This is a genomic window from Streptomyces sp. NPDC086787 (genome assembly GCF_044745865.1).
Taxonomy (GTDB): Bacteria; Actinomycetota; Actinomycetes; order Streptomycetales; family Streptomycetaceae; genus Streptomyces.
Genome location: NZ_JBIVBC010000001.1, coordinates 1,174,033 through 1,229,254, shown reverse-complemented (window position 1 = coordinate 1,229,254; position 55,222 = coordinate 1,174,033). Strand labels below are relative to the sequence as shown.

The window sequence follows — 55,222 nt, the reverse complement described above, 5'->3', positions numbered from 1 at the left end:
TGTCGCTGGGCTCGCTGGCCGTCACCGGCAACGCCTTCAAGCGGGCCGGTGCCGGGATACCGCTCGTGCACGGCACTCCCATGCCTTTCGACAACTACTTCGACGGCACGATCCCCGACTTCCTGTGGTTCGAGCGGCTCCTGGAGGACCAGGGCTCCGGACTCAACAAGCCGGCCGCCGTGATCGTGGAGACCGTGCAGGGTGAGGGCGGCATCAATGTCGCCCGGCCCGAGTGGCTGCGCGCCCTCAAGGAACTGTGCGAGCGGCAGGACATGCTCCTGATCGTCGACGACATCCAGATGGGCTGCGGCCGTACCGGCGCGTTCTTCTCCTTCGAGGAGGCGGGCATCACGCCCGACATCGTGACCGTCTCCAAGTCGATCAGCGGCTACGGCCTGCCCATGTCGCTGTGCCTGTTCAAGCCCGAGCTCGACGTCTGGGAGCCGGGCGAGCACAACGGCACCTTCCGCGGCAACAACCCCGCGTTCGTCACCGCCACGGCGGCCCTGGAGACGTACTGGGCCGACGGCTCCGCCATGGAGAAGCAGACCCGGCTGCGCGGGGAGCAGATCGAGCAGGCGCTGATCGCCGTCACCGAGGAGAACCTCGCCGACGTCAAGGAGTACCGCGGGCGCGGGCTGGTGTGGGGCATGGAGTTCCACGAGAAGGGCCGGGCCACGCGGATCGCCCGGCGGGCCTTCGAACTCGGGCTGCTCATCGAGACGTCCGGCCCGGAGAGCGAGGTCGTCAAACTGCTGCCCGCCCTCACCATCACCCCCGAGGAACTGGACGAGGGACTGAGCGTCCTCGCCCGGGCCGTCCGGGAAACCGCCTGACCCGTCAGGAAACCGCTACCGAGGAGGAAGTGCACCACCGTGATCGTCCGATCTTTCAAGGACATCGAAGGCACCGACCGGCACGTCAAGGCCAAGTCCGGCACCTGGGAGAGCAAGCGCATCGTCCTCGCCAAGGAGCGGGTCGGCTTCTCCCTGCACGAGACCGTCCTGTACGCCGGGACCGAGACGTCGATGTGGTACGCCAACCACATCGAGGCCGTCGTCTGCGTCGAGGGCGAGGCCGAACTCACCGACCGTGAGACCGGGAAGACGTACACGATCACCCCCGGCACCATGTACCTCCTCGACGGGCACGAGCGGCACACGCTGCGTGTCAAGGAGGACTTCCGCTGTCTCTGCGTGTTCAACCCGCCCGTGACCGGGCGGGAGGACCACGACGAGAACGGTGTCTATCCCCTGCTCACCGAACCCGAGGAGGTGTGACACCCATGACGACCGTCACCGACCTGTACCCCAGCCGCGGTACCACCGAGGTGGCCGTACCCCGTCGCGACCCGGTGCTCTGGGGCTCCCCCGACACTCCCGGTCCGATCCCGGCCGTCGAGCTGGAGGCGTTCGAGCGCGACGGCTTCCTCTCCGTCGAGCAGCTGATCACCCCGGACGAGGTCGAGGTCTACCGGCGTGAACTCGACCGGCTGGTCACCGACCCGGCGATCCGGGCCGACGAACGGTCGATCGTCGAGCCGCGGTCCAAGGAGATCCGCACGGTCTTCGAAGTCCACCGGATCAGCGAGCTGTTCGCGCACCTGGTGCGCGACGAGCGCGTGGTCGGGATGGCCCGGCAGATCCTCGGCTCCGATGTCTACGTCCACCAGTCCCGGATCAACGTCAAGCCGGGCTTCGGGGCGAGCGGCTTCTACTGGCACTCGGACTTCGAGACCTGGCACGCCGAGGACGGTCTGCCGAACATGCGGACGGTGTCCGTCTCGATCGCGCTGACCGAGAACCACGACACCAACGGCGGGCTCATGATCATGCCGGGCTCGCACCGCACGTTCCTCGGGTGCGCGGGAGCCACGCCCGAGGACAACTACAAGAAGTCGCTGCAGATGCAGGACGCGGGCACACCGTCCGACGAGGCACTGACCGCCATGGCGAGCGAGCACGGCATCCGGCTCTTCACCGGCAAGGCCGGGTCCGCGACCTGGTTCGACTGCAACTGCATGCACGGCTCGGGCGACAACATCACGCCGTTCCCGCGCAGCAACGTGTTCATCGTGTTCAACAGCGTGGAGAACAAGGCGGTCGAGCCCTTCGCGGCTCCGGTGCGGCGGCCGGAGTTCATCGGGGCACGGGACTTCACGCCGGTGCGCTGAGCGCCGGCCCCGGCCCCGCCGCTACAGCCAGGCCAGTGCGGCCGCCCGCTCCAGGACGTGCCGGACGGCCCGTTCGTCGCCCGTGCTGTGGCGCGGGACCGCGTCAGGGGTCTGCCGGCCGCCCACGAGCAGACAGAGGTCGACGGGGTCGAGGGCGAGTTCGGCACACACCGGACCGTCCGCGCCGTCCCCGCCCCCCAGGACCCACTCCTCCCCGCCGGTGACCGAGAGGCGCACCGGCGGGGAGGAGGTGGTTCCGGGAGCAGTCATGCCGAGAACCCGGACGGCCAGCCGGACCAACCGGCCCAGATGGTCCTCGGGTGGCGGCGGTACGGCGAATCCGAGGGCGCGGCCGATGTCGCCGGTGTGGATCCAGGTCTCGAAGGCACGCACCAGGAAGTGGTCGGCGACCGGCAGCCGCACACCCGTCAGCGTCACGGTCCGCGCGGCGGGCGCGGGGTCGCGGGCCTCGGGCGTGCCGAGCAGCGCGTCCGCCTGCGCGGACCAGCTGCCGACGGTGTGCCGGGGGGTACGGCCGTGCTCGTGTGCGATGACGTCGGCGGTCCGCCTGCTCCAGGCGTCCTGCCAGCGGGTGTCCGGGACGGCGGTGAGCGGTGCACGCGCGCGCAGACCGAGCGGCAGGGCGAGGTGCTCGTCGGCGGCGAGCAGATGCGCCACGGTGTCCCGTACGTCCCAGCCGTGGACGACGGGCGTGTCCCAGCGCCCTTCGGCCTCGCGCAGGAGCGCGGCGAGCCCGGAGACGGCGGCGGCGTAGGGGGCGGCGTGTTCCGCCACCCGGTGTGCGGCGGGGCGCCGCCGGGCAAGGGCGGCCGCGAGCACACCGTCGGCGGAGCGCTCGGCGGTGTCCCGGGCACCTGTGCCGTCGAGGAGCCGTACCGTCTCCCGCAGCCGTTCCGCCTCCGCGGCGCAGGTCCCGCACTCGGCCAGGTGCGGGGGGACCGTGCGTTCCTCCGCCGGCGGCAGGGCGCCGAAGGCCCAGGCGGCCAGCAGGTCGCGTACGCCGTCGTGTTCGGTCGTCACCGTGCGCCTCCTTCCCCGGTCATGATGCGCCCCTCCAGCGGATCGGCAGGCTCGGCGAGGAACGCGGCGAGTGTCCGCAGCGCGGTGCGCAGCCTGGTCTTCGCGGTGCCCTCGGGGATGCCGAGTTCCACCGCGGCCTGCCGGTAGGTGCGGCCCGCGAAGTAGGCGAGGTGGATGACCTCCCACTGGGGCTGCGGGAGTTCGGCGAGGGCACAGTGCAGCAGCCGGCGGCGTTCACGGTCGACGACCGTCTGGTCCGGGCCGGGTCCGGGCTCCGGGATGGCGTGCAGGGTCAGCTCGTCGGCGCGTACGTCCCGGCGGTGCCGGGCCTCGCCCCGCACCCAGTCGACGGCCCGCCGGTGGGCGAGCACGGACAGCCAGGTGCGCAGCGAGCCCCGGCGTGCGTCGAAGGCGTACGGTCTGCTCCACAGGCCGGCGAAGACCTCCTGTGTCACCTCTTCGGCGGCGCCCGGGCTGTGGGTGACCCGGGCGGCGATCCGCCGTACCAGATGGCCGTACGCCGTGTATGTCTCGGTCAGCGCCGACCCGTCGCCGTACACCAGCCGCCGGTGCAGCTCGGCGTCGTCCGGCGTCCTGTCCGTGTCGTCCGCGGAGTCCCTCACCGGCACCACCCCCCGGTGCCTTTCCTAGCGGTCCGGGGCGGCCCGCGCCAGAGGGTCAGCCCGACAGGACGTCCAGCAGCCGGTCGACGTCGGCAGACGTGTTGTACAGGTGGAAGGAGGCACGCAGGTTGCCCGCGCGGTTGGCCAGTTCGATGCCCGCCCGGGCCAGGTCGGGCTGCCGGCCGCCGAGTCCGGGCACGGAGACGATCGCCGAGCCGGGCGCGGGCAGCGCCTCGTGGCCGAGGGCGGCGAGACCGGTGCGGAAGCGGTCGGCGAGGGCCAGGTTGTGCGTGTGTACGGCGTCCACGCCCAGCTCCTCGACCAGGGCGAGGGAGTGGCGCAGCCCGGCGTAGGTGAAGAGGGCGGGGCTGGTGTCGAACCGGCGGGCGGAGTGGGCGAGCTCCTGGACCGGGCCGTAGCAGCTGTTCCACGGCTCCTCCGCCGCGACCCAGCCCGCCGTCAGCGGCCTCAGCTCACCGAAGTCCTCCGGTACGACGAGGAAGGCGGCCCCGTGCGGGCCGAGCAGCCATTTGAAGGTGATGGAGACGGTGAAGTCGTACCGGTCAGACTCGATCGGCAGCCAACCGGCCGCCTGGGAGAAGTCGATGTAGGTGCGCGCCCCGTGCGCGCGGGCCGTCTCCCGGAGCGCGGTCAGGTCGGCGACGCGCCCGTCCGCGGACTGCACGGCGCTGACCGCCACCAGGGCGGTGCCGGGGCGGACGGACTCGGCGAGCCGCTCCAGCGGTACGGCGCGCACCTTGAGATCGCCCCGGGCGTGGAAGGGGTTCACCACGGAGGTGAAGTCGTCCTCGGCGGTGAGGACTTCGGCGCCCGCGGGCAGCGCCGCGGCGACCAGCGCGGTCTGCGCGGCGACCGAGGCACCTGCCGCGACCCGGGTGACCGGCACGCCGGCCAGCCGGGCGAAGGAGGCGCGGGCCGTCTCCACGTCGGCGAACAGCGGGTCCAGCGGCCTGCCCTCGGCCCTGATGGCCACCGCGTCTCGCAGGGCGGCCACGGTACGGGCCGGGAGGAGCCCGGTGCTGGCCGTGTTCAGAAAGGTGTTCTTCGGGGCGAACTCGGCGCGGACGAGGGTCTCGAAGGTCGTCTCCATGGGACAACTCTGCGGCCTGCGTGGCCTCTCGTCCATTTCCGATTTCTACGCGGTCGACCCAAGGAGCACTTATATGTCAGCGCTCACCTGCGGTTTGCCGGCTGTCGGCCGGTCCTGGGGCACCTGGCACCCGTCCGGGCCACAGGCGTCGGCGGCGGCCTCGTCGAGGATCTTCAGCGCGGGACGGTCGCCCCAGGCCCGGGACAGCGCCTGGGCGAAGACCTCCGCGGGCTGGGCACCGGACACACCGTAGGCACGGTCGAGGACGAAGAAGGGCACACCGTTCGCGCCGAGCTGGGCCGCCTCGCGTTCGTCGGCGCGGACCTCGTCCGCGTAGGCGGCCGGATCGGCGAGCACCGCACGGGCCTCGTCGCCGTCGAGCCCCGCCTCGACGGCCAGTTCCACCAGCCGCTCGTCGCCCTCGCCGAAGACGGACCTCTCCTCGGCGAAGTTGGCGCGGTAGAGGATCTGGATCAGCTCGTCCTGCCTGCCCCGCTCCTTGGCGAGGTGCAGCAGACGGTGCATGTCGAAGGTGTTGCCGTGGTCGCGGTCCCGGGTGCGGTAGTCCAGCCCCTCGGCGGCGGCCTGCGCGCCCAGGTTGTCCTCGCCCGCCTGGGCCTGTGCCTCGCTCATGCCGTACTTGGCGGTGAGCATGCTCAGCACCGGCTGGACGTCGCCCTTGGCGCGCCCCGGGTCCAGCTCGAAGGACCGGTGCACCACCTCGACCTCGTCACGGTGCGCGAAGCCCGCCAGCGCCTTCTCGAAGCGTGCCTTTCCTACGTAGCACCAGGGACAGGCGATGTCGCTCCAGATCTCGACGCGCATGCTGTCGGCTCACTCCACTTCGTGCGGGTTGCGGACGGAGACCGCCTCCGCCCGGTGGGTGAACCTTCAATCAGCTCGTTCCATTCCCGGGACCATGGTTTCCGTGGACGGAATAGCGCAGGTACTCGTGGTGGTCCCCGTCGGCGGGCGGGTTCTCCGGGTCCGGGATCCAGCCCTGGCGGGTGTAGAAGGCCCGGGCGCGTGTGTTGTCCACGTGGACGTCGAGTACCGCGGTGCGCATGCCGTCGGCGCGCCATTCCTCGACGCAGGCCGTGTGCAGGGCGGTGCCGAGGCCGCGGCGCCAGTGGTCGGGGTCGATGTGGAACTGGAACAGCTTTACCAGGTCCGCGGGTGCGCCGTCCGGGGTGCGGAAGGAGGCGACGCCGACGATGCCGCCGTGCTCGACGGCGCACAGCACATGCCCGTCCGGCCGCTCGATGACGTCCCGCCACACATCGCGCCAGTCCCGGTCGGACGGGGGGACGCCGTCCGGGTAGTAGGTCGAGCGGGCCCGGAGGTGCAGGGCGGCGACGGCCTCCGCCTCGGCGGGCACGGCTGTCCTGATCACCAGGGAGTCAACGGTCCGGCGCACTTTGATCACGCGGCGGAAGACGTGTCCGGGAGCCGGTCCGGTTCCGTCGACGCTCATGAACGCGGGATGAGAAAAGCGGTCGTACGGGAACGTTCGGCGGCTTCCCGGTCGTCTTCACAGTGCGATGAACAAGACGATCAGGCGGGCGTCCGTCTTCGCGCTGCTGCTCGTGCTCGCTCTGCTGGTCAGGGCGACGTGGGTGCAGTACTACGACGGTCAGGCCCTCGCGGACGACAAGAACAACCGGCGCAACGCGATCAGGACGTACGCGCAGCCGCTGGGGAACATCATCGTGGCCGGCGACTCCGTCACCGGATCCGCGAGGACGAAGGGAGGTGACCTCGCCTACAAACGGACCTACACGAACGGCAGCCTGTACGCGGCGGTCACCGGCTACGCCTCGCAGAGTTACGCGCCGACGCAGCTGGAGGGCATCTACCAGGAGCTGCTCAACGGCACGGACACCCGGCTGAAGACCGCCATGGACACGGTCACCGGCAAGCGGGCGGATCCGGGCAACGTGGTCACGACCATAGACCCCGACGTGCAGAAGGCGGCGTACCGGGCGCTGGGCGGCAACAAGGGCGGGGCGGTCGCGATCGACCCGAAGAGCGGCAGGATACTGGCGGCGGTCTCCACTCCGTCGTACGACCCGTCGGAGCTGACCGACGCCAACACGGCCGGGTCGGCCTGGAAGCGGCTGACCACCGACACGGACAAGCCGCTGACCAACCGCGCGCTGCGCCAGCCGCTGCCGCCCGGCTCGACCTTCAAGCTGGTCGTCGCGGCGGCCGCGCTGGAGGACGGGCTGTACAAGGACGTGGACGTGGCCACCGAGAGCCCCGACCCCTACACACTGCCGGGCACGACCAGGGTCCTCGCCAACGAGAACAAGTCGGCGCCCTGCAAGAACGCCCCGATCCGGGACGCCCTGCGCTACTCCTGCAACAACGTCTTCGGCAAGATGGCCGTCGACCTCGGCCAGGACAAGGTGCGGGCGATGGCCGAGAAGTTCGGCTTCAACGACGAGAAGCAGGACGTACCGGTGCGCGCGTACGCGAGCGTGTACCCGTCGGACATGGACAAGGCGCAGACCGCGCTGTCGGGCATCGGCCAGTTCGACGTCACGGCGACCCCGCTCCAGATGGCGATGGTGTCGGCCGCGATCGCGAACGGCGGCGAACTGGTGTCGCCGCACATGGTCGCGCAGATCACCGACAGCGGCGGCGACGTGCTGCAGAACTACGACGACGGGACGAGCACCGACCGGATCGTCAGCTCGTCCACCGCCGAGCAGCTCCAGTCGGCGATGGAGACGGTCGTGAAGGACGGCACGGGCACCAACGCCCTGATCGACGGGGTGACGGTGGGCGGCAAGACGGGCACGGCCCAGCACGGCGAGAACAACAGCAAGACGCCGTACGCCTGGTTCACGTCGTACGGCAAGTCCGAGTCGACGGGCAAGGAGGTGGCCGTCGCGGTGATGGTGGAGCAGTCGGACGCGGCCCGCTCCGAGGTGAGCGGCAACGGGCTGGCGGCGCCGGTGGCGAAGGCGATGATGAAGGCCGCGCTCAAGTAGCGGCGAGCGGCCGGTGTGCCGGGGCCGCGGGGTCCGTGTGCGGTGGCGGGAGGAAAATCGCTCTCCCGTTGAACCGGGCCCGGCTTCGCTCCGTGTTACGGAGTGCGGGGCGCGTCGCCGACTGCGGTGAAGGACGAGAGGCAGGGCAGGAGGCGAAGAGCGACTCGTGGAACATCCGGACCAGAAACAACCACACGTTCGCTTTCCTCGTCTCCTCTGGTGAGAAGCGGCCGTTGGGCCTCCTGATCTGCCGGCCTGAGCCCCCCTCGGCCGGCGCCGCCGGCCAACCCCCCCTCGGCCGGCGGCAAGAACGCCCCCTCCGGTGACGACCGGCGGGGGCGTTCTCGTGCGGTGCGCTGCCTCAGCTCACGAAGTACGTCGGGTTCGGGAGCTTGTACGTGCGGTCGGCGTGGCCGCCGTCGAGGTCCGAGTACTGGTCGCCGAAGTTGGCGATGATCTCGTACCCGAGGTCCTTCTCGATGTGCTTGCGGGTGCCGCCCTTGTACTGCACGGTGGTGCAGTTCCAGGCGGCGGCCGTCGCGCAGTCCTTCAGGTAGGCCGGCGGGTTGGCCTTGTCCTTGAGGAACATGTGCGCGGAGTCGAGGTTCACATCCGCGCCGATCTTCTTCAGGTTCTCGACCGCGGCGGTGCGCTGCGCCTCGCTCAGGCCGGAGTTGTAGAAGACCTCGACGCCCTTGGCCTTGGCGTACCGGACCAGCTCGGCGCTGCCGAACACGCCCGGACGGTCGGCCTTGTTCACGTAGTCGGCCCAGGTGGTGCCGTTGTACGTGTAGTTGTAGCGCTTCTCGTAGTCGAGGCTGAGCAGCAGCGTGTCGTCGATGTCGAAGACGACCGCGGGCTTCTCGCCCCGGCGGTGGGCCCGGTGGGCCGCCCGGTCGATGTAGCGCTTGGCGTCGGCGTCGATGCGCGCCAGGTCCTTGGCGTACTGGCTCGTCGGAGAGGCTTGGTACACACCGTTGCTGTCGGCGGTGGTGCCGTAGTACTTGTCGATGTCCTGCACCAGGAGCCCGATGTTGTAGGGCTCGTGCGTGGAGTTCGCCGTCGACTGGTGGGCGGTGGCCGCGCCGGCCCCGTAGAGAGCCCCACCGGCGACGGCACACGCGGCAGCGATCGCCGCGAGTCGCAGTGATTTATGCATGACAATGTTCTACGCGCGTCGCGGTCCCATGGCGAGAGCCTTTGCCCTATCGAGATCAATCCCACAGGCTGCGTCAGACGAGCCTGGTGTCTCCCTCACGGGCGTAGTCCGTCGACCGCCCGAAGGCGAGGCCGGCGCGCGCGGCCGCCGACTCGCGGCTGAGCGTGGGCCCGACGTGGGTGACGACCAGTTCCCGCACCCGCGCCGCCCGGGCGACGGCGCCCGCCTCCTCGGGCGTCAGATCCACCGGTTCGCCCTCGCCCTCACCATGCGCGTCCACGTCGGTGGCGCACAGGAACACATCGGCGCGGGTGGCGAGTTCGGTGAGCGCGGTACAGGGGCCGCTGTCCCCCGAGTACGCGAACACACTCCCCTGGCACTCGGCGCGCAGCCCGTACGCCTCGGTGTCGTGGGCGACCGCGCGGGAGGTCAGCCGGAGGTTCCAGTGCTGGGCGGTGTGACCGTCGTGCAGGGCCCGGAAGTCGAGGATGCCGCTCAGGAAGTCCACGTCCGGCCGGCCGAAGAAGCCCGCGAGCCGGTGCGCGCAGCCCTCCGGCGCGTACACCGGGACGGGCACGGCGGGCGTCATGCCGCCGAACGCGAACGCGTAGGCGGCGGCGAGCAGATCCGCGTTGTGGTCGGCGTGCAGATGCGAGATCCAGATCGCCGTGAGCCGTGCGGGGTCGGTGTGCCGCTGCAACTCGGCGAAGGTGCCGGGCCCGGCGTCCACCCACACCTCGGCGCCACCCCCGCGCAGCAGGTATCCGGAGCACGGACGCCCCGGCAGCGGATGCGGGGAGGCGGTACCGAGAACGGTGAGGGTGACGGGCATGGTGGGGAGGTTACGGTTCCCGCCCCCCCGACTGTGACCTTTTCCGGCTTCCGCCGCGTGTCAGGTGACACCCCGTTGGCGGATCGCCCGACTTCGCGCCAGACTCACCGGACCGCGAGAACGTCGTCCACGCCGGAGGCCGAGCATGTCCGCACCCCGTACCGTCCTGCTCACCGGTGCCGCCGGCACCCTGGGCACCCTGTTGCGGTCCGGGCTCCCCCGGTACGGCCATGAGCTGCGGCTGTTCGACGTGCGCCCCGTCGAGGGCGAGCCGGACGCGATCACCGCGGACCTCTCCGACCGGGCGGCCCTGCGCGACGCCGTCCGGGGTGTCGACGCGGTTCTGCATCTCGCGGGCATCTCCCTCGAGGCGCCGTTCGAGAGTGTCGTCCGGGCGAACATCGAGGGCACCTACAACGTGTACGAAGCGGCCCGCGAAGAGGGCGTGTCGCGGGTCGTCTTCGCCTCCTCCAACCACGCCGTCGGCTTCACCCCGGCCCCCCGGGGCACCGACCCCCTGATCCCGGCCGACACCCCGCACCGCCCGGACACCTTCTACGGCCTGTCCAAGGCCTTCGGCGAGGACCTCGCCCAGCTCTACTGGGACAAGCACGGGCTGGAGACCGTCTCGGTGCGCATCGGCGCCTGCCGGCCCGAGCCGGCCGACGTCCGCATGCTCTCGGTCTGGCTGAGCCCCGCCGACTGCCTCCGGCTCTTCCACGCGGCCCTGACCGCCGAGGACGTCGGCCACACCGTCGTCCACGGCTCCTCCGCCAACACCCGCGCGTGGTGGGACCTGTCGAGCGCGCGGGCGCTCGGCTACGAACCACGGGACGACTCGGAGCCGTACGCCAAGAAGCTCGTCGCCGAACAGGGCGAGCCGGATCCGGACAACCCGGCCCACACCCACCTCGGCGGCACCTTCCTCACCGACCCGCCGATCTGGCCGTACTGAGCGACACGCGTCGCCTCGCAGGCGGGCGGGCACCGAACGGGCCCGTCCGCTTCGGCATTCGGGCACCGGTGAGGCCCGTTCCCACGCTCCGGCCCATGGTCACGCTGGTCCGCGACGAGCACCCCGCCCGGCAGGCGGGCACACACGGGCACGATCGGGCTCATGACAGGCCTGGTCAGCGGCGCTTACCGACGGTAAAACTTTCCCTCATGGGCCCGAACGGGCAGTTCCGCAGGAAAAACAGGGAAAAAGAGGACGAGCGGTGAGCATCAAAACGGCGGAAGAACGTCGGCGCGAGATCGTGCGGGCCGCCCGTGCGGGCGGCTCGGTCGACGTCACCGTGCTCGCCGCACAGCTGGGCGTGGCCAGGGAGACCGTACGGCGTGACCTGCGCACCCTGGAGGAGCACGGCCTGGTCCGCCGCACCCACGGCGGCGCCTATCCGGTGGAGAGCGCCGGATTCGAGACGAACCTCGCCTTCCGCGCCACGAGCCGGGTGCCCGAGAAGCGGCGGGTCGCGGCCGCGGCCGCCGAACTGCTCGGGGACGCCGAGACGGTCTTCGTCGACGAGGGCTTCACCCCTCAGCTCATCGCCGAGGCCCTGCCGAAGAGCCGGCCGCTGACCGTGGTCACCGCCTCCCTGCCGGTCGCGGGCGCCCTCGCCGAGGCCGGGAACGTCTCCGTGCTGCTGCTCGGCGGCCGGGTGCGCCCCGGGACACTGGCGACCGTCGACCACTGGACGACGAAGATGCTCGCCGGCTTCGTCATCGACCTCGCCTACATCGGCGCCAACGGCATCTCCCGGGAGCACGGCCTGACCACCCCCGACCCGGCGGTCGGCGAGGTCAAGGCGCAGGCCGTGCGCGCCGCGCGGCGCACGGTCCTCGTGGGTGTGCACACCAAGTTCGGAGCGGTCAGCTTCTGCCGGTTCGCCGAGATCGGCGCGCTGGAGGCGATCGTGACGAGCACCCAGCTCCCGGCCGCCGAGGCCCACCGCTACGCGCTGCTGGGACCCCAGGTGATCCGGGTCTGAACAACCGGCGCGTTCCCCCTGCCCGGCTCCCGCTTGCCGACTGGCGGCCGCTATCTCCCCATATGTCCTCATACGCAGTCAGGAGCGACCCATGCGCACCCACAGCCGACACAGGCCGCGAGCGATGCTCGCCATGGCCGCCGCGGGGACGCTGCTCACCGCCCCGTTGCTCTCCGGCTGCTGGACCGGGGCGGGCGGGTCGGGTTCCGGCGGTGACTCGATCAACGTCCTGATGGTCAACAACCCCCAGATGGCGCAGTTGCAGAAGCTCACCGCCGAGCACTTCACCGCTGAGACCGGCATCAAGGTCAACTTCACCGTCCTGCCCGAGAACGACGTCCGCGACAAGATCAGCCAGGACTTCGCCAACCAGGCGGGCCAGTACGACGTGGCCACGCTCTCCAACTACGAGATACCGATCTACGCCCGCAACAACTGGCTGCACGAGATGAACGCCTACGTCGCCAAGGACCCGGCCTACGACGAACAGGACGTCCTCAAGCCGATGCGGCAGTCCCTGACCGGCGACGACGGCAGGCTCTACGGCCAGCCCTTCTACGGCGAGTCCTCGTTCCTGATGTACCGCAAGGACGTGTTCGCGAAGAAGGGCCTGACCATGCCCGCGCACCCCACCTGGACCCAGGTGGCCGAGCTGGCCGCGAAGACCGACGGCGCCGAGCCCGGCATGAAGGGCGTCTGCCTGCGCGGCCTGCCCGGCTGGGGGGAGGTGATGGCGCCGCTCACCACGGTCGTCAACACCTTCGGCGGCACCTGGTTCGACAAGGACTGGAAGGCGCGCCTCGACTCCCCCGAGTTCGAGAAGGCGACGAAGTTCTATGTCGACCTGGTCCGCGAGCACGGCGAGTCGGGCGCCGCCCAGTCCGGTTTCGCCGAGTGCCTCAACAACATGACCCAGGGCAAGGCCGCCATGTGGTACGACGCCACGTCCGCGGCGGGCCTGCTGGAGGCGGCGAAGTCCCCGGTGAAGGGCAAACTCGGCTACGCCCCGGCCCCCGTGGAGAAGACCCGGTCCTCGGGCTGGCTCTACACCTGGGCCTGGGGAATCCAGAAGGCCTCCCGCAACCCCGACAAGGCCTGGAAGTTCGTCTCCTGGGCGTCGAGCAAGCGGTACGAGGAACTGGTCGGCAGCACCGTCGGCTGGTCCGACGTGCCGGCCGGCAAGCGCGCGTCGACGTACACGAACGCCGCCTACCGCGCGGAGGCTTCCGCCTTCCAGGACATGACCAGGGACGCCATCGAGCACACGCGTCCCAACGACCCCGGTGTGCAGCCGCGGCCCGCGCCCGGTATCCAGTTCGTCGGTATCCCCGAGTTCACCGACCTCGGCACCAAGGTCTCCCAGGAGATCAGCGCGGCCATAGCCGGACACCAGTCCGTCGAGTCGGCCCTGAAGAAGTCCCAGCGGCTCGCCGAGAAGATCTCCAAGGAGTACGAGGGACGATGACCGCGACAGTAACCACCCTTACCACCGCCTCCGCACCCGCCGCCCGGCAGCGCTCCACCCGGCTGCGCGCCTGGGCCACCCGGGCCCCGCTGCTGCCCGCCCTCGTCTTCATGATCGCCGTGACCCAGCTCCCGTTCGTGGCCACGCTGGTGATCTCCTTCTTCGACTGGAACGCCCTCTATCCCAAGGCCCGCCACTTCACCGGCGTCGACAACTACCGCCAGGTCCTCGGCGACGCCGACCTGCGCCACTCGGTGTGGACGACCGTGCTGCTGACGGCGGCGGTGGTGCTGGCCAGCCTGGTGCTGGGCCTGGTGCTGGCCCTCCTGCTGGACCGCCGGTTCAGAGGCCGGGGACTGGTCCGTACCCTGCTCATCGCGCCGTTCCTGGTCGTCCCGGTCGCGTCGGCCCTGCTCTGGAAACACGTCCTCTACAACCCCGAGTACGGCCTGTTCAACGGGCTGTTGCACTACGTGGGCGGCCCCCAGCCCGACTGGATCTCGAACACCCCGCTGCTCGCGGTCGAGGCTTCCCTGGTGTGGCAGTGGACGCCGTTCATGATGCTGATCCTGCTCGCCGGACTGCAGAGCCGCGACCAGCAGCAGCTCGAGGCCGCGCGCGTGGACGGCGCGAACAACTGGCAGATCTTCCGCCATCTCACGTTCCCGCACCTGCGCCGCTATCTCGAACTCGGCGCCCTGCTGGGCTCGATCTACATCGTGCAGAACTTCGACGCGGTCTTCACGATCACGTCCGGCGGTCTGGGCACCGCCAACCTGCCCTACACCGTCTACCAGAGCTTCTACCAGGCCCATGAGAACGGCCTCGCGTCGGCCGCGGGCGTCCTGGTGGTCATCGGCTCGATCGTCATCGCGACCTTCGCCCTGCGCGTGGTGTCGTCGCTGTTCCGCGAGGAGGTGTCCCGCGCATGACCGCCATACGGCGCAACGGACTCGGGCTGGTCGCTTGGCTGGCCGGGATCCTGTTCTTCCTGCCGATCGCCTGGATGGCCCTGACGTCCCTCCACTCCGAGCAGGACGCGGCGACCAACCCGCCGTCCTTCACGGCCGCGTTCACCCTGGACGGCTACCGGGAGTTCTTCGGCACGGGCGGCGGGGCGAGCCCCTGGCCCGCGCTGATCAACTCGACGGTGGCGTCCGTGGCCTCGACGCTGTGCGTGCTGCTGCTTGCGCTGCCGGCCGCGTACGCGCTCTCGATCCGCCCGGTGAAGAAGTGGACGGACGTCCTGTTCTTCTTCCTCTCCACGAAGATGTTGCCCGCGGTGGCGGGCCTGCTGCCGATCTATCTGTTCGCGAAGAACGCCGGCCTGCTCGACAACATCTGGCTGCTGGTCCTCCTGTACACCTCCATGAACCTGCCGATCGCGGTATGGATGATGCAGTCGTTCCTCGCCGAGGTCCCGGTCGCGGTGATCGAGGCGGCGCGGGTCGACGGAGCCCGCCTCCCGACGATCCTGACCCGCGTGGTGGCACCCATCGCCCTGCCCGGGATCGCCGCCACGGCCCTGATCTGTTTCATCTTCAGCTGGAACGAGCTGCTCTTCGCCCGGGTGCTCACCGGAGTGGTGGCCGAGACCGCCCCCGTCTTCCTGACCGGCTTCATCACCAGCCAGGGCCTGTTCCTGGCGAAGGTGTGCGCCGCCTCGCTCGTCATCTCCCTGCCGGTGCTCGCCGCGGGGTTCGCCGCCCAGGACAAGCTGGTCCAGGGCCTGTCGCTGGGAGCCGTGAAATGAAGGCCGCCGTCATCGAGTCCGTGGGCCGCGCCGTCGTCACGGAGGTCCCCGACCCGACGCCGGGACCCCGCGAGGTCGTCGTCGAGGTGGCCGCCTGCGGGCTGTGCGGTACCGACCTGCACATCCTCCAGGGCGAGTTCGCGCCCAAGCTGCCGATCGTCCCCGGGCACGAGTTCGCGGGCGCGGTGGTCGGGGTGGGCACCCAGGTCACGGAGGTCGCGGTCGGCGACCGGGTGGCGGTGGACCCCTCGCTGTACTGCCACGAGTGCCGGTACTGCCGCAACGGCCACAACAACCTCTGCGAACGCTGGGCGGCGATCGGGGTCACGACGGCCGGCGGGGCCGCACGCTACGCGGTGGCCCCGGTGGCCAACTGCGTGAAGCTGCCCGAGCACATCCGCACCCAGGACGCGGCCCTGATCGAGCCGCTGTCCTGCGCGGTGCGCGGCTACGACGTACTGCGCTCGCGTCTCGGCTCCCATGTGCTGATCTACGGCTCCGGAACCATGGGCCTGATGATGCTGGAACTGGCCAAGCGCACGGGCGCGGCGAGCGTGGACGTGGTGGACGTGAACACCGCCCGCCTGGAGACGGCCCGCGGCCTGGGCGTCTCGGCGTCCGCGACGAACGCCGACGAGCTGGACCGCCCCCAGGGCTGGGACCTCGTCATCGACGCGACGGGCAACGCGGCCGCCATCCAGGACGGCCTCGACCGGGTGGCCAAGGCCGGCACGTTCCTCCAGTTCGGCGTGGCCGACTACGCGACCCGCGTGACGATCGACCCGTACCGCGTCTACAACCAGGAGATCACCATCACCGGCTCCATGGCGGTCCTGCACAGCTTCGAACGCGCGGCGGAACTGTTCGCGAACGGGGTGCTCGACCCCGAGGTGTTCATCAGCGACCGCATCCCGCTGGACCGGTATCCGCAGGCGCTGGAGCAGTTCGCGGCGGGCGTGGGGAGGAAGATCGTGGTGGTGCCGTAGCGCCGCGGATGCCGGGAGATGGCAGGGGCGGCGGGGACAGGCAGGGAGGACGGGTCGGGGCGGCGGGGGGCGGGGGCGGAAAAGCGATGGCCCGCGCCCCACCGGCCCTCCTACCATCCCCCACATGCCACGCCCCCAGGGATTCAGCTACGAAGCACACGCGAACGGCACCGTGCGGATCAACCACCACAGCCGCCCCGCGACCACACTGCAGGGAGCCCGTGCCGCCCAGTTCCTCGCGGAGGTGGACGGCGCCGACCCCCAGCTCGTCATGGCCCGCTGGACCGGGAACTACAAGCGCGGCAACGAGCGCACGGCCCGAAACCACCCCCGCAACGTCCGCTGAACCGGATCAGCCGATTGGGCTCAAGGTAAGGGAACGGCAAAGCGCCCCCGCTCGTTCACCCGGCATGACAGCTATGACCCCTGGCTCGAACATCGCTCTGTCCACCGCCCGTGTCACGGTGGACGTCGCCGCCCCGGTGCGGCTGGACGTATCGGGCCTGCTGCTCACCGCCGACGGCAAGGTGCGCTCCGACGACGACTTCATCTTCTACAACCAGCCCCAGGGACCGGGCGTGACCTACCGCTCCGGCGGGGGCACGGCGCCCGACGCGATCACGGTGGACACCGCCGCCGTCCCCCCGGGCATCGAGAAGATCGTGGTCACCGCCAGCCCGGACGCCGCGGGCCAGACCTTCCAGGGCATCGAGCCGACGGCCACGATCCGCAACGCCGACGACAACAGCGTCCTGGCCACGTTCACGCCCCCGCAGCTCGGCACCGAGACGGCGCTCGTCGTCGTGGAGGTCTATCTCCGCAACGGCGCGTGGAAGGCCCGCGCGGTCGGCCAGGGCTATGCGAACGGGCTCGCGGGCATCGCGACCGACTTCGGTGTGACGGTGGAGGAACCGGCGCCGGCGCCGGCCGCGCCGCCGATGGCCCCGCCGCAGCCCATGACCCAGTCCATGACCCAGCCGTCGACGGTGCCCCCGCCGCCCACCGCGCCGCCCACCGTGCCGGCCGCCCCCGCACCCGGCGCCGGGAAGATCAACCTCGACAAGGGCCGGGTCAGCCTCCAGAAGAACCAGACCGTCTCGCTGGTCAAGGGCGGCAGCCCGCTGCTCTCCCAGGTGCAGATGGGGCTCGGCTGGGAGCCGGCGTTCCGCGGCAAGAACATCGACCTGGACGCCTCGGTCATCGCCTACGGCCCGCAGCGCAACCACATCGACAGCTGCTACTTCGGCAAGCTGTCCATCCTGAACGGCGCGGTCAAGCACTCCGGCGACAACCTCACCGGCGAGGGCGGGGGCGACGACGAGGTGATCATGGTCGACCTGGGCAGACTCCCGCAGGAGGTCACCGGCCTGGTCTTCACGGTCAACTCCTTCTCCGGCCAGAAGTTCACGGAGGTCGCCAAGGCCTACTGCCGGCTGATGGACGCCGCGACCGGCGAGGAACTCGTCCGCTTCGACCTCACCAACGCCGAACCGCAGACCGGCGTGCTGATGGCCAAGCTGGTCCGCCAGTACTCCGGCGAGTGGGACATGACCGCGATGGGCGACTTCGTGAAGGCCCGCACGGTACGCAACATGGTGAAACCGGCCGCCGAGGCGCTGTAACCACCGGCACGACACCACGGGCGCCCCCGCTGCGGAGCGCCCGTGGTCGGAGGGGCGGACACGCGCTAACGCGGCTGCCGCTTCCAGGGGCCGGTGATGGCCAGCATGACGCCCGGGCGCTGGATGTTGGCGTACAGCGTCCTGCCGTCGGGCGAGAAGGTGACTCCGGTGAACTCGCTGCAGTCCGGCTCCTCGGCCGTGCCGTTGTTCATCTCGTTGCGGGCGATCGGGTAGGTGCGGCCGCTGTCGGTGGCGCCGAAGAGGTGCTGGATGCCCTCGCCGTCCTCGGCGATGACGAGGCCGCCGTACGGGGAGACGGTGATGTTGTCGGGACCGTCGAAGGCGCCGTCGACGGACGGGTCCGGGTTCACGCCCAGCAGCACCCTGAGGGTCAGCGTGCGGCGGACCGGGTCGTAGAACCAGACCTGGCCGTCATGCTGAACGGGGCTCTCCTCACGGGCGAACGAGGACACGATGTAGGTGCCGCCGTCGGCCCACCACATGCCCTCCAGCTTGCGGGCACGGGTGACCTGGCCGTCGGTGAACTGCTTGCGGACGGCGGTCCTCCGCGCGTCACGGTCCGGGACGTTCACCCAGTCCACGCCGTAGACCGTGCCGGTCCTCGTGGCCCGGGAGAGGTCGTCGACGAACCTTCCGCCGGAGTCGAAGCACCTGAACGCCTGAAGGACGCCCGCGTCGTCGGCGAGGTGGCGCAGCCGGCCGCGGCCGTGGTGGAAGCCGGCCGGCGGGGTCCAGCGGTACAGCAGGCCGTTCGGCGACTGCGCGTCCTCGGTCAGGTACAGGTGGCCGCGCCGGGGGTCGACCACGACGGCCTCGTGGGAGTAGCGGCCGAGCGCCTTGACGGGCCTGGGGTCGTGGTTGGCCCGGCGGTCCAGGGGGTCGACCTCGAAGACATAGCCGTGGTCCAGGGTCATGCCGTTCTGGCCGGCCCTGTCCTCGGTCTCCTCACAGGTGAGCCAGGTGTCCCAAGGGGTTCTGCCGCCCGCGCAGTTGGTGGAGGTGCCGGCGATGCCCACCCATGCGGCGACGTGCCCGTGACGCACCTCGACCACGGTGCAGCCACCGGAGGCGGCCGGATCGTAGACATGGCCCTCGGTGAGCGGCACCGGGTGGTCGAAGTCGGCGCGCGGGCCCTTCAGTTCGTGGTTGTTGACCAGCAGAGTGGCACCGCGCGGGCCGTCGAAGGTGGCGGTGCCGTCCGGCTTGCCGGGGGTGAACTCGCCGCTCTCCAGCCTGGTCCTGCCGGTGTAGGTGATGACCCGGTAGCTGAACCCGGCCGGCAGGGCGAGGATCCCGTCGACGTCGGGGACCAGTGGGCCGTAGCCGACCCCGCCGCCGTGCGGGCAGTGTCTCTCCTCGCTGGTGCTGTCGGTCTCCGTCGACGCGAGGGCGTTGGGTGCGGTGGCGAGTGCCCCGACCGTGCCCGCCAGCACCACCCCGGCGCCGGTGAGGGCGGATCGGCCGGTGAAGTCCCTGCGAGTGAGCGACATGGTGTCTCCCTGTAACAGTTGGACCGGGGCTGCGGTTCGCCGATCGGCGACACGCTTCCGTCCGACCCTGAACGGGAGTTGAACACCGGGCCGCTTCGACGGACTCACTTCCGTGAATCCGTGTGCGTCACCCCGGGTGTCCGGGGGCGTCTGCCGTACGCCCCGCGGTCCACCCGTCACCGGGAACGGCTCAACCGGGCTGCTGGGAGCGGGCCTTGAAGGCCGCCTTGCGTGCCTCCTTGGCCACCTTCTTGTCCGGGTGCAGACGGCCCATCGCCTCCAGCACATCCGCCGTCGCCGGGTGCTCCACCCGCCAGGCCGTCGCGAAGAAGCCGCTGTGCTGCTGGGCCAGACCCTCCACCAGGGCCTGGAGCTCCTCGGAGTTCCCTTCGGCCTGGAGCTGGGCGGCGACCGTGTCGATGGTCAGCCAGAACACCAGGTCCTGTGAGGGCGCGGGTACGTCGGAGGCGCCGCGTTCGCTCAGCCACACGCGGGCCAGTCCGCCGAGTTCGGGGTCGTCGAGGACCTCCCGCAGCGCGGGCTCCGCCTCCAGGCCGACCAGCGACAGGGCCTGCTGGCAGCGGAGCCTGCGCAGCGGAGCCCCGGCGTCGGCCCCGCGTGCCGCGGCGAGCAGCTCGCGTGCGGCGGGGAGGGGCTCGCGCCCCGCCAGCCACTGGCTGGTCTCTGCCTGGGCCGCGGCCGGGGGGAAGCCCGAGGTGCCGTGGAGCAGGACGTCGGCGCCCTTGTCGGCCAGTTCACCGACCGTGGGCGCCTCGAAGCCTGCCTCCAGCAGCCGCGCCCGCAGCCCGTACACGCCGAGCGGGGTGAGCCGGACCGCTCCGTAGTGGGAGACGTCGGTCTCGTCGACGGGCGCCACGGGCTCCTCGTCGGCTTCCGCGATCAGCGCCTCGTCGACCGGCTGGTACTCGACGAGCCCGATCGGCTCCAGCATCCGGAACTGGTCGTCGAGCCGCATCATCGCGTCGGAGATCTGCTCCAGAACGTCGTTGGTGGGCTCACCCATGTCACTGGGCATGATCATCGAGGCGGCGAGGACGGGCAGCGGGACCGGACCGCCGCCGGTGACATCCGCGTCGGCGGTGCTCGCGGTGAGCAGGTACAGGCTCCCGAGCACGCCGTCGAGGAACTCCGCCTCCGCTTCCGGGTCCCAGCCGAGAGACTCGAAATCGATCTCGCCGCCCTCGTCCAGAGCGTCCACGAGTCCGTCCAGATCGGGCACGGCGGCGTCGGCGACGACGGTCTCCAGGGCGGCCAGCCACACCGCGAGCACATCGGCCGGCGCGCCGCCGGTGACCAGCGTCAGCTCCTCACCCGCCCGCACCGTCCCGGCCTCCTCGTCGGCCACCTCGACCAGACCGGTGTCCAAGGCGACCCGCCAAGCCTCGGCGGCGTACGCGGCGGCGTCGTCACCGGTCAGCCCCAGGGTTTCGGCGGCTTCCGGGAGTTGCTCCTCGACCAGACTGCCCCCGGCGTCCACGCGGGTGCCGGGTCCGGCCCAGCGGGCGAGCCGGGCCGCCCGGGAGAGCAACGGCGTGGTCAGCGCGTCGTGCGCCAGCTCCGCTTCGGATCGCAGCAGCACCGGCGGCAGGGGGGAGCTGTCTGACATCGGCTGTTTTCTCCCTCGGGCAAGTTTGAACTCGGCCACTCAGCCTAGTACCCCGGCAGGCACTGGGCGCATTTCCACCCATGCCGCCCGGGTTCACCAGATGGTCAGGAGTCACACCTGGCCGAAACCTTGACAACTACCCCGGACAGGCAGGAGATTGACGCGCGTAGAAATCGAGGGACAAGTGTTCACTGTATTTCTACGCGTGTCACACTTGCCGCCGCGTGTCATGCGCACTCCAAGTTTCAGCCTCGTCCCGGCGCTTTCGTTCGCCCCCGGAGGGAATCCCTTGCCGAGCAGGTCTTCAGCGCGCCTCGCCGCGCTCACCGTCGCCGCCGTGTGTTCCGCGGCGTCCACCGTCGCTCTCACGTCGCCCGCGCACGCGGACACGGTGCGCGTGCACGACATCCAGGGCACCACCCGCACCTCGCCGTACGCCGGGCAGAAGGTGGCGGACGTTCCCGGCATCGTCACCGGTACCCGCACCTACGGCTCCTCCAAGGGCTTCTGGCTCCAGGACCCGAACGCGGACGACAACCCGGCCACCAGCGAGGGCGTGTTCGTCTTCACCAGCTCCGCCCCGAAGGTCGCCGTCGGTGACTCCGTCACCGTCTCCGGCACGGTCTCCGAGTACGTGCCCGGCGGCACCACGTCCGGCAACCAGACCGTCACCGAGATCACCAAGCCGACCGTCGCCACGGTCTCCACCGGCAACGCGGTCCCGGCCGCCACGGTGATCGACGCCAGGTCGGTGCCGTCCCGCTACGCCCCGGCGGGCGACACCGCGGCCGCCGGTTCGGTCAACGGTCTGACGCTGGACCCGGCGAAGTACGCCCTGGACTACTACGAGTCCCTGGAGGGCATGAACGTCCAGGTCTCCGACGCCCGGGTGATCACGGCGACCGACCCGTACTCCGAGCTGTGGGTGACGGTGAAGCCGCGCGAGCACCGCAGCAAGCGCGGTGGCACGGTCTACGGCTCGTACGACTCCCAGAACACCGGCCGACTCCAGATCCAGTCGCTGGGTGCGACCGCCGACTTCCCGAAGGCGAACGTCGGCGACACCCTTGAGGGCACCACCACGGGCCCCATGGACTACAACCAGTTCGGCGGCTACACCCTGGTCGCGAGCCGGCTCGGCACCCTGAAGAGCGGTGGCCTCCAGCGGGAGACGACGCGCAAGCAGGGGCGCGGCGAGCTCGCGGTGGCGACGTACAACGTCGAGAACCTCGACCCGTCCGACAAGACCTTCGAGGCGCACGCCGCCGCGATCGTGAACAACCTGAAGTCGCCCGACATCGTGTCCCTGGAGGAGATCCAGGACAACAACGGTGCCACCGACGACGGCACGGTCGACGCGAGCACCACCGTCAACAAGCTGATAGACGCGATCGTCGCGGCGGGCGGCCCGAAGTACGACTGGCGCTCCATCAACCCGGTCAACGACCAGGACGGCGGCGAGCCCGGCGGAAACATCCGCCAGGTCTTCCTGTTCAACCCGGAGCGGGTGTCCTTCACCGACCGCGCCGGCGGCGACTCCACCACCGCGGTGAGTGTCACCAAGGTGCACGGCAAGGCCCAGCTGACGGCCTCGCCGGGCCGCATCGCCCCGGCCGACGACGCCTGGAAGTCGAGCCGCAAGCCGCTGGCCGGCGAGTTCGTCTTCCGTGGCAGGACGGTCTTCGTGATCGCCAACCACCTCAACTCCAAGGGTGGCGACCAGGGTCTGACGGCGCAGTACCAGCCGCCGGTCCGCAGCTCGGAGACCCAGCGCCACGCGCAGGCGACGCTGGTCAACGCGTTCGCCAAGAGCATCCTGAGCGTCCAGAGGAACGCGGACGTCATCGCGCTCGGCGACATGAACGACTTCGAGTTCTCCGACACCGCCAAGATCCTCGAGGGTCACGGCGAACTGTGGTCGGCGATCAAGTCGCTGCCGAAGAAGGAGCGTTACACCTACGACTACCAGGGCAACCAGCAGGTCCTGGACCAGATCCTGGTGAGCCCCTCGATCCGGCGCGACTGCGGCCTCGACTACGACAGCGTGCACATCAACTCGGAGTTCAACGACCAGATCAGCGACCACGACCCGCAGGTGCTGCGGTTCCGTCCGTAACTCCGGCGACGCTCGCTCAGGACTGGCCGAACACGCCGTTCAGCCAGTCCTGCCAGGCGGTCTCGTTCACCCGGGCGTCGGCGTCCGGCGCGAAGTCGTGGACGCTGATGCCGAGCGGCGCGCCCCAGTGACCACGTCCGAAGAACCGGATGAGGGCACTGTCGGTGCGCAGACCGATGAAGTACGGGTTGCGATAGTCGAGTACGGCGTCCAGGGTGCCCCCACCGGGCCCCTGGGCGCCGATTTTCGTGCCTGCCGCCGCGTCGTCCGGGAGACCGAGCGCGTGGGCGGCGGCGGCGAGTGCCCGCGGGGTCGCCGAGGCGGCGGGCCCCTGCGCCTGGGCGAAGACGACGGGGCGCGGGGCGAAATGCGTCAGGTACTCGCACAGGGTGTGCAGATAGAAGTTGTTGTGCTTGCTCGCCCCGTCGTACTGGTTGTTCCAGTCGTCGGTGAAGATGCCGCTGTGGACGTAACGCACCCAGGCGCGGCGTCCCTCGTCGCGGGGCTCGATGGTGTAGTCGATCTGGTTCTCGGACTGGGTCGGGAAGCCGACGTCCTCGCTGCGGTTCGTGTAGCGGTGGGGCGGGTCCCAGGCGGTGACGGTGGACCCGAAGGGACCGCTGCCGCCCACCCGCGGCTCGGGCGGGTCCATCGGCCACAGATAGGCGGCGCCGGCGGTGGTGATCGCCTCCCACACCTTCTCGGGCGGGACGTCGACCTCGAACTCGCGGACGATCTCGAACTCCTTGGACATGGTGGGGCTCCTGCCTGTTACTGATCCAGTTCGGGGGTGGGACGGTCCTTGACCGTGGGGTGGACGGCGACGACGATCCGGTGGTCCCGGCCGCCGTCCGCGCCGGGAGCGTCGTACTTCCGGATCAGGGCGCTCACGCCCGCCGTCAGTTCCTGGACGAAGGCCGCGCGGTCGCCGGCCGAGGCGAAGCGGACCTCGCCGTCGAGCGCGTACGTCGCCAATGGCTTGCCGGCCTTCGTGGCGCCGGTGATCAGCGTGCCGACGTCCCGCACCAGGCGGGCGCCGAGCGCGAGCAGCCAGCGCGCGGAGAGCTGGTCGCGGAAGCGGTCCGGATCCGGCTGCACGGAGGCGAGCGCGAGCGGTGAGATGACGTACGACGCGGCGGTGGCGCGCATCAGCCGCTCGGTGACGTTGCCCTTGCGGCGCTCGCCGGCCAGTTCGACCAGGCCGTGCCGCTCCAGTGCCTTGAGGTGGTAGTTCACCTTCTGCCGGGGCAGCCCGACCCTCCCGGCCAGCATCGCGGCCGACGCGGGCTCGGCGGCCAGTTCGGCGAGCAGTCTGGCCCTTATGGGGTCCAGTGAGACGGCTGCGGCCTCGGGGTCCTCGATCACGGTCACGTCCAGCATGCGCCCAGACTCTCACCGAAAACTTTTTTTGTCCAGACGATGCAAGTTGTCGGCGAGCCCGAACGTCACCCATCAGCAGCACTTATGTATACCTCGTAGAAGAATTAAGTAGAGCTACGCAATGGGTGGGCCGAGACTACTCCCATGACAACTTCCGGCAGGCCCTCGACTCCCTTCGGCCGCACCCTCTGCGCGATGGTCACGCCCTTCACCGATTCGGGTGCGCTCGATCTGGAGGGCGCCCGGCGGCTGGCCGACCATCTGGTGGCGGAGGGCTGCGACGGACTGGTCCTGAGCGGTACCACCGGCGAGTCCCCGACCACCACGGACGCCGAGAAGGCGGAGCTGGTCCGGGCCGTCCGGGACGCCGTCGGCGACCGCGCGTCGATCGTCGCGGGCGTCGGCACCGCCGACACCCGGCACACCGTCGAACTGGCCCGCGCGGCCGAGAAGTCGGGCGCGGACGGGGTGCTGGTGGTGACGCCGTACTACAGCAGACCGCCCCAGGACGCCCTGGCACAGCACTTCCGCGAGGTCGCCGACGCGACCGGGCTGCCGGTGATGCTGTACGACATCCCGGGCCGGACCGGCACCCGCATCGAGCCGGAGACGATGATCCGGCTCGCGGAACACCCGGGGATCGTGGCGGTCAAGGACTGCTCCTACGACTTCCTCGGCGTCCAGAAGGTGCTGGCACGCACGGAGTTGGCGTACTACGCGGGCTGCGACGAGCACATCCTGGCGCTGTACGCGGTGGGCGCGGCGGGCTGTGTCAGTACGGTCGCGAACGTCGTACCGCGCCGGATCGCGGACATCCTGGAGGCGTTCGAGGCGGGCGACACGGCCCGCGCCGCCCGGCTCCAGCGGCAGGTCACCCCGCTGATCGAGGCGGTGATGGACGCGGGCCTGCCGGGCACGGTCACCGCCAAGTCCCTGCTGACCACGCTCGGCCGGCCCGCGGGCCCGGTCCGCGCACCGCTGCGGCCCGCCGGCCCGGAGACGGCCGACGGGCTGCGGACGGTGTACGAGGAGCTCATCGCGGCGGCGTGACCACCCGCTGCGCCTGTCCGTGACAAGAAAATCGCACCGTCCCGTCGCTCGTGGTGCCGTACGTTGGCGGCATGAGCCGCCCGCTGCTGTTCCTCGACGTCGACGGCCCGCTCAACCCGTACGCGGCGCAACCCGAGCGGCGTCCCGAGGGCTACACGACGATCAGGGTGACCCTGCGTCCCGGGCGCCCGCTGCGGGTCTGGCTGAACCCCGGGCACGGCCCGCTCCTGCTGGGCCTCGGCTACGAGCTGTGCTGGGCAACCACGTGGATGGACGCCGCCAACCGCTGGATCGGGCCGGTGGTCGGACTGCCCGAGCTGCCGTACGTCGACTTCGGTGACGGTCTGTTCGCCGAGCGGCCCGACGGGGTGCACTGGAAGACGGAGTCGATCGTGTCGTACGCCCGGGGCCGCCCGTTCGCGTGGGTGGACGACGAACAGAGCCCGGCCGACAGCGTGTACGTCGCGGCACACCACCCGGGCGCCGCCCTGCTCCACCACGTCGACCCGCGCATCGGCCTGCGTGAGCCGGACTTCACGGCGCTGACGCAGTTCGCCGCGCGAGCCTGAGCCCGACGGACGGCATCCGGAGCGCCAGGATTTCGAACGAGGCCGAACCGAGGCCTCGGCGAAGGGAGTTCGGGGTGGGAGTCGCACCTCCTGGCGGATGCGTACCCCGGCAGGTGCGCGTGTGCGGGCGGGCCGGGGCGGTCGGAGCGGTCGGGGGCTGGATTGCAGAGCCTGTCAGTGGCACTTAGCGTGATGTCGGGGACCCAAGGGGCGAAAGGTCACTCATGCCACGATCCATGCGCGCGCTCGTCGCCGGAAGGGTTGGCGAGCCGGCCGACGTCCTGCGGCTGGAGTCCCGTCCCGTTCCCGCGCCGGAGGCCGGTCAGGCGTTGATCCGCGTGAAGGCGACCCCGATTCACGCCAGTGATCTGCACGTGCTGCGCGGCCGCTACGGCTTCTCCCCCGAGTTTCCCGCTGTCGGCGGTCACATGGAGTGCGTGGGCCGGGTCGAGGCCCTGGGCCCGGACACCGAGGGGCTGAGGGTCGGCGAGCGCGTGGCGGTCGCCGCCGTCCCGGCGGTACCCGGGCCGCGGGTGGCCGGCACCTGGCAGGAGTACCTTGTCGCCGAGGCAAGAAGGCTCCTGCCGGTCCCCGGTCGGCTGAGCGACTCCAGCGCGTGTCAGCTCGCCGTCAACCCGTTGACCGCGCTGCTGCTGGTGACTCGCGAACTCGACGTACAGCCGGGTGAATGGCTGGTGCAGACGGCCGCGGGCTCGACCGTCGGCCGGCTCGTCATTCAGCTGGCCAGGCATCTGGGTGTGCGCACGATCAATGTCGTGCGGCGGCGCGCCGCCGTCGAGGAGATCAGGGCGCTCGGTGGTGACGAGGTCATTTGCACGGAGGACGAGGACCTGTCGCAGCGTGTGGCCGAGATCGCCGGATCGGCCGGCGTGCGCAAGGCCGTCGACTGCGTCGCGGGCCACGTCGGTGCCCAGGTGTCCCAGGCATTGGCACCGGGAGGAGAGGTCGTGGTCTACGGCGCGCTCTCCACCCATCGGCAGACCGATCCGGCAGCGCTGACGATCCCGTTGTCGGCACGCTCGGTCATCTACGAGACCAAAGCGGTGCGTGGTTTCTGGCTGAACCGCTGGTTCGGCACCAACTCACCCACGGATGCGCTGCGCGCGCTGTCCGAGGTCCGCGCTCTCGTCGCTGACGGGGTGCTGAGCATCCCCCGGGGCGAGCCGTTCCCGCTCGAACGCTTCACCGAGGCCATCTCGTTCGCCGAGGCGCCCGCACACGGCGCGAAACCGCTCTTCGTCTTCGACGAGGACCAGGACGGGGACGGAGCCAAGGGCAACGACGACAGGTAGCGCCCTCCCCCGGCCGTCCCGGGCCGTGGAAGGGCGCTCTGCTCAGGGCGTCGAGATCAGGTGGCCGGATCAGTTGTGGCTGTGCAGGATCTCGTTCAGGCCGCCCCACACCGCGTTGTTCGGGCGGGCCTCGACCGCGCCGGTGACCGAGTTGCGGCGGAAGAGGATGTTGGAGGCGCCGGAGAGGTCGCGGGCCTTGACGATCTGTCCGTCGGGCATGGTGACACGGGTGCCCGCGGTGACGTAGAGACCGGCCTCGACCACGCACTCGTCGCCGAGGGCGATGCCCACGCCCGCCTCGGCGCCGACCAGGCTGCGCTCGCCGATGGAGATGATGACGTTGCCGCCGCCGGAGAGGGTGCCCATCGTGGAGGCGCCGCCGCCGATGTCCGAGCCGTCGCCGACCACGACACCGGCCGAGATGCGGCCCTCGACCATGGAGGTGCCGAGGGTACCGGCGTTGAAGTTCACGAAGCCCTCGTGCATCACCGTCGTGCCCTCGGCGAGGTGCGCGCCGAGGCGGACCCGGTCGGCGTCGGCGATGCGGACGCCCTTCGGGGCGACGTAGTCCGTCATGCGCGGGAACTTGTCGATGGAGGTGACCTGGAGGTGCAGGCCCTCGGCGCGGGCGTTCAGGCGCACCTTCTCGATGTCGTCCACGGCGACCGGGCCGAGCGAGGTCCAGGCGACGTTGGCGAGGAAGCCGAACATGCCGTCCAGGCTCTGGCCGTGCGGCTTGACCAGGCGGTGCGAGAGCAGGTGCAGGCGCAGGTAGACGTCGTGGGCGTCGATCGGCTTGTCGTCCAGGGAAGCGATGACCGTACGGACCGCGACCACCTCGACGCCCCGGCGGGCGTCCGGGCCGATCGCCTTGGCGGCACCTTCGCCGAGCAGTTCCACGGCACGCTCGGCGGACAGCCGCTCGGTGCCGGACGGGCCGGGCTCGGGGGCCAGTGCCGGCGCGGGGAACCAGGTGTCGAGAACGGTGCCGTCGGCGGCGATCGTGGCGAGGCCGGCGGCCACGGCGCCGTTGGTGCGGGAAGCAGTCGTGTCGGTCATGGGGGAAAACCTAACGTGGCGGCGGCCGAGCGGGCGAACCGGTGATCGGACGTCTCGCACAGCGGGCGTGATCAGGGGATCACGCGGGCCAGTGCCTCCCGTGCCCCGGCCTCGTCGTAGGTGCCACCGCCGAGCAGTACCTGGAGGCAGATTCCGTCCATCAGGGCGAGCAGGGTCCGCGCGGTCACCGGGTCGGTGCGGCGGGCCAGCCGTGCGGCGGTCTCCTCCGTCCATTCGGCGGCCACGGGGCGCAGGGCGGGGCGGCGCAGGGCGGCGAGATAGAGCTCGTACTCCAGCTCCACGCCCGTGCGGTCTCCGGCCAGCCATTCGCCGAGGGCGCGGGCGAGGCCGGTGGCGAGGTCGCTGTCCGTGGCGTCCAGCAGTCCGCTGCTCGTCAGCACCTTGGCGAAGCCCTCGTTGGTCTGCCGCAGTGCGGCGACCATCAGCTCGTCGAGGGTCGCGAAGTGGTACGTCGTGGAGCCCAGCGGGACGTCCGCCTCGGCGGCGACGGACCGGTGGCTCAGCCCCGCGATGCCCTTCGCCCCGACGACCCGGATCGCCGCGTCGATGATCCGTTGCCGTCGCTCCGGGTCGTGGCGCCGGGGCATCAGTGCGCGCCGCCCATGTTGAGGACGACCACGCCCCCGACGATCAGCACGATCCCGGCGACCTTCGTCGTGTTCAGACCCTCTCCGAAGAGCATCAGACCGAGCACCGCGATGGTCGCGGTGCCGACCCCGGACCAGATGGCGTAGGCGGTGCCGATCGAGAGGGACTTGAGGGTCCGGGCCAGCAGGGCGAAGGAGACGACATACCCGAGGGCCGTCAGCAGCGAGGGCCACAGCCGGGTGAGGCCGTCGCTGTACTTCATCGCGGTGGTGGCGGCCACCTCCGCCGCGATGGCTCCGAAGAGCAGGAGATATCCCATGTGTACGAGCGTACACATCAGGGGTGCTCGGGGCATGGAAAACGGCGAGGTCCGAAGGAACCTCGCCGTTTTCCATGCTCGGCCGGTGCGGCCGGGTGTCTCAGACGTTGAAGCCGAGCGCCCTGAGCTGCTCGCGGCCGTCGTCCGTGATCTTGTCGGGGCCCCACGGCGGCATCCAGACCCAGTTGATGCGCAGCTCGTTCACCAGCCCGTCGGTGGCGGACTTGGCCTGGTCCTCGATGACATCCGTCAGCGGGCAGGCCGCCGAGGTCAGGGTCATGTCGATGGTGGCGATGTTCGCGTCGTCGACATGGATGCCGTAGATCAGGCCGAGGTTGACGACGTCGATCCCCAGTTCGGGGTCGACCACGTCCATCAGAGCCTCGCGCAGCTCCTCCTCGGAGGCCGGCTTCATCTCAGCAGTGTCGGTCATGCCGTCTTCCTTTCGGCGTCGGCTCCGCCCAGGGCCTGCGCCGTCGCGTCCTTCCACGCCATCCAGCTGAGGAGGGCGCACTTCACACGGGCCGGGTACTTCGAGACTCCGGCGAACGCGACCGCGTCCTCCAGGGTCTCCTCCATCTCGTCGTCGGGCTCGAGCTTGCCCTTGGACTGCATCAGTTCCAGGAAGGTCTCCTGGATCCGCTGCGCCTCGGCCAGGTCCTTGCCGACGAGCAGGTCGTTGAGCACGGAGGCCGAGGCCTGGCTGATGGAACAGCCCTGGCCCTCGTAGGAGACGTCCTCGATCTTCGTGCCGTCGTACTTCACCCGAAGGGTGATCTCGTCGCCGCAGGTCGGGTTCACGTGGTGCACCTCGGCGTCGCCGTCCCTCAGACCACGCCCGTGCGGGTTCTTGTAGTGGTCCAGGATGACTTCCTGGTACATCGAATCCAGCTTCATGCGATCGCTCGTCCCGTCGTCAGCCGAAGAAGTTCCGGACGTGCTCCAACCCGTCGACCAGGGCATCGATCTCGGCCGGCGTGGAGTACAGATAGAACGACGCTCGGGTGGTCGCGGGAATTCCGTAGCGCAGGCAGACGGGACGGGCGCAGTGATGGCCGACCCGGACCGCGATGCCCTGCTCGTCGAGAACCTGGCCCACGTCATGCGGGTGGATGTCGCCGAGGGTGAAGGAGATCGCCGCCCCTCGGTCCTCCGCCGTGGTCGGGCCGATGATCCGCAGGTCGGGGACCTCACGCAGCTTCTGCACCGCGTACTCGGTGAGCGCGTGCTCGTGGGCGAGGATCCTGTCCATGCCGATCGAGTCGAGGTAGTCGATGGCAGCGCCGAGACCGACCGCCTGGGCGATCGGGGGCGTGCCCGCCTCGAACTTGTGCGGAGCGGGAGCGTAGGTGGACGAGCTCATCGTCACCGTCTCGATCATCTCGCCGCCGCCCAGGAACGGAGGCAGGTCCTCCAGCAGCTCCTGGCGGCCCCACAGCACGCCGATGCCGGTCGGGCCGCACATCTTGTGGCCGGTGAAGGCCACGAAGTCGGCCTGGAGGGCCTGCACGTCCAGCGGCATGTGCGGCGCGGCCTGGGAGGCGTCGACGCAGACCAGCGCTCCGACCTCCTGAGCGCGTCGGACTATCGCCTCGACCGGGTTCACGGTGCCGAGGATGTTGGACACCAGGACGAAGGAGACGATCTTCGTCTTCTCCGTGATGATCTCTTCGATGTTGGAGAGGTCGAGACGGCCGTCGTCGGTCAGCCCGAACCACTTCACCTTCGCGCCCGTGCGCTGCGCGAGCAGCTGCCACGGCACGATGTTGGAGTGGTGCTCCATCTCCGTGATGACGATCTCGGTCTCGGAGTCCACGCGGTAGGGCTCGTCGGCCCAGCCCAGCATGTTCGCCACGAGGTTGAGCGACTCGGAGGCGTTCTTGGTGAAGATCACCTCGTCGCGGCTCGGCGCGTTGATGAACGCGGCGACCTTGTCACGCGCGCCCTCGTACAGCGCCGTGGCCTCCTCGGCGAGAACATGCACGCCACGGTGGACGTTGGCGTTGTGCTGCTCGTAGTACTCGGAGAGCACGTCGATCACCTGGCGCGGCGTCTGCGAGGTCGCCGCGTTGTCCAGGTAGACGAGCTTCTTCCCGTCGTGGAGCACCCGGTCCAGGATCGGGAAGTCCTTGCGGAGTGCCTCGGTGTCGAGGAGGCCCGGCAGCTGTGTCACGCGGATGCGCCACCCTTCACATATGCCTCGTAGCCCTCGTTCTCCAGCTTGTCCGCGAGCTCGGGGCCACCCGACTCGACGATGCGGCCGCCGGCGAACACGTGGACCTGGTCGGGCTTGATGTAACGCAGGATGCGCGTGTAGTGCGTGATCAGCAGGGTGCCGACCTCACCGGTCTCGCGGACGCGGTTGACGCCCTCGGAAACGATGCGCAGCGCGTCGACGTCCAGACCGGAGTCCGTCTCGTCGAGGATCGCGATCTTCGGCTTGAGCAGTTCCAGCTGGAGGATCTCGTGGCGCTTCTTCTCACCGCCGGAGAAGCCCTCGTTGACGTTGCGCTCGGCGAAGGAGGTGTCCATGTTGAGGCGCTGCATGGCCTCCTTGACCTCCTTCACCCAGGTGCGCAGCTTGGGGGCCTCGCCGCGGATCGCGGTGGCGGAGGTGCGCAGGAAGTTGGAGACCGAGACGCCGGGGACCTCGACCGGGTACTGCATCGCCAGGAACAGACCGGCGCGGGCCCGCTCGTCCACGGACATCTCCAGGACGTCCTCGCCGTCCAGGGTGACCGTGCCACCGGTGATCGTGTACTTCGGGTGACCCGCGAGCGAGTAGGCGAGGGTCGACTTGCCCGAGCCGTTGGGGCCCATGATGGCGTGCGTCTCGCCCTGCTTCACGGTGAGGTCGACGCCCTTGAGGATCTCCTTCGTGGCGTTGTCGGCCTCGACGGTGACGTGCAGGTCTCGGATTTCAAGCGTTGCCATGGATTGCCTCAGGACTCCTGGGTGAGGGAGACGAGAACTTCGTCCCCTTCGATCTTTACGGGGTATACGGGAACGGGGCGCGTGGCGGGCAGGCCGGACGGCTTGCCGGTGCGCAGGTCGAAGCTGGAGCCGTGCAGCCAGCACTCGATCTGGCAGTCCTCCACCTCGCCCTCCGAGAGCGAGACGTTCGCGTGCGAGCAGATGTCGTGGATGGCGAACACCTCACCCTCGGTCTTGACGACCGAGACCGGCGTGCCGTCGAGTTCCACCCTTTTCGGGGTGTCCTCCTCCAGCTCGCTCAGCGCGCAGGCGCGTACGAAGCTCATGCGACGGACGCCTCCAGCTCCTCTTCGATCTTGGCGAGCAGGCGCTCCTCGATGTCCGTGACGCCGATCTGCTGGACCAGCTCGGCGAAGAAGCCGCGGACGACGAGGCGGCGGGCGTCGTGCTCCGGGATGCCGCGGGCCATCAGGTAGAAGAGCTGCTCGTCGTCGAAGCGGCCGGTGGCGGAGGCGTGACCGGCGCCGACGATCTCGCCGGTCTCGATCTCCAGGTTCGGCACCGAGTCGACCCGGGAGCCGTCGGTGAGGACCAGGTTGCGGTTCATCTCGTAGGTGTCCGTGCCCTCGGCCCTGGCCTCGATGAGCACGTCGCCGATCCACACCGCGTGCGCGTCGGCGCCCTGGAGCGCGCCCTTGTAGACGACGTTCGACTTGCAGTGCGGGGTGTTGTGGTCGACCAGGAGGCGGTGCTCCTGGTGCTGGCCGGCGTCGGTGAAGTACAGACCGAGCAGTTCGGCCTCGCCGCCGGTGCCCGCGTAGATGACGCGCGGGTGCAGCCGAACGAGGTCGCCGCCGAAGGTCACGACGACCGACTTGAACGACGCGTCCCGCCCGATCAGGGCGTTGTGCTGGGCCACGTGCACGGCCTTGTCGTCCCAGTCCTGGACGGAGACGACGGTCAGCTTGGCGCCGTCGCCCAGGAGGTACTCGACGTTGGCGGCGAGCACGGCGTCGCCGGTGTGGTCGATGACGACGACGGCCTCGGCGAAGGCGCCCAGTTCGATGACCTGGTGGCCGTAGGCGGTCCCGCCCTCGCCGTGCACGGTGATGCGGATCGGCTCGGTGAGCGCCGTCTCCTTGGGCACGGTGACCACGCCGGCCTGCTCGAACGCCGAGAACGCCTGGGCGGCGACGCGGTCCACGGGGGTGCCCGCCCGGCCGATCCGCGCGTCGTCGCGGCCTACGGTCTCGACGATGACGCCCTCGGGGGCCTCGACGGCGACCTTGACACCGGTGCCGGTCGCGACCGCGGTGCCGTCGTGCAGGCCGCGCAGGCGCTCCAGCGGGGTGAACCGCCATTCCTCCTCGCGGCCGTGCGGGACCGGGAAGTCCGCGACGTCGAAGGAGGGGGGCGCGCTCATGCGCGTGGCGACGGTCGACTCGGCGGCCACCGCGATCTGGCCCGCGGTAGTCGAGCCCACGGGGAGGTTCTCAGCCATGGCTGTCGTTGTGCTCTCTTCCTGCGTCAAGAATTCTGGAGGCTGCTCTGAAGGGGGGTCCTAGCCGACCGCGCCTTCCATCTGGAGCTCGATCAGCCGGTTCAGCTCCAGCGCGTACTCCATGGGGAGCTCCTTGGCGATCGGCTCGACGAAGCCGCGCACGATCATCGCCATCGCCTCGAACTCGGTCAGACCGCGGCTCATCAGGTAGAAGAGCTGGTCCTCGGAGACCTTGGAGACGGTCGCCTCGTGACCCATGGACACGTCGTCCTCGCGGACGTCCACGTAGGGGTACGTGTCGGAGCGGGAGATGGTGTCGACCAGCAGCGCGTCGCAGAGCACGTTGGACTTGGAGCCGGCGGCGCCCTCGCCGATCTCGACCAGGCCGCGGTAGGAGGTACGGCCGCCACCGCGCGCCACCGACTTGGAGACGATGTTGGAGGAGGTGTTCGGCGCCATGTGGACCATCTTGGAGCCGGCGTCCTGGTGCTGCCCCTCGCCCGCGAAGGCGATGGAGAGGGTCTCGCCCTTGGCGTGCTCGCCCATCAGGTAGACGGCCGGGTACTTCATCGTCACCTTGGAGCCGATGTTGCCGTCGATCCACTCCATGGTCGCGCCCTCGTAGGCGACGGCGCGCTTGGTGACCAGGTTGTAGACGTTGTTCGACCAGTTCTGGATGGTCGTGTAGCGGCAGCGGGCGTTCTTCTTGACGATGATCTCGACGACGGCGCTGTGCAGCGAGTCCGACTTGTAGATCGGGGCGGTGCAGCCCTCGACGTAGTGCACGTAGGCACCCTCGTCGACGATGATCAGCGTCCGCTCGAACTGCCCCATGTTCTCCGTGTTGATACGGAAGTAGGCCTGGAGCGGGATCTCCACGTGGACGCCCGGCGGCACGTAGATGAAGGAGCCGCCCGACCACACCGCGGTGTTCAGCGAGGCGAACTTGTTGTCACCGACGGGGATGACGGTGCCGAAGTACTCCTTGAAGAGCTCCGGGTGCTCCTTGAGCGCGGTGTCGGTGTCCAGGAAGATGACGCCCTGCTCCTCCAGGTCCTCGCGGATCTGGTGGTAGACGACCTCGGACTCGTACTGCGCGGCGACACCGGCGACGAGGCGCTGCTTCTCCGCCTCCGGGATGCCCAGCTTGTCGTACGTGTTCTTGATGTCCTCGGGCAGGTCCTCCCAGGACTCCGCCTGCTTCTCCGTGGAGCGCACGAAGTACTTGATGTTGTCGAAGTCGATGCCCGACAGGTCCGAGCCCCAGTTCGGCATGGGCTTCTTCTCGAAGAGGCGCAGGCCCTTGAGGCGCAGCTTGGTCATCCACTCCGGCTCGGACTTCTTCGCCGAGATGTCGTTGACGACGTCCTCACTGAGACCGCGCTTTGCAGCGGCACCGGCCACGTCGGAGTCGGCCCAGCCGTATTCGTAGTTGCCCAGGCCCTCGAGTTCGGGGTGAGCAGTCTCCGTAGGGAGAGTCATGCGGGGTTCCTCCCGGCCGTGCTTGCAGATGCGTCAGTGATGTCGGTGGATGTCTTGGGGATGAACGTCGTGCAGACGCCGTCGCCGTGCGCGATGGTCGCGAGTCGCTGGACGTGTGTTCCGAGCAGCTCGGCGAAGATCTCCGTCTCCGCCTCGCAGAGCTGGGGGAATTGTTCCGCGACGTGGGCGACCGGGCAGTGGTGCTGGCACAGCTGCTCGCCGACCGGTGCGCTGCGCGCCGTAGCAGCGTACCCGTCGGCGCTCAGGGCCTTGGCCAGCGCCTCGGCCCGTTTGTCGGGCGTGACGCTCTCGACCGCCTGGCGGTAGGCGCTCGCCTGCGCGGCGATCCGGGCACGCGCGAAGGCCGCGACGGCCTCCTGGCCGCCCTCCTGGTCCGCGATCCAGCGGAGCGCGTCCACGGCCAGCTTGTCGTACGACTGGTCGAAGGCGTCGCGTCCGCAGTCGGTGAGCGCGAAGACCTTGGCGGGACGGCCGCGGGTGCGCGTGCCGTAGACCCGCTGCTCGCGGGCCTCCACCACGTCGTCGGCGACGAGCGCGTCCAGGTGGCGGCGCACGGCGGCCTGGGTGAGTCCCAGCCGTCCGGCGAGTTCGGCGACGGTCGACGGGCCGTGGTCCAGGATGGAGCGCGCGACACGGTTGCGCGTCGAGCGCTCACCGGTCGCGAGTTCCTCCTGAGGGGCCCCAGTGGGGGGCTCCGGAACCTCGCCGACGTTTTTCACAACGCCATTGTTGCGTAATTCCTCAGAGACTGACAAGCCGCACCCTTCCGGGTGCACGGTGCCCTGCATCACTTAGGTATACCTAATCCGACCTGCGGAAACGATCTTCGGACAGCTCGTCGACGATCAAATCGGTGGCACGCCGCCCGCCCTTCGGGAACACTCCGGAACCATGCCCACCCCCGCTCCGACCGGCCCTCTTGTCACCCGCGACACGCTCTCCACCCAGCTGCGCGCCCTCGGCGTCGAGACCGGCGAGACCCTCCTCGTGCACTCCTCCCTGAGCTCGCTCGGCTGGGTGTGCGGCGGCGCCGTCGCCGTCGTTCAGGCACTGCTCGACGTCCTCGGCCCGCACGGCACCCTGGCCGTCCCGGCCCAGTCCGGCGACCTGTCCGACCCGGCCCACTGGACGAGCCCGCCGGTGCCCCGGGAGTGGTGGGAGCGGATCCGGGCGAACCTGCCCGAGTACGACCCCGCGATCACCCCCTCGGTCGGCATGGGCGTGATCCCGGAGACCGTGCGCACCTGGCCGGGCGCCCTGCGCAGCGCCCACCCGCACACCTCCTTCGCCGCCCTGGGCAGGCACGCGGCACGGCTCACCGACGGCCACGCCCACGACTGCCGGCTCGGCGAGCGCAGCCCCCTGGCCCGGCTGGAGGAGCTCTCCGCCCGGGTGCTGATGCTCGGCACCGGCTACGCCACCTGCACCGCCTTCCACCTGGCCGAATACCGAATACCCGGGCCGCGCGTCCCGGTCGGCCGGCCCGCCCCCGGAGGCGGCTGGGAGGTGCTCTCCGAGGTGTCGATCAGCTCGGAGCGGTTCGACGAGCTCGGCCACGACTTCGAACGGGACCGGCCGGTCACCCGCGGACCCGCGGGAGCCGCCCGGGCACGGCTGTTCCCGCTGGCCGCCGCCGTCGCGTACGCGGAGCACTGGCTGCCGACGCACCGTCCCCGTGCGGATGAGTTCCAGCACCCGCCCGTCTGAGTGACCGCGGCCCTACCTAGACTCTGGACCCATGCGAAGTGAGCCCGTGGTCCAGATCAAGGCCCTGGTGAAGCGGTACGGCACGAAAACCGCGGTGAACGGCCTCGACCTGGTGGCCCAGGCGGGCGTCACCGCCGTACTCGGCCCCAACGGGGCGGGGAAGACGACCACGGTCGAGACCTGCGAGGGGTACCGGAAGCCGGACTCCGGCACGGTGCGTGTCCTGGGCCTCGACCCGGTACGGCAGTCCGACGAGCTGCGCCCCCGCATCGGGGTGATGCTCCAGTCCGGCGGCGTCTACTCGGGCGCGCGGGCCGACGAGATGCTGCGGCACGTCGCCCGGCTGCACGCGCGTCCGCTGGACGTGGACGGCCTGATGGAGCGCCTCGGACTCGGCGGCTGCGGCCGCACCTCCTACCGGCGCCTGTCCGGCGGACAGCAGCAACGACTGGCACTGGCCATGGCCGTGGTGGGCCGCCCCGAGCTGGTCTTCCTGGACGAGCCGACGGCCGGCCTCGACCCGCAGGCCCGCCGGGCCACCTGGGACCTGGTGCGCGACCTGCGCGCCGACGGGGTCTCCGTGATCCTCACCACCCACCACATGGACGAGGCCGAGCAGCTCGCCGACGACGTCGCCATCATCGACGCCGGTACGGTCATCGCCCAGGGCTCCCCCGAGCAGCTGTGCCGCGGCGGCGCCGAGAACACCCTGCGCTTCACCGGCCGGCCCGGCCTCGACGTCGCCTCCCTGCTGAAGGCGCTGCCCGCCGACACCACGGCCGCCGAGCTGACGCCGGGCTCCTACCGGGTCGTCGGCAGGATCGACCCGCAACTGCTCGCCACGGTGACCTCGTGGTGCGCCCAGCACGGGGTGATGCCGGACCGGATCTCGGTCGAGCGGCACACCCTCGAAGACGTCTTCCTCGAACTTACGGGCAAGGAGCTGCGCTCGTGACCACCGCGGGTACCTACACCCCCCAGCCCGGTGCGGCCCCGCTGCCCCGGATGATCGCGGCGCAGGCGGCACTGGAGACGAGGATGCTGCTGCGCAACGGCGAGCAGCTGCTGCTGACGGTCGTGATCCCGGCCCTGCTGCTCCTGCTGTTCAGCTCCGTGGACGTCGTCGACACCGGCCCGGGCAGAGCCGTCGACTTCCTCGCTCCCGGAGTGCTCGCGCTCGCCGTCATGTCCACCGCGTTCACCGGCCAGGCCATCGCGACCGGCTTCGAGCGCCGATACGGCGTGCTGAAGCGACTGGCCTCCTCTCCGCTGCCCCGCTGGGGCCTGATGGCCGCGAAGACGGCGTCCGTGCTGGTCACCGAGGTCCTCCAGGTGATCCTGCTGGCGGCGATCGCCTTCGCGCTGGGCTGGTCGCCGCACGGCGGCCCGGTCTCCGTGCTGCTCCTGCTGGTCCTCGGCACGGCGGCGTTCTCCGGGCTCGGCCTGCTGATGGCGGGCACGCTGAAGGCCGAGGCCACCCTCGCGGCCGCCAACCTGGTCTTCCTGCTGCTGCTGGTCGGCGGCGGGGTCATCGTCCCGCTGGACAAGTTCCCGCCCGCCGCCCAGGACGTCCTCGGGCTGCTGCCCATCTCCGCCCTCTCGGACGGCCTGCGGGACGTGCTCCAGCACGGTGCCGGGATGCCGTGGGGCGATCTGGGCATCCTGGCCGGATGGGCGGTCGTGGGGCTGGCGGCGGCCGGGCGGTTCTTCCGCTGGGAGTAGGGACCGGGCCGTGGGATCACGGCGGTCGTCCAGTGGGGTGACCCTCGTGAAAGCGTGCACAAGCGGCGGCCTACGATGGTGCCGTGCAAAAGCTGACCCCTGCCGACGCCGAAGCGGCCCTGCGCAACCCGCTCGCCTTCATCGCCGACCGCTGGACCCCGGACTCCCGGACGGTCCGGCGGGCCGCACTCGCCGCACTCGTCATGTCGGTGCTCATCGTGGTCACGGGCGGCGCCGTACGGCTGACCAGCTCCGGCCTCGGCTGCCCGACCTGGCCGACCTGCACCGACGACTCGCTCACCACCACCAGCGCGATGGGCATCAACGGCGCCATCGAGTTCGGCAACCGCATGCTGACGGGCGTGCTGTGCGCCGCCATCGGCTGGGCGATCATCGCGGCCCGCGCGCAGAAGCCGTGGCGGCGCGACCTGACCCGGCTCGGCTGGGCGCAGTTCTGGGTGGTCATGGGCAACGCGGTGCTCGGCGGGATCGTGGTCCTGGTCGGCCTCAACCCGTACACGGTCGCGGTCCACTTCCTGCTCTCGTCGGCGCTGATCGCCATCGCCACGGTGATGTGGCAGCGCACCCGTGAGGGTGACGGCGTACCGCGTCCGCTGGTCGGCAAGGCGGTCAAACAGCTGGTGTGGTCCCTGGTCGCCGCGTCCGTCCTGCTGATCGCGGCCGGCACGGTCGTGACCGGTGCCGGTCCGCACGCGGGTGACTCCAGCGAGGTCGACCGGATCCACGTCAGCTGGGAGACGGTCAGCAAGCTGCACTCCGTGTTCGCATGGATCGTGGTGACGCTGACGTTCGCGCTGTGGTTCGTCCTGAAGGCGGTGGACGCGCCCAAGGGGCCGCTGAACCGGACGCGGGAGCTGTTCGTGATCCTGCTCCTCCAGGGAGTCGTGGGATACGTCCAGTACTTCACCCATCTGCCCGAGGCCCTGGTCGCCCTGCACATGCTGGGCTCCACGGTGATGTGGATCTGGGTCCTGCGCGTGCTGCTTTCGCTGCGCGAGCGTCCCGGCGCGGTGGCGGACGTGCCCGTCCCCGCGGCCGAGTCGGCCGTCGGCACGCACGCGTAGAACCCCGCGTGGGCGGGTCTCAGTCCAGTCCGTAGACCCGCCGCGCGTTGCCCTCCGCCACCATCCGCGCCACCCGCCCCGCGTCCGCCCGCGACCAGGCTCCCTCGTCCACCCAGCCGCCGAGCACCCGGCCGAGGGCCTCACGGAACAACCGGGCCCCCACCACGTGCAGTTCGGGCAGGCCGTGGGCCCCGCTGGAGAAAAGGATCTTGCCGAACGGGGCGAGTTCCAGGATCTCGGCGAGGATCGTGGCCGCACGGGCGCCGGTGCGCACCAGCGCGGCGCCCGAGTCGGCGAACACATGCGGGAACACCCCGGCCAGATGGGCGGCCTGGCGGTGGTACGGGTAGCCGTGCAGCAGGACCAGGTCCGTGCCGAGGCCCGCGGTGGCCCGCACGAAGTCGGTCAGCAGCACCGGGTCGGTGCGGTCGATGCGCGCCCCCGGCTCCCCCAGTCCCGCGTGCAGTTGGAGCGGCAGACCGGAGGCGACGGCGACCCACAGCAGGTGCCGCAGCAGCACCGGGTCGTGCAGCTCCCCGCCGACCCGGCGCCCGGCAAGCCAGCGGCCCGCCGCGCCCCGCACCTCTCCTGGGCCGGGAGGCTCCGGCGCCAGCGCGAGTCCGTGCCGCAGTCCCGCGACGGAGGTGAAGGCGACCGCGTTCGCGGCCGCCCCGTGCACCGATTCGGCCAGGTTGGCGAGAAACGACTCCACCGTTCCCGAGGTGTCGGCGACCTGCTCGGCGAGGAGTTCGAGCCGTACGATCTCGCGGGCCTCGGCGTCGCCGGCGGCGGCCAGCTCGGCGGGACCGGTCAGATCCCCGGGCAGCCCGGTGTCGACCAGGTAGGTGGTGATCCCGCTGCCGCGCAGCAGACGGCGGGCCGCCTCCGGGACGCCGAGTTCCCGGCGTCGGGCGAGGTAGCGGGCGGGCGGGCAGTGCGGTTCCAGGCCGAGCAGCGGCGGACACCATCGCCGTACGGCGAAGCCCGTCTGGGTGTCGAACAGGGTGGTGCCCGCGGCGGGCGGACCCTCGGTCCGGGCGAGCTGGGCCTCGAAGGTGCCGAGACCCAGCTCCGTTCTGAGTACACCGTGGCAGTACTGGTCCACCAGGGACGGCGTTTCGATCATCCGGTCACTCCCCGACTGGACCGCGCCCTCTCAGGCTCTCTCAGGTCCCTAACGGGTGAACCGGGTGTCAGGTGTTGCTCGGAGGCTCAGGAGTTGCGGAGCCTCAGCCGTTGCGGGGGCCGCCGACCTGGATACCCGCCATGCGCGTCCACTCGTACCGGCCCGTCGTCACCTTCGCGGCGAACTCGCCGTCGAACGCCTCGTGGACGGTGATTCCGGCCTTCTCGACCGCCTTCTCGGCGATGGCGTAGCTGGGTGCCACCAGGTCGCCCCAGCCGCCGTCGTCGCCGACGAGGACGATCCGGGCGCCGCGCTCACCGATGTACGCCACCTGACCCTCGGCGCCGCCGTGCGCCTTGGCGAAGGCGCCGATCTGCTGGGCGAGTCGCGTCGCCCTGCGTTCGGCCTTCGGGTCAACCTGCTGCGTGTCAACCTGCTGCGTGTCTGCCATGACCAGGATGCTACCGACGAGTAGATCAATCGGCGACAGGCGGGGTGAGTGGCCTTGACCACCCGGCTCCGGGCCTCTGCCGCGCCGGGCTGTCAGCGCAGGAAGGGGTCCACCGCCACCGCGACGAACAGCAGCGAGACATAGGTGATGGACCAATGGAACAGCCGCATCTCCTTCAGCTTCCCGCCCGTCACCTCCGCCTTGGCGCGGTTCTGCAGGGCGTGCGCCTCCCACAGCCACCAGCCGCCCGCGACCAGCGCGACCAGCGTGTAGAACCAGCCCGTGTAGCCGAGCGGGGTCAGCAGCAACGAGACGGCGACCATCACCCAGCTGTAGAGGACGATCTGCTTCGCGACGACCTTGTTGGAGGCGACGACCGGAAGCATCGGCACGCCCACGCGGGCGTAGTCGTCCCGCACCTTCATGGACAGCGGCCAGTAGTGCGGCGGCGTCCAGAAGAACATCACCAGGAAGAGGATGACCGGCGCCCACGACATGGAGTTCGTGACCGACGACCAGCCGATCAGCACCGGCATGCAGCCGGCGATGCCGCCCCAGACGATGTTCTGCGAGGTACGCCGTTTGAGGATCATCGTGTAGACGACGACGTAGAAGAGGAGCGCTCCGAGCGACAGCCAGGCGGACAGCCAGTTGACGGTCAACCCGAACAGCAGCGTGGAGACGACGGCCAGCCCGAGGCCGAACACGAGGCACTCCCGCGGGCTCACCATCCCGGTGACCAGCGGACGCTGCGAGGTGCGGTCCATGAGCGCGTCGATGTCACGGTCGATGTACATGTTCAGCGCGTTGGCGCCGCCCGCGGAGAGGTAGCCGCCGATGCACGTCAGCAGGACCAGGCCGAGGTCCGGCACACCCTGCTGCGCCAGGAACATCACCGGAACGGTGGTGATCAGCAGCAGCTCGATGATCCGCGGCTTGGTCAGCGCCACGAAAGCCTTGACACGGGCCCCGAACGGCCGGTGGCTCGGGCTCTCCGCGGCACCGAGCGCCACCCCCGCTGGACGGGATTCGACGGCCGTCACGCACACCCCTGACAGAGACATCCCAGCGAGCCTCGGCGTGTGAACTCACGGTAAAGGCTCGCGCGTACCACGCCACTGTAGACGTTGCCCAGACCCGGACATTCGCGGGGGTGGGGTCGTGTTGGTGGGCACCCCGCGCAGGGGGCCGGACGGCTCGGCCGAGGGGGCGCCGGAGAGCTTGATCGATTGGTCGCCGTACGGCTCGGTTGAGCGGTCGTATGAGCGGCTCCGTATTCATCTGCCGAGTGCCCTACGGCGCGGCCGGGAGGCGGATCCCCGCAAGGCCCGGCAGTCTGGAATGACTCGAAAAAACGCACGTCTTTACGGGGGTAGGCTCGACAACGGCCGGTGGGCACCCAGTGCACCGGCAGCCGGTGGGCGCGCGCCCGTAAGTCCGGCAACCGACATGTGGAGAGGAGCCCTGACTCAGGGTGAGCACCAAGCCGATCACCACAGATCTTGAGTGGAACGAGCTGGACCAGCGGGCCGTGGACACCGCCCGCGTCCTTGCCGCCGACGCCGTACAGAAGGTCGGCAACGGCCATCCCGGTACGGCGATGAGCCTGGCTCCAGCCGCCTACACCCTCTTCCAGAAGGTGATGCGGCACGACCCCGCCGACCCCGAGTGGGTCGGACGCGACCGCTTCGTGCTGTCCGCCGGCCACTCGTCCCTGACCCTCTACACGCAGCTCTACCTGGCCGGCTTCGGCCTGGAGCTGGACGACCTGAAGTCCTTCCGCACCTGGGGCTCGAAGACCCCGGGCCACCCGGAGTACGGCCACACCACGGGCGTCGAGACGACGACCGGCCCGCTCGGCCAGGGTGTCGCCAACGCGGTGGGCATGGCCATGGCCGCCCGGTACGAGCGCGGTCTGTTCGACCCCGAGGCGGCGCAGGGCGAGTCCCCCTTCGACCACTTCATCTACTGCATCGCCGGTGACGGCTGCCTCCAGGAGGGCATCTCCGCGGAGGCGTCCTCGCTCGCCGGCCACCAGGAGCTCGGCAACCTGGTCCTGCTGTGGGACGACAACCACATCTCGATCGAGGGCGACACCGAGACGGCCGTCTCCGAGGACACCGTCAAGCGGTACGAGGCGTACGGCTGGCACGTGCAGCGCATCGCCCCGAAGCCGGACGGCGACCTCGACCCGCACGCCATCTACAACGCGATCGAGGCCGCGAAGAAGGTGACGGACAAGCCGTCCTTCATCGCGATGCGCTCGATCATCGCCTGGCCCGCCCCGCACGCGCAGAACACCGAGGCCGCGCACGGCTCGGCGCTCGGCGACGACGAGGTCGCGGCCACCAAGCGGGTCCTGGGCTTCGACCCGGAGCGGACCTTCGAGGTCTCCGACGAGGTCATCGCCCACACCCGTCAGGCCCTGGACCGGGGCGCGCAGGCCAAGGCGGAGTGGGAGAAGTCGTTCCAGCTCTGGCGCGACAACAACGGCGAGCGCGCCACCGAGTTCGACCGCATCAGCCGGACCGAGCTGCCGACCGGCTGGGAGGAGAAGCTCCCGGTCTTCGAGCCGGGCAAGGGCATCGCCACCCGCGCCGCCTCCGGCAAGGTGCTCCAGGCGCTGGGCGCGGTCATCCCCGAGCTGTGGGGCGGCTCCGCCGACCTCGCCGGATCGAACAACACCACGATCGACAAGAGCAGCTCGTTCCTCCCGGCGGACAACCCGCTGCCCGAGGCCGACCCGTACGGCCGCACGATCCACTTCGGCATCCGCGAGCACTCCATGGGCGCGGAGCTGAACGGCATCACCCTGCACGGGAACACCCGTGTCTACGGCGGTACGTTCCTCGTCTTCTCCGACTACATGCGCAACGCGGTGCGTCTGTCGGCCCTGATGCACCTGCCGGTGACGTACGTGTGGACGCACGACTCCATCGGCCTCGGCGAGGACGGCCCGACCCACCAGCCGGTCGAGCACCTGGCCTCGCTGCGCGCGATCCCCGGCCTGAACATCATCCGTCCGGCGGACGCCAACGAGACGGCGATCGCCTGGCGCGAGGTCCTGCGCCGCTACACCAAGGTGTTCGGCAAGGGCCAGCCGCACGGCTTCGCGCTGACCCGTCAGGGCGTGCCGGTGTACGAGCCCAACGAGGACACCTCGCGCGGTGGTTACGTCCTGTTCGAGGCGGACGGCGGCGAGCCGCAGGTCATCCTGATCGCCACCGGTTCCGAGGTGCACGTCGCCGTCGAGGCGCGCGAGCAGCTCCAGGCGGACGGCGTTCCGACGCGGGTCGTGTCCATGCCGTGCGTGGAATGGTTCGAGCAGCAGGACCAGGGGTACCGGGACACCGTCCTCCCGCCGTCCGTGAAGGCGCGGGTTTCGGTGGAGGCGGGCATCGGCCTCACCTGGCACAAGTACGTGGGGGACGCCGGTCGCATCGTTTCCCTGGAGCACTTCGGTGCTTCGGCCGACGGCAAGGTGCTCTTCCAGGAGTTCGGCTTCACTGCCGAGAACGTGGCCGCCAAGGCCCGGGAATCCCTCGCCGCCGCCCAGCGCTGACGCTCATATCGACACGTAGGAGATGTAATTCCATGACAGACGCACTCAAGCGCCTCTCCGACGAAGGCGTCGCGATCTGGCTGGACGACCTGTCGCGCAAGCGGATCACGTCCGGCAACCTGGCCGAACTGATCGACGAGCAGCACGTCGTGGGCGTCACCACCAACCCGACGATCTTCCAGAAGGCGATCTCCTCGGGCGACGGCTACCAGCAGCAGGTCTCCGACCTCGCCGCCCGCAAGGTGACCGTCGAAGAGGCCATCCGCATGATCACCACGGCGGACGTCCGTGACGCCGCCGACATCCTGCGCCCCGTCTTCGACGCCACCGACGGCCAGGACGGCCGGGTGTCGATCGAGGTCGACCCGCGGCTCGCGCACAACACCAAGGCGACGGTCGCCGAGGCCAAGCAGCTGGCCTGGCTGGTGGACCGCCCCAACACGCTCATCAAGATCCCGGCCACCAAGGCGGGCCTGCCGGCGATCACCGAGGTCATCGGCCTCGGCATCAGCGTCAACGTGACGCTGATCTTCTCGCTGGAGCGCTACCGCGAGGTCATGACCGCCTACCTCGCCGGTCTGGAGAAGGCGAAGGAGCGCGGGCTCGACCTGTCGCTGATCCGTTCGGTGGCGTCGTTCTTCGTGTCCCGGGTGGACACCGAGATCGACAAGCGGCTCGACGCCCTGGGCACCCCGGAGGCCAAGGCGGCGCGCGGCAAGGCGGCCGTGGCCAACGCGCGTCTCGCCTACGAGGCGTACGAGGAGGTCTTCTCCTCCGACCGCTGGGCCGCGCTGGAGAAGGCGGGCGCCCGCAAGCAGCGTCCGCTGTGGGCGTCGACCGGTGTCAAGGACCCGGCGTACAAGGACACCATGTACGTCGACGACCTGGTGGCGCCGAACACGGTGAACACCATGCCGGAGGCCACCCTGGAGGCCGTCGCCGACCACGGGCAGATCACCGGGAACACCATCGCCGGCACGTACGAGCAGGCACGTGCCGAGATCGACGCCGTCGAGAAGCTCGGGATCTCGTACGACGACGTGGTCCAGGTTCTGGAGGACGAGGGCGTCGAGAAGTTCGAGGCGTCCTGGAACGACCTGCTGAAGTCGACCGAGGCCGAACTCAAGCGCCTCGCCCCCTCGGAGGGCTGAAACCTTGTCGAGCAGCAATCCGCTGCGTGACCCCGCAGACCGACGGCTCCCGCGTATCGCGGGGCCGTCGGGCCTGGTGATTTTCGGCGTCACGGGCGATTTGTCACGGAAAAAGCTGATGCCCGCGGTGTACGACCTCGCCAACCGGGGTCTGCTGCCGCCGGGCTTCTCACTGGTGGGCTTCGCCCGCCGTGACTGGGAGCACGAGGACTTCGCCGAGGTCGTGCACGACGCGGTCAAGGAGCACTCGCGCACCCCCTTCCGGGAGGAGGTCTGGCAGCAGCTCATCCAGGGGATGCGCTTCGTCCAGGGCACCTTCGACGACGACGACGCCTTCGAACGGCTGCGCGCCACCATCGAGGAACTGGACAAGGCACAGGGAACGGGCGGCAACTTCGCCTTCTACCTGTCCGTGCCGCCGAGTTCCTTCCCGGTGGTCATCCAGCAGCTGAAGAAGCACGGCCTGGCGGACCAGGAGGGCGGCTCCTGGCGGCGCGCGGTCATCGAGAAGCCGTTCGGCCACGATCTGAAGTCGGCCGAGGAGCTGAACAAGGTCGTGCACGAGGTGTTCGAACCGGACCAGGTGTTCCGGATCGACCACTACCTCGGCAAGGAGACCGTTCAGAACATCCTGGCGCTGCGGTTCGCGAACACGACGTTCGAGCCGATCTGGAACCGGTCCTTCGTGGACCATGTGCAGATCACCATGGCCGAGGACATCGGCATCGGCGGCCGGGCCGGCTACTACGACGGCATCGGCGCCGCCCGTGACGTCATCCAGAACCACCTGCTCCAGCTCATGGCGCTGACCGCCATGGAGGAGCCCGCCTCCTTCGACGCGTCCGCGCTGGCCGCCGAGAAGGAGAAGGTGCTCGGCGCGGTGCGGCTGCCGAAGGACCTGGGCCGCAACACCGTCCGCGGGCAGTACGCGGCGGGCTGGCAGGGCGGCGAGAAGGTCATCGGCTACCTCCAGGAAGACGGCATCGACCCCAAGTCGAAGACCGACACCTACGCGGCCGTGAAGGTGCAGATCGACAACCGCCGCTGGGCCGGGGTCCCGTTCTACCTGCGCACCGGCAAGCGCCTCGGCCGCCGGGTCACCGAGATCGCGGTGGTCTTCCAGCGGGCCCCACACTCCCCCTTCGACCACACGGCGACGGAGGAGCTGGGCCAGAACGCGATCGTCATCCGGGTCCAGCCGGACGAGGGCATCACGGTCCGGTTCGGCTCCAAGGTGCCCGGCACCTCGATGGAGATCCGGGACGTGTCCATGGACTTCGCCTACGGCGAGTCCTTCACGGAGTCCAGCCCCGAGGCGTACGAGCGCCTCATCCTGGACGTGCTGCTGGGCGACGCCAACCTCTTCCCGCGCACGGAGGAGGTCGAGCTGTCCTGGAAGATCCTCGACCCGATCGAGCAGTACTGGGACAAGCACGGCAAGCCCGCGCAGTACCCGTCGGGCACATGGGGTCCCACGGAGGCCGACGAGATGCTCGCACGAGACGGACGGAGCTGGCGCCGGCCATGAAGATAGACCTCACGGACACCACGGCCAGCAAGATCAACAAGGCGCTGGTGCAGGGCCGCCGGGCCATCGGCACCCCCGCCGTCGGCATGGTGCTGACCCTCGTCATCGTCACCGACGAGGAGAACGCCTACGACGCCCTGAAGGCCGCCAACGACGCGTCCCGCGAGCACCCCTCGCGCACGCTGGTGGTCATCAGGCGGGTCTCCCGCTCCCCGCGCGACCGCACCTCCTCGCGGATGGACGCCGAGGTGCGGGTGGGCGCGGACGCGGGCACCGGCGAGACGGTGGTACTGCGGCTGTACGGCGAGGTCGTCGACCACGCCGACTCGGTCGTGCTGCCGCTGCTGCTGCCGGACGCCCCGGTGGTCGTCTGGTGGCCGGTGAACGCCCCGCTGGACCCGGCGAAGGACCCGCTGGGCGCCCTCGCCCAGCGCCGGGTCACCGACTCCTACGCGTCCGAGCAGCCGGTGCGGGAGCTGGCCTCCCGCGCCGACGCCTACACTCCCGGCGACACCGACCTGTCCTGGACCCGCATCACACCCTGGCGCTCGATGCTGGCCGCCGCACTGGACCAGGTCGTGTGCGAGGTCAAGGGCGTCGAGGTGGCGGGCGAGGAGTTCAACCCGAGCTGCGAGCTGCTCGCGATGTGGCTGGCGGACCGGCTGGACGTGCCCGTCACGCGGTCGCTGTCGGCGGGCCCGGGCCTCACCTCGGTCCGCATGGACACCAGCTGCGGCCCGATCGCCCTGAGCCGCGCGGACGGCTCGCTGGCAACGCTGTCCATCGAGGGCCAGCCCGACCGCGCGGTGGCACTGAACCGCCGGGACACGGCCGAGCTGATCGCGGAGGAGCTGCGCCGGCTCGACCCGGACGACACGTACGCCTCCGCGCTGCGGTACGGGGTGGACCGGCTCTCCGACGCCCCCGAGCCGGCCGTCACGGGTGAGGCCGCCGCGGATGCGGACGCGAAGCCCGCACCCACGACCAAGGCGGCGTCGGCGCCCGCGAAGAAGGCGGCCGCCTCCGCGAGGAAGGCTGCGAAGTGAGCACCCCCCAGCTGGTCGTGCACCGCGACAAGGAACTGATGGCGGAGGCCGCCGCGGCGCGGCTGATCACCAGGATCGTGGACGCGCAGTCCTCGCGCGGTTCCGCGTCCGTGGTGCTCACCGGCGGCCGCAACGGCAACGGGCTGCTGGCCGCCCTGGCGGCCGCCCCGGCCCGGGACGCCGTCGACTGGGGCCGCCTCGACCTGTGGTGGGGCGACGAGCGCTTCCTGCCCGAGGGCGACCCGGAGCGCAACATCACGCAGGCCCGTGAGGCACTGCTGGACGCGGTGCCGCTGGACCCGAAGCGCGTGCACGCCATGCCCGCGTCGGACGGTCCGTACGGCGCCGACGTGGAGGCGGCGGCGGCCGGTTACGCCGAGGAGCTGGCGCGGTCGGCGGGGTTCGAGAACCACGGCGCCGTGCCCACCTTCGACGTCCTGCTCCTGGGCGTCGGCCCGGACACTCATGTGGCCTCGCTCTTCCCGGAACTGCCCGCGGTCCGGGAGACGGAGCGCACGGTGGTCGGGGTCCATGGCTCCCCCAAGCCCCCGCCGATCCGGGTCAGTCTCACCCTTCCGGCGATCCGGTCGGCCCGTGAGGTGTGGCTGCTGGCGGCCGGCGAGGACAAGGCGAACGCCGTGGCGATCGCCCTGTCGGGCGCGGGCGAGGTCCAGGCCCCGGCAGCCGGGGCGTACGGCAGACAGCGCACCCTGTGGCTGCTGGACGCGTCGGCGGCCTCCCAGCTGCCGCGCTCCCTGTATCCGCCGGCTTCACCGTGAGCTCGTGAGCTCGTGAGCCGGGGGGTGACGGGACTTTTCGTCCCGTCACCCCCCGGCTCACCTGTCTCCGTTGGCTCTGAGGGACAGGTACCGCGCCGGATGGTCGCCGAGCCTGATGCCGTATCCCCGCTTGAGGCGGGCGATCTCGTACAGCGCGATGGCGGTCACCGTCATCGGGGCGCCCAGGATGAACAGGATCCCGAGCTTCAGCCCGAGTCCGTGCAGATCGCCTGTGAAGAGGTCGGGCAGGGCCATCAGCCACGTGGTGACGATGGCGAGCAGCGGCGGCAGACAGGGGTGGACGGCCGCCGTGCCGAAGAAGTTTCCGGTGACGCGCAGGGCGCCGGCACCGACGAACCAGACCATCCACAGGGTGAACAGCCCCATCGGAAGGATCATCAGGCCGCCGCCCAGAGTGCTGCTGTTCTGCAGCAGCAGAAGCGTCGCGACGACCGCACCGACGAAGGTCAGCAGCAGTCTCAGGGCGCCGAGCAGCGGCGGCCGCAGTGCGCGCAGGCTGCCGCCGCGCCGCCAGATCCACAGCATCACCCCGACCGTCAAAGGCGCGATGAGCAGCAGGACACCGCTGGCCGTGGCCAGGTTCTCCAGCATCTCCGTGACGGCGAAGCCGCCCTCGACGAAGGTGTAGACGCCGACGGCGGCGACCGAACCCGCGATGACCCGGACCCGTTTGAGCTGCTCGACGGCCGGGTCGAGCGGTTCGGGTATCCAGACGGGATGAAACACCGCCCAGGCCGCGTGATGGGCCTTCAGATAGTTGCGGGTGTATGGCTCGCCCGTTGTGCGGTTCCCCCGCGGACCGGCCACTGCGCTCTCCCCCGAGTTGCGATGTGCATGATCATCGGGAGTCTACGGGACACCGGGCGGCTCCCCACCGCCCGGCACCCCGCGGCCTCGGTCGGCCGAAGCCTCTAACGCCCCCGCAGCTCCCGGTACTTGGCGACCAGCGTCCGGGTGGAGTCGTCCAGCCCCTCGACCTCGGCGCCCTCGGTCAGGGCACGTTCCACCCGCTTGGCGAGAACCTTCCCGAGTTCGACGCCCCACTGGTCGAAGGAGTCGATGTCCCAGACCGCGCCCTGGACGAACACCTTGTGCTCGTAGAGGGCGACGAGCTGACCGAGGACGGACGGGGTCAGCTCGCGGGCGAGGATCGTGGTGGTCGGCCGGTCGCCCTTGAACGTCTTGTGCGGGACCAGCTCCTCCGGCACGCCCTCGGCCCTGACCTCCTCGGCGGTCTTGCCGAAGGCGAGGGCCTGGGTCTGGGCGAAGAAGTTCGCCATCAGCAGGTCGTGCTGGTCCCTGCACCGGCCGCTGAGTTCCGCGACCGGCTCGGCGAAGCCGATGAAGTCCGCCGGGACGAGCTTGGTGCCCTGGTGGATGAGCTGGTAGTAGGCGTGCTGGCCGTTGGTGCCCGGGGTGCCCCAGACGACCGGGCCGGTCTGCCAGTCGACCTCCTGCCCGTCCCGCGTCACATGCTTGCCGTTGGACTCCATGTCCAGCTGCTGCAGGTAGGCGGTGAACCTGGACAGGTAGTGGCTGTAGGGCAGGACCGCGTGCGACTGGGCGTCGTGGAAGTTGTCGTACCAGATGCCCAACAGGCCCATGAGGAGCGGCACGTTGGACTCGGGCGGCGCGGTCCGGAAGTGCTCGTCGACCAGGTGGAAGCCGTCGAGCATCTCACGGAAGCGGGCCGGGCCGATGGCGATCATCAAGGAGAGACCGATCGCGGAGTCGTACGAGTAACGGCCGCCTACCCAGTCCCAGAACTCGAACATGTTGGCCGTGTCGATCCCGAACTCGGCGACCTTCTCCGCGTTCGTCGACAGGGCCACGAAGTGCTGGGCCACGGCGTCCTGCCCGGCCTTCAGCTCGGTGAGCAGCCAGTCGCGGGCGGAGGTGGCGTTGGTGATCGTCTCCACCGTGGTGAAGGTCTTGGAGGCGATGATGAACAGCGTCTCCGCCGCGTCCAGGTCACGGGTTGCCTCGTGCAGGTCGGCGCCGTCGACGTTCGACACGAAGCGGACCGTGAGTTCGCGGTCGGTGAAGCTGCGCAGCACCTCGTAGGCCATGGCGGGGCCGAGGTCGGAGCCGCCGATGCCGACGTTGATCACGTTCCTGATCCGCTTGCCGGTGTGCCCGGTCCAGGAGCCGGAGCGGACGCGCTCGGCGAACTCGCTCATCTTGTCGAGCACGGCGTGCACCTCGGGGACGACGTCCTCCCCGTCGACCTTGATCACCTCGTCGCGCGGGGCGCGCAGCGCGACGTGCAGGACGGCCCGGTCCTCGGTCGTGTTGATCTTCTCCCCGCGGAACATCGCGTCCCGCAGTCCGAAGACGTCGGTCGCCGCGGCGAGCTCGCGCAGCAGCCGCAGCGTCTCGTCGTTGACCAGGTGCTTCGAGTAGTCGATGTAGAGGTCGCCGACCTGGAGCGTGTACCCGGTGCCGCGCCCGGGGTCGGCGGCGAACAGCTCCCGCAGATGGGTGTCGGCGAGCTGTTCCCGGTGCTTCGCCAGAGCGGTCCACTCGGGCGTCTGGTTGAGCCTGGTACGGCCGTCTGCGTTCATTACGACTTCAGCCTTCTTTCCTACAGCCTGTCCTGCTGCGTGCGTTGCCGTGTACCTTGCCCCGCTGCCGGTCCCAACCTAATTGATCAGCGGGTGCCGTGAGCTGTCACGGCGCCGTCCCGCGGCGCACCCACGGATACGTCGGATCTGCTCGCGGGTATCAGCGTCGCGACGGCCAGGGCGAAAAGGGCGGCGGTGAACAGCGCCGGGCCGTTCAGCCCGTACAGGCGGCCCACGGCCCCGCCGAGCAGGGCACCGAGCGGGGCGCCGGAGGTCGAGGCGGTACGGAAGGCCGCGGCGATCCGGCCCACCATCGGGCCGGGGCTGCGCTGCTGCATCAGGGTGACCTGGTTGACGTTCCACACCATGCCCATGGCCCCGAGCAGCAGCATGCCGACCAGCAGCGCGGCCAGGTGCCGGACGCCGCCGACGAGCAGCAGCGCCGCGGTCTGCACGGCTCCGCCGAGCAGCAGGGCGCGCACCCGTCCGGCACGCCGGGCCATGCGCTGGGCGAGGAAGCCGCCCGCGATGCTGCCGGCCGAATACGCGGTCATCGCCGCGGCGAACTCCGCGTTCCCCCCGTGCAGCCAGCGGGTCACATGCAGCACCAGGGTGGCGATCAGGGCGCCCATGCCGATGTTGCACAGCAGCGTGGCCAGGCAGACCGCGCGCAGGGCGCGGTCCCGCCACAGGACGCGCAGGCCGTCCCTGACGTCCGCCCGCAGGGTGCTCGCGGGACGGTGCTCGCGGCGGGGCGGCCCTATCCGCAGGGAGGCCACCAAGGCGGCGGCGGCCAGATAGGTGCCCGCGTCGGCCACGAACGGCAGGAACGCGCCCGCCGCCAGGAGCAACGGCACGAACGGGCCGGCCAGCAGGCCTCCCGCGATCTGCTGCCCGGTCATCAGCCGGGCGTTGGCGCCCCCCAGGGCGTCGCCCGGCACCAGGACGGGCAGCAGGGCCGTGGCGGCGTTGTCGAAGAGGGTCTGGAGGGTGGTCAGCGCGAAGGCGAGCGTGAGCAGCAGCGGCATCGAGGCGTGGCCGAGTGCCACGGCGACCGCGAATCCGGCGACGAGCAGTCCCCGTGCGGTGTCCACGGCCCACATCGCCCGGCGCTGGTCCACCCGGTCGGCGAGGGCCCCGCCGAGCAGGCCGAACAACAGCCACGGAAGATAGCCGCAGGCAGTCACCGAGGCGATGGCCAGCGGATCGTCGGTGAGACGGACAGCGATGAGCGGCAGCGCCGATGCGCGCAGCGCGTCCCCGAAACGGGAGATGACGGCGGCCGTCCACAGCCGTCCGAATCCGCCGCGCCACGTGAGCGCGCCTTCCCCTGTCCGCTCCTCGATCGCGACTCCGGCCATCGCTCCCCCTCTCGGTTCACCACACAGGATTCGCCTGCGCACAAACCGTAACGGGGGCCACTGACAACGGGCCGGGGCATGCTTGGGGGACTCACATCGGGAGCTGCCGCACAAGACGGCTGCGGCCAGGTACCCGAGGGCACCCGGCCGGTTCTCAACTTCTAGATCTCGCCCCGCAGTTTGGCGAGCGCCTCGGCGAGGATCGCCTCGCCGTCCGCATCGCTGCGCCGCTCCCGTACATACGCGAGGTGCGTCTTGTAGGGCTCGGTGCGCGGCGGGTCCGGGGGGTTGTCCCGGTCCTGTCCGGCCGGGAATCCGCAGCGCGGGCAGTCCCAGGTGTCGGGGACCTGCGCGTCGCTGGCGAAGCTCGGCTGCGTCTCGTGCCCGTTGGAGCACCAGAAGGAGATGCGCAGACGCGGCGCGGACTCGCCGCGCTCGGCCTCGCCCATCGGCCCCGCCCCGACCCGGCTACCTCGGATCGCGTTGCCACTTGCCACGGTGTAACTCCCTGCGTGATGGTGCCGCGAAGCGAGTCGGCGTTTCGCCTCGTTGCGAGCGCCTCAGTCTACGTAAGGCCCAACGCGCGTCCAGTGGCTGGAGTTACAGCCCCCGCACCTAGACGCAAGCCCCATGATAGGCGGCGCTCCGGAGCGCGTACCGAACATGGGGCCTTACGTAGGGAATGTGCGTGCTTGCGAGAAGCCGGTCAGCCGTTGTCCAAGCTCAGTTGTTCGACTTCATCAGCAGACCGAGGACGACGATGGACGCGAACCACAGCAGGCCGATCACCACGGTGATGCGGTCGAGGTTGCGCTCGGCGACCGAGGAACCGCCCACGGACGACTGCATGCCGCCACCGAACATGTCGGAGAGGCCGCCGCCCTTCCCCTTGTGCATCAGCACCAGCAGCATCAGCAGCAGGCTGAAGATGATCAGGGCGATCGAGAACCCCAAAACCACGGCTGGACCAACTTCCTCGGATTCGGATGGACTGCGGGGGCCGGCAGACACCTGCCGACCCCCGCAAGAGTACGACGGATCGCGTCTAGCGCATACTCACTGGTCGCGGAAGCGGACGATCTTGACGAACTCGTCGGCGTCCAGCGAGGCTCCACCGACCAGGGCGCCGTCGATGTCCGGCTTCGCCATGATTTCGGCCACATTGCCGGACTTCACGGAGCCGCCGTACTGGATGCGGACCTTGTCGGCCACCTCCTGGCCGTACAGCTCGGAGAGCTTGCCCCGGATGGCGGCGCAGACCTCCTGGGCGTCGTCGGCGCCGCAGACCTTGCCGGTGCCGATGGCCCAGACGGGCTCGTAGGCGATCACGATGGTCTCGGCCTGCTCGGCCGGGACATCCTTCAGGCCGCCCTCGACCTGGGCGAGGGTGTGGCCGACGTGGTTGCCCGCCTCGCGGACGTCCAGCTCCTCGCCGACGCACAGGATCGGGGTCAGACCGTGCTTGAAGGCGGCCTTGGCCTTGGCATTCACCAGAGCGTCGTTCTCACCGTGGTACTGACGGCGCTCGGAGTGCCCGATGACCACATACGCGCACTTCAGCTTGGCCAGCATCGGGCCGGAGATCTCGCCCGTGTAGGCGCCGGAGTCGTGCGCCGAGAGGTCCTGGGCGCCGTACTTGATCTTGAGCTTGTCGCCGTCGACCAGGGTCTGCACGGAGCGCAGGTCCGTGAAGGGCGGCAGCACCGCGACCTCGACGGCGTCGTAGTCCTTGTCGGCCAGGGCGAAGGCGAGCTTCTGGACGTGCGCGATGGCCTCAAGGTGGTTGAGGTTCATCTTCCAGTTGCCCGCCATCAGCGGCATGCGGCCGGGAAAGTCAGTGGCAGCCATCGGGGTCAGTCCTCCAGTGCGGCGAGGCCGG

57 protein-coding genes (2 of these 57 running past the window's edge) are annotated in these 55,222 nt (G+C 70.2%); 25 read left to right on the top strand and 32 right to left on the bottom strand.

Annotation, left to right across the window (positions count from 1 at the left end):
• The 3 genes in view from ectB to thpD are tightly spaced (at most 39 nt apart) and all read left to right on the top strand, a layout consistent with a single transcriptional unit that may run on beyond the window.
• On the top strand, positions 1–836 hold the 3' portion of the coding sequence (gene ectB, locus ACIPK3_RS05710) for a diaminobutyrate--2-oxoglutarate transaminase (RefSeq protein WP_402566741.1). 436 nt of this gene lie to the left of the window's left edge; only the last 836 of its 1,272 coding nucleotides appear in the window; the start codon falls outside the window, past its left edge; it ends in the stop codon at positions 834–836.
• Positions 837–875: 39 nt separating this feature from the next.
• Positions 876–1,280 (top strand): ectoine synthase, encoded by a 405-nt coding sequence (locus ACIPK3_RS05705; RefSeq protein WP_402566740.1) that lies wholly within the window; start codon positions 876–878, stop codon positions 1,278–1,280.
• A 5-nt stretch (positions 1,281–1,285) separates the two neighbouring features.
• Positions 1,286–2,173: an ectoine hydroxylase gene (thpD, locus tag ACIPK3_RS05700; RefSeq protein ID WP_402566739.1), complete on the top strand. Its 888-nt coding sequence runs from the start codon at positions 1,286–1,288 to the stop codon at positions 2,171–2,173.
• Positions 2,174–2,194: 21 nt separating this feature from the next.
• Here the strand turns inward: thpD and ACIPK3_RS05695 are convergent, their stop codons facing one another.
• The 5 genes from ACIPK3_RS05695 to ACIPK3_RS05675 all read right to left on the bottom strand — a co-directional run bounded on the left by ACIPK3_RS05695 (position 2,195) and on the right by ACIPK3_RS05675 (position 6,341).
• Positions 2,195–3,214, bottom strand: coding sequence for a maleylpyruvate isomerase family mycothiol-dependent enzyme (locus tag ACIPK3_RS05695; RefSeq protein WP_402566738.1), 1,020 nt, complete (start codon positions 3,212–3,214; stop codon positions 2,195–2,197).
• Positions 3,211–3,846: an RNA polymerase sigma factor gene (locus tag ACIPK3_RS05690; RefSeq protein ID WP_402566737.1), complete on the bottom strand. Its 636-nt coding sequence runs from the start codon at positions 3,844–3,846 to the stop codon at positions 3,211–3,213. The genes ACIPK3_RS05695 and ACIPK3_RS05690 overlap by 4 nt, the downstream gene beginning before the upstream one ends.
• Before the next feature lie 46 nt (positions 3,847–3,892).
• Positions 3,893–4,948, bottom strand: coding sequence for an aminotransferase class V-fold PLP-dependent enzyme (locus ACIPK3_RS05685; RefSeq protein WP_402566736.1), 1,056 nt, complete (start codon positions 4,946–4,948; stop codon positions 3,893–3,895).
• A 69-nt stretch (positions 4,949–5,017) separates the two neighbouring features.
• Positions 5,018–5,773, bottom strand: coding sequence for a DsbA family oxidoreductase (locus ACIPK3_RS05680; protein ID WP_402566735.1), 756 nt, complete (start codon positions 5,771–5,773; stop codon positions 5,018–5,020).
• A 70-nt stretch (positions 5,774–5,843) separates the two neighbouring features.
• Positions 5,844–6,341: a GNAT family N-acetyltransferase gene (locus tag ACIPK3_RS05675; RefSeq protein ID WP_402566867.1), complete on the bottom strand. Its 498-nt coding sequence runs from the start codon at positions 6,339–6,341 to the stop codon at positions 5,844–5,846.
• A 148-nt stretch (positions 6,342–6,489) separates the two neighbouring features.
• On the opposite strand from ACIPK3_RS05675, the gene ACIPK3_RS05670 reads away from it, so the two are divergent.
• Entirely contained in the window at positions 6,490–7,944 is a 1,455-nt protein-coding gene (locus ACIPK3_RS05670; RefSeq protein WP_402566734.1) for a peptidoglycan D,D-transpeptidase FtsI family protein, read from the top strand.
• Positions 7,945–8,305: 361 nt separating this feature from the next.
• On the opposite strand, the gene ACIPK3_RS05665 is transcribed toward ACIPK3_RS05670, so the two are convergent.
• Together ACIPK3_RS05665 and ACIPK3_RS05660 are read right to left on the bottom strand one after the other, a co-directional pair.
• Positions 8,306–9,103 (bottom strand): HAD family acid phosphatase, encoded by a 798-nt coding sequence (locus ACIPK3_RS05665; RefSeq protein WP_402566733.1) that lies wholly within the window; start codon positions 9,101–9,103, stop codon positions 8,306–8,308.
• A gap of 73 nt (positions 9,104–9,176) precedes the next feature.
• Positions 9,177–9,935, bottom strand: a complete 759-nt coding sequence (locus tag ACIPK3_RS05660) for an MBL fold metallo-hydrolase (protein WP_402566732.1) — start codon at positions 9,933–9,935, stop codon at positions 9,177–9,179.
• A 145-nt stretch (positions 9,936–10,080) separates the two neighbouring features.
• Between ACIPK3_RS05660 and ACIPK3_RS05655 the strand changes: the two genes are divergently transcribed.
• From ACIPK3_RS05655 to ACIPK3_RS05620, 8 genes are all read left to right on the top strand, one after another.
• On the top strand, positions 10,081–10,890 hold the full coding sequence (locus ACIPK3_RS05655; RefSeq protein WP_402566731.1) for an NAD-dependent epimerase/dehydratase family protein: 810 nt from the start codon (positions 10,081–10,083) through the stop codon (positions 10,888–10,890).
• A gap of 262 nt (positions 10,891–11,152) precedes the next feature.
• The gene (locus tag ACIPK3_RS05650; protein WP_402566730.1) at positions 11,153–11,923 is read left to right on the top strand and encodes a DeoR/GlpR family DNA-binding transcription regulator; all 771 of its coding nucleotides are present in this window, start codon (positions 11,153–11,155) and stop codon (positions 11,921–11,923) included.
• A gap of 91 nt (positions 11,924–12,014) precedes the next feature.
• A complete protein-coding gene (locus tag ACIPK3_RS05645) occupies positions 12,015–13,388 on the top strand; it encodes an ABC transporter substrate-binding protein (RefSeq protein ID WP_402566729.1) in 1,374 nt (457 codons plus the stop codon).
• Positions 13,385–14,320: a carbohydrate ABC transporter permease gene (locus ACIPK3_RS05640; RefSeq protein WP_402566728.1), complete on the top strand. Its 936-nt coding sequence runs from the start codon at positions 13,385–13,387 to the stop codon at positions 14,318–14,320. Before ACIPK3_RS05645 ends, ACIPK3_RS05640 begins: the two co-directional genes overlap by 4 nt.
• Positions 14,317–15,141 carry a carbohydrate ABC transporter permease gene (locus ACIPK3_RS05635; RefSeq protein ID WP_402566727.1) on the top strand — a complete coding sequence of 275 codons (825 nt, stop codon included), beginning with the start codon at positions 14,317–14,319 and terminating at the stop codon, positions 15,139–15,141. The genes ACIPK3_RS05640 and ACIPK3_RS05635 overlap by 4 nt, the downstream gene beginning before the upstream one ends.
• Entirely contained in the window at positions 15,138–16,127 is a 990-nt protein-coding gene (locus ACIPK3_RS05630; protein WP_402566726.1) for a zinc-dependent alcohol dehydrogenase family protein, read from the top strand. The genes ACIPK3_RS05635 and ACIPK3_RS05630 overlap by 4 nt, the downstream gene beginning before the upstream one ends.
• A gap of 124 nt (positions 16,128–16,251) precedes the next feature.
• The gene (locus ACIPK3_RS05625; protein WP_402566725.1) at positions 16,252–16,473 is read left to right on the top strand and encodes a hypothetical protein; all 222 of its coding nucleotides are present in this window, start codon (positions 16,252–16,254) and stop codon (positions 16,471–16,473) included.
• A 73-nt stretch (positions 16,474–16,546) separates the two neighbouring features.
• Complete coding sequence (locus ACIPK3_RS05620) at positions 16,547–17,749, top strand: TerD family protein (protein WP_402566724.1); 1,203 nt, start codon at positions 16,547–16,549, stop codon at positions 17,747–17,749.
• 65 nt (positions 17,750–17,814) lie between these two features.
• On the opposite strand, the gene ACIPK3_RS05615 is transcribed toward ACIPK3_RS05620, so the two are convergent.
• Together ACIPK3_RS05615 and ACIPK3_RS05610 are read right to left on the bottom strand one after the other, a co-directional pair.
• Entirely contained in the window at positions 17,815–19,260 is a 1,446-nt protein-coding gene (locus ACIPK3_RS05615; protein WP_402566723.1) for an alkaline phosphatase PhoX, read from the bottom strand.
• 190 nt (positions 19,261–19,450) lie between these two features.
• Entirely contained in the window at positions 19,451–20,887 is a 1,437-nt protein-coding gene (locus ACIPK3_RS05610; protein WP_402566722.1) for a hypothetical protein, read from the bottom strand.
• 289 nt (positions 20,888–21,176) lie between these two features.
• On the opposite strand from ACIPK3_RS05610, the gene ACIPK3_RS05605 reads away from it, so the two are divergent.
• A complete protein-coding gene (locus ACIPK3_RS05605) occupies positions 21,177–23,003 on the top strand; it encodes an endonuclease/exonuclease/phosphatase family protein (protein ID WP_402566721.1) in 1,827 nt (608 codons plus the stop codon).
• A gap of 16 nt (positions 23,004–23,019) precedes the next feature.
• Here the strand turns inward: ACIPK3_RS05605 and ACIPK3_RS05600 are convergent, their stop codons facing one another.
• Positions 23,020–23,757: an SRPBCC domain-containing protein gene (locus ACIPK3_RS05600; protein ID WP_402566720.1), complete on the bottom strand. Its 738-nt coding sequence runs from the start codon at positions 23,755–23,757 to the stop codon at positions 23,020–23,022.
• Between the two features lie 17 nt (positions 23,758–23,774).
• Positions 23,775–24,383, bottom strand: a complete 609-nt coding sequence (locus tag ACIPK3_RS05595) for an ArsR/SmtB family transcription factor (RefSeq protein WP_402566719.1) — start codon at positions 24,381–24,383, stop codon at positions 23,775–23,777.
• Positions 24,384–24,527: 144 nt separating this feature from the next.
• Between ACIPK3_RS05595 and dapA the strand changes: the two genes are divergently transcribed.
• The 3 genes from dapA (at position 24,528) to ACIPK3_RS05580 (ending at position 27,315) form a co-directional block, all read left to right on the top strand.
• Entirely contained in the window at positions 24,528–25,433 is a 906-nt protein-coding gene (gene dapA, locus ACIPK3_RS05590) for a 4-hydroxy-tetrahydrodipicolinate synthase (protein WP_402566718.1), read from the top strand.
• Between the two features lie 71 nt (positions 25,434–25,504).
• Complete coding sequence (locus ACIPK3_RS05585; protein WP_402566717.1) at positions 25,505–26,002, top strand: hypothetical protein; 498 nt, start codon at positions 25,505–25,507, stop codon at positions 26,000–26,002.
• A 224-nt stretch (positions 26,003–26,226) separates the two neighbouring features.
• Positions 26,227–27,315 carry a zinc-dependent alcohol dehydrogenase family protein gene (locus ACIPK3_RS05580; RefSeq protein WP_402566716.1) on the top strand — a complete coding sequence of 363 codons (1,089 nt, stop codon included), beginning with the start codon at positions 26,227–26,229 and terminating at the stop codon, positions 27,313–27,315.
• A 69-nt stretch (positions 27,316–27,384) separates the two neighbouring features.
• Here the strand turns inward: ACIPK3_RS05580 and dapD are convergent, their stop codons facing one another.
• The 11 genes from dapD to ACIPK3_RS05525 all read right to left on the bottom strand — a co-directional run bounded on the left by dapD (position 27,385) and on the right by ACIPK3_RS05525 (position 35,959).
• Complete coding sequence (dapD, locus tag ACIPK3_RS05575) at positions 27,385–28,374, bottom strand: 2,3,4,5-tetrahydropyridine-2,6-dicarboxylate N-succinyltransferase (protein WP_402566715.1); 990 nt, start codon at positions 28,372–28,374, stop codon at positions 27,385–27,387.
• Positions 28,375–28,445: 71 nt separating this feature from the next.
• Entirely contained in the window at positions 28,446–28,982 is a 537-nt protein-coding gene (locus tag ACIPK3_RS05570) for a TetR/AcrR family transcriptional regulator (RefSeq protein WP_402566714.1), read from the bottom strand.
• Positions 28,982–29,302 (bottom strand): DMT family transporter, encoded by a 321-nt coding sequence (locus ACIPK3_RS05565; RefSeq protein ID WP_402566713.1) that lies wholly within the window; start codon positions 29,300–29,302, stop codon positions 28,982–28,984. The genes ACIPK3_RS05570 and ACIPK3_RS05565 overlap by 1 nt, the downstream gene beginning before the upstream one ends.
• A 100-nt stretch (positions 29,303–29,402) precedes the next feature.
• Entirely contained in the window at positions 29,403–29,735 is a 333-nt protein-coding gene (locus tag ACIPK3_RS05560) for a metal-sulfur cluster assembly factor (RefSeq protein WP_402566712.1), read from the bottom strand.
• Positions 29,732–30,199 (bottom strand): Fe-S cluster assembly sulfur transfer protein SufU, encoded by a 468-nt coding sequence (gene sufU, locus ACIPK3_RS05555; protein WP_402566711.1) that lies wholly within the window; start codon positions 30,197–30,199, stop codon positions 29,732–29,734. Before sufU ends, ACIPK3_RS05560 begins: the two co-directional genes overlap by 4 nt.
• A gap of 19 nt (positions 30,200–30,218) precedes the next feature.
• Positions 30,219–31,475 carry a cysteine desulfurase gene (locus tag ACIPK3_RS05550; RefSeq protein ID WP_402566710.1) on the bottom strand — a complete coding sequence of 419 codons (1,257 nt, stop codon included), beginning with the start codon at positions 31,473–31,475 and terminating at the stop codon, positions 30,219–30,221.
• Positions 31,472–32,236 (bottom strand): Fe-S cluster assembly ATPase SufC, encoded by a 765-nt coding sequence (gene sufC, locus ACIPK3_RS05545; protein WP_402566709.1) that lies wholly within the window; start codon positions 32,234–32,236, stop codon positions 31,472–31,474. Before sufC ends, ACIPK3_RS05550 begins: the two co-directional genes overlap by 4 nt.
• An 8-nt stretch (positions 32,237–32,244) precedes the next feature.
• Positions 32,245–32,562, bottom strand: coding sequence for a non-heme iron oxygenase ferredoxin subunit (locus tag ACIPK3_RS05540; protein ID WP_402566708.1), 318 nt, complete (start codon positions 32,560–32,562; stop codon positions 32,245–32,247).
• Positions 32,559–33,737 carry a Fe-S cluster assembly protein SufD gene (sufD, locus tag ACIPK3_RS05535; protein WP_402566707.1) on the bottom strand — a complete coding sequence of 393 codons (1,179 nt, stop codon included), beginning with the start codon at positions 33,735–33,737 and terminating at the stop codon, positions 32,559–32,561. Before sufD ends, ACIPK3_RS05540 begins: the two co-directional genes overlap by 4 nt.
• A 60-nt stretch (positions 33,738–33,797) precedes the next feature.
• A complete protein-coding gene (gene sufB / locus ACIPK3_RS05530; RefSeq protein ID WP_402566706.1) occupies positions 33,798–35,219 on the bottom strand; it encodes a Fe-S cluster assembly protein SufB in 1,422 nt (473 codons plus the stop codon).
• On the bottom strand, positions 35,216–35,959 hold the full coding sequence (locus ACIPK3_RS05525; RefSeq protein WP_402566705.1) for a helix-turn-helix transcriptional regulator: 744 nt from the start codon (positions 35,957–35,959) through the stop codon (positions 35,216–35,218). The genes sufB and ACIPK3_RS05525 overlap by 4 nt, the downstream gene beginning before the upstream one ends.
• Positions 35,960–36,131: 172 nt before the next feature.
• Here ACIPK3_RS05525 and ACIPK3_RS05520 point away from each other — a divergent pair, with 172 nt between their 5' ends.
• The 4 genes from ACIPK3_RS05520 (at position 36,132) to ACIPK3_RS05505 (ending at position 39,754) form a co-directional block, all read left to right on the top strand.
• Complete coding sequence (locus tag ACIPK3_RS05520; RefSeq protein ID WP_402566704.1) at positions 36,132–36,947, top strand: aminoglycoside N(3)-acetyltransferase; 816 nt, start codon at positions 36,132–36,134, stop codon at positions 36,945–36,947.
• A gap of 31 nt (positions 36,948–36,978) precedes the next feature.
• Entirely contained in the window at positions 36,979–37,902 is a 924-nt protein-coding gene (locus ACIPK3_RS05515) for an ABC transporter ATP-binding protein (RefSeq protein WP_402566703.1), read from the top strand.
• 50 nt (positions 37,903–37,952) lie between these two features.
• A complete protein-coding gene (locus ACIPK3_RS05510; protein WP_402566866.1) occupies positions 37,953–38,669 on the top strand; it encodes an ABC transporter permease in 717 nt (238 codons plus the stop codon).
• Between the two features lie 83 nt (positions 38,670–38,752).
• Entirely contained in the window at positions 38,753–39,754 is a 1,002-nt protein-coding gene (locus ACIPK3_RS05505) for a heme A synthase (protein WP_402566702.1), read from the top strand.
• A 19-nt stretch (positions 39,755–39,773) separates the two neighbouring features.
• Here the strand turns inward: ACIPK3_RS05505 and ACIPK3_RS05500 are convergent, their stop codons facing one another.
• The 3 genes from ACIPK3_RS05500 to ACIPK3_RS05490 form a co-directional block, all read right to left on the bottom strand.
• Complete coding sequence (locus ACIPK3_RS05500; RefSeq protein ID WP_402566701.1) at positions 39,774–40,880, bottom strand: amidohydrolase family protein; 1,107 nt, start codon at positions 40,878–40,880, stop codon at positions 39,774–39,776.
• A gap of 103 nt (positions 40,881–40,983) precedes the next feature.
• Positions 40,984–41,331 (bottom strand): hypothetical protein, encoded by a 348-nt coding sequence (locus ACIPK3_RS05495; protein WP_402566700.1) that lies wholly within the window; start codon positions 41,329–41,331, stop codon positions 40,984–40,986.
• A 92-nt stretch (positions 41,332–41,423) separates the two neighbouring features.
• Positions 41,424–42,380 (bottom strand): heme o synthase, encoded by a 957-nt coding sequence (locus tag ACIPK3_RS05490; RefSeq protein WP_402566865.1) that lies wholly within the window; start codon positions 42,378–42,380, stop codon positions 41,424–41,426.
• Positions 42,381–42,805: 425 nt separating this feature from the next.
• Between ACIPK3_RS05490 and tkt the strand changes: the two genes are divergently transcribed.
• The 5 genes from tkt to pgl are packed head-to-tail and all read left to right on the top strand — an operon-like array spanning position 42,806 to position 49,397.
• Positions 42,806–44,893 carry a transketolase gene (gene tkt, locus ACIPK3_RS05485; protein ID WP_402566699.1) on the top strand — a complete coding sequence of 696 codons (2,088 nt, stop codon included), beginning with the start codon at positions 42,806–42,808 and terminating at the stop codon, positions 44,891–44,893.
• A gap of 32 nt (positions 44,894–44,925) precedes the next feature.
• Positions 44,926–46,044, top strand: coding sequence for a transaldolase (tal, locus tag ACIPK3_RS05480; protein WP_402566698.1), 1,119 nt, complete (start codon positions 44,926–44,928; stop codon positions 46,042–46,044).
• A gap of 4 nt (positions 46,045–46,048) precedes the next feature.
• The gene (gene zwf / locus ACIPK3_RS05475; RefSeq protein ID WP_402566697.1) at positions 46,049–47,572 is read left to right on the top strand and encodes a glucose-6-phosphate dehydrogenase; all 1,524 of its coding nucleotides are present in this window, start codon (positions 46,049–46,051) and stop codon (positions 47,570–47,572) included.
• A complete protein-coding gene (gene opcA / locus ACIPK3_RS05470; RefSeq protein ID WP_402566696.1) occupies positions 47,569–48,618 on the top strand; it encodes a glucose-6-phosphate dehydrogenase assembly protein OpcA in 1,050 nt (349 codons plus the stop codon). Before zwf ends, opcA begins: the two co-directional genes overlap by 4 nt.
• Positions 48,615–49,397, top strand: a complete 783-nt coding sequence (gene pgl / locus ACIPK3_RS05465; protein WP_402566695.1) for a 6-phosphogluconolactonase — start codon at positions 48,615–48,617, stop codon at positions 49,395–49,397. The genes opcA and pgl overlap by 4 nt, the downstream gene beginning before the upstream one ends.
• 57 nt (positions 49,398–49,454) lie before the next feature.
• On the opposite strand, the gene ACIPK3_RS05460 is transcribed toward pgl, so the two are convergent.
• From ACIPK3_RS05460 to ACIPK3_RS05430, 7 genes are all read right to left on the bottom strand, one after another.
• The gene (locus ACIPK3_RS05460) at positions 49,455–50,225 is read right to left on the bottom strand and encodes a hypothetical protein (protein WP_402566694.1); all 771 of its coding nucleotides are present in this window, start codon (positions 50,223–50,225) and stop codon (positions 49,455–49,457) included.
• Between the two features lie 104 nt (positions 50,226–50,329).
• Positions 50,330–51,982: a glucose-6-phosphate isomerase gene (gene pgi / locus ACIPK3_RS05455; RefSeq protein ID WP_402566693.1), complete on the bottom strand. Its 1,653-nt coding sequence runs from the start codon at positions 51,980–51,982 to the stop codon at positions 50,330–50,332.
• 86 nt (positions 51,983–52,068) lie between these two features.
• Positions 52,069–53,343, bottom strand: a complete 1,275-nt coding sequence (locus ACIPK3_RS05450) for an MFS transporter (RefSeq protein ID WP_402566692.1) — start codon at positions 53,341–53,343, stop codon at positions 52,069–52,071.
• Positions 53,344–53,504: 161 nt separating this feature from the next.
• On the bottom strand, positions 53,505–53,792 hold the full coding sequence (locus ACIPK3_RS05445; RefSeq protein ID WP_004002138.1) for an RNA polymerase-binding protein RbpA: 288 nt from the start codon (positions 53,790–53,792) through the stop codon (positions 53,505–53,507).
• Between the two features lie 274 nt (positions 53,793–54,066).
• Positions 54,067–54,303: a preprotein translocase subunit SecG gene (gene secG, locus ACIPK3_RS05440; protein ID WP_402566691.1), complete on the bottom strand. Its 237-nt coding sequence runs from the start codon at positions 54,301–54,303 to the stop codon at positions 54,067–54,069.
• Between the two features lie 96 nt (positions 54,304–54,399).
• Positions 54,400–55,155, bottom strand: coding sequence for a triose-phosphate isomerase (tpiA, locus tag ACIPK3_RS05435; RefSeq protein ID WP_402566864.1), 756 nt, complete (start codon positions 55,153–55,155; stop codon positions 54,400–54,402).
• 41 nt (positions 55,156–55,196) lie between these two features.
• Positions 55,197–55,222, bottom strand: partial view of a phosphoglycerate kinase gene (locus ACIPK3_RS05430; protein ID WP_402566863.1) — the 3' portion only. Its footprint extends 1,186 nt past the window's final position; only the last 26 of its 1,212 coding nucleotides appear in the window; its start codon lies beyond the right edge, outside the window — the gene reads right to left on this strand; its stop codon occupies positions 55,197–55,199.

What these genes read in the sequence shown, in the direction of transcription:
- thpD (WP_402566739.1), top strand. Translation starts at nt 1,286, where the DNA reads ATGACGACCGTCACCGACCTGTACCCCAGCCGCGGTACCACCGAGGTG.
- ACIPK3_RS05685 (WP_402566736.1), bottom strand. Translation starts at nt 4,948, where the DNA reads ATGGAGACGACCTTCGAGACCCTCGTCCGCGCCGAGTTCGCCCCGAAG.
- ACIPK3_RS05680 (WP_402566735.1), bottom strand. Translation starts at nt 5,773, where the DNA reads ATGCGCGTCGAGATCTGGAGCGACATCGCCTGTCCCTGGTGCTACGTA.
- ACIPK3_RS05670 (WP_402566734.1), top strand. Translation starts at nt 6,490, where the DNA reads ATGAACAAGACGATCAGGCGGGCGTCCGTCTTCGCGCTGCTGCTCGTG.
- ACIPK3_RS05665 (WP_402566733.1), bottom strand. Translation starts at nt 9,103, where the DNA reads ATGCATAAATCACTGCGACTCGCGGCGATCGCTGCCGCGTGTGCCGTC.
- ACIPK3_RS05660 (WP_402566732.1), bottom strand. Translation starts at nt 9,935, where the DNA reads ATGCCCGTCACCCTCACCGTTCTCGGTACCGCCTCCCCGCATCCGCTG.
- ACIPK3_RS05655 (WP_402566731.1), top strand. Translation starts at nt 10,081, where the DNA reads ATGTCCGCACCCCGTACCGTCCTGCTCACCGGTGCCGCCGGCACCCTG.
- ACIPK3_RS05645 (WP_402566729.1), top strand. Translation starts at nt 12,015, where the DNA reads ATGCGCACCCACAGCCGACACAGGCCGCGAGCGATGCTCGCCATGGCC.
- ACIPK3_RS05640 (WP_402566728.1), top strand. Translation starts at nt 13,385, where the DNA reads ATGACCGCGACAGTAACCACCCTTACCACCGCCTCCGCACCCGCCGCC.
- ACIPK3_RS05635 (WP_402566727.1), top strand. Translation starts at nt 14,317, where the DNA reads ATGACCGCCATACGGCGCAACGGACTCGGGCTGGTCGCTTGGCTGGCC.
- ACIPK3_RS05630 (WP_402566726.1), top strand. Translation starts at nt 15,138, where the DNA reads ATGAAGGCCGCCGTCATCGAGTCCGTGGGCCGCGCCGTCGTCACGGAG.
- ACIPK3_RS05625 (WP_402566725.1), top strand. Translation starts at nt 16,252, where the DNA reads ATGCCACGCCCCCAGGGATTCAGCTACGAAGCACACGCGAACGGCACC.
- ACIPK3_RS05620 (WP_402566724.1), top strand. Translation starts at nt 16,547, where the DNA reads ATGACCCCTGGCTCGAACATCGCTCTGTCCACCGCCCGTGTCACGGTG.
- ACIPK3_RS05615 (WP_402566723.1), bottom strand. Translation starts at nt 19,260, where the DNA reads ATGTCGCTCACTCGCAGGGACTTCACCGGCCGATCCGCCCTCACCGGC.
- ACIPK3_RS05610 (WP_402566722.1), bottom strand. Translation starts at nt 20,887, where the DNA reads ATGTCAGACAGCTCCCCCCTGCCGCCGGTGCTGCTGCGATCCGAAGCG.
- ACIPK3_RS05600 (WP_402566720.1), bottom strand. Translation starts at nt 23,757, where the DNA reads ATGTCCAAGGAGTTCGAGATCGTCCGCGAGTTCGAGGTCGACGTCCCG.
- ACIPK3_RS05595 (WP_402566719.1), bottom strand. Translation starts at nt 24,383, where the DNA reads ATGCTGGACGTGACCGTGATCGAGGACCCCGAGGCCGCAGCCGTCTCA.
- dapA (WP_402566718.1), top strand. Translation starts at nt 24,528, where the DNA reads ATGACAACTTCCGGCAGGCCCTCGACTCCCTTCGGCCGCACCCTCTGC.
- ACIPK3_RS05585 (WP_402566717.1), top strand. Translation starts at nt 25,505, where the DNA reads ATGAGCCGCCCGCTGCTGTTCCTCGACGTCGACGGCCCGCTCAACCCG.
- ACIPK3_RS05580 (WP_402566716.1), top strand. Translation starts at nt 26,227, where the DNA reads ATGCCACGATCCATGCGCGCGCTCGTCGCCGGAAGGGTTGGCGAGCCG.
- dapD (WP_402566715.1), bottom strand. Translation starts at nt 28,374, where the DNA reads ATGACCGACACGACTGCTTCCCGCACCAACGGCGCCGTGGCCGCCGGC.
- ACIPK3_RS05570 (WP_402566714.1), bottom strand. Translation starts at nt 28,982, where the DNA reads ATGCCCCGGCGCCACGACCCGGAGCGACGGCAACGGATCATCGACGCG.
- ACIPK3_RS05565 (WP_402566713.1), bottom strand. Translation starts at nt 29,302, where the DNA reads ATGGGATATCTCCTGCTCTTCGGAGCCATCGCGGCGGAGGTGGCCGCC.
- ACIPK3_RS05560 (WP_402566712.1), bottom strand. Translation starts at nt 29,735, where the DNA reads ATGACCGACACTGCTGAGATGAAGCCGGCCTCCGAGGAGGAGCTGCGC.
- sufU (WP_402566711.1), bottom strand. Translation starts at nt 30,199, where the DNA reads ATGAAGCTGGATTCGATGTACCAGGAAGTCATCCTGGACCACTACAAG.
- sufC (WP_402566709.1), bottom strand. Translation starts at nt 32,236, where the DNA reads ATGGCAACGCTTGAAATCCGAGACCTGCACGTCACCGTCGAGGCCGAC.
- ACIPK3_RS05540 (WP_402566708.1), bottom strand. Translation starts at nt 32,562, where the DNA reads ATGAGCTTCGTACGCGCCTGCGCGCTGAGCGAGCTGGAGGAGGACACC.
- sufD (WP_402566707.1), bottom strand. Translation starts at nt 33,737, where the DNA reads ATGGCTGAGAACCTCCCCGTGGGCTCGACTACCGCGGGCCAGATCGCG.
- sufB (WP_402566706.1), bottom strand. Translation starts at nt 35,219, where the DNA reads ATGACTCTCCCTACGGAGACTGCTCACCCCGAACTCGAGGGCCTGGGC.
- ACIPK3_RS05520 (WP_402566704.1), top strand. Translation starts at nt 36,132, where the DNA reads ATGCCCACCCCCGCTCCGACCGGCCCTCTTGTCACCCGCGACACGCTC.
- ACIPK3_RS05515 (WP_402566703.1), top strand. Translation starts at nt 36,979, where the DNA reads ATGCGAAGTGAGCCCGTGGTCCAGATCAAGGCCCTGGTGAAGCGGTAC.
- ACIPK3_RS05510 (WP_402566866.1), top strand. Translation starts at nt 37,953, where the DNA reads ATGATCGCGGCGCAGGCGGCACTGGAGACGAGGATGCTGCTGCGCAAC.
- ACIPK3_RS05500 (WP_402566701.1), bottom strand. Translation starts at nt 40,880, where the DNA reads ATGATCGAAACGCCGTCCCTGGTGGACCAGTACTGCCACGGTGTACTC.
- ACIPK3_RS05495 (WP_402566700.1), bottom strand. Translation starts at nt 41,331, where the DNA reads ATGGCAGACACGCAGCAGGTTGACACGCAGCAGGTTGACCCGAAGGCC.
- tal (WP_402566698.1), top strand. Translation starts at nt 44,926, where the DNA reads ATGACAGACGCACTCAAGCGCCTCTCCGACGAAGGCGTCGCGATCTGG.
- opcA (WP_402566696.1), top strand. Translation starts at nt 47,569, where the DNA reads ATGAAGATAGACCTCACGGACACCACGGCCAGCAAGATCAACAAGGCG.
- pgi (WP_402566693.1), bottom strand. Translation starts at nt 51,982, where the DNA reads ATGAACGCAGACGGCCGTACCAGGCTCAACCAGACGCCCGAGTGGACC.
- ACIPK3_RS05450 (WP_402566692.1), bottom strand. Translation starts at nt 53,343, where the DNA reads ATGGCCGGAGTCGCGATCGAGGAGCGGACAGGGGAAGGCGCGCTCACG.
- ACIPK3_RS05445 (WP_004002138.1), bottom strand. Translation starts at nt 53,792, where the DNA reads ATGGGCGAGGCCGAGCGCGGCGAGTCCGCGCCGCGTCTGCGCATCTCC.
- tpiA (WP_402566864.1), bottom strand. Translation starts at nt 55,155, where the DNA reads ATGGCGGGCAACTGGAAGATGAACCTCAACCACCTTGAGGCCATCGCG.